This is a genomic window from Flavobacterium sp. NPDC079362, from assembly GCF_050267765.1.
In the GTDB taxonomy this organism is placed as follows: domain Bacteria; phylum Bacteroidota; class Bacteroidia; order Flavobacteriales; family Flavobacteriaceae; genus Flavobacterium; species Flavobacterium azizsancarii.
The window spans coordinates 1-49,486 of record NZ_JBNNFM010000008.1 but is presented as its reverse complement, the minus strand read 5'-3'; the positions used below and the strand labels follow the sequence as shown (position 1 = coordinate 49,486).

Genomic DNA, 49,486 nt, shown 5'->3' with positions numbered 1-49,486 from the left:
ATACGTTAAGTTAGCATCGTATACACTTAAAATATTTCTTGCTGCTGCACTACAGCTCTCTGCTGTTACAGCAACTGTTGGAGCTGATGGAACTGCTAATTGTGCGTTTCCGTTATAGGTAAAACTTGCTGATGTAGCAGAACATTGTGAACTGTTCTTAGCTGTAATCGTGTAAGATGTTCCTGTACTACCGCCTGTGATAACTCCGCCTGTTCCTACTGCTAATCCTAATGGAGTTGAAGTATACGTTAAGTTAGCATCGTATACACTTAAAATATTTCTTGCTGCTGCACTACAGCTCTCTGCTGTTACAACAACTGTTGGAGCTGATGGAACTGCAGGAGTCGCATTGATCGATCCTGAAGTAGCCGTAACCGAACTACACAATGAAGTAGCATCTTTAGCTACAACAGTATGCGTTCCAGCGCTTACATTAAAAGTAGCTGAAGTAAGCACAGCAAAAGTTGCATTATCTACAGAATATTGAGTTGTAGCATTATAATTATTAATGGTCAACGTTCCGGAAACACCACAAGTTGGTTGTTTAATTGTTAGTGTTGGTGTTGCTGGCAACGAATTAACCGTTACCTCCCCCATTATTGTTACAGCCGAACATGGTGTTGTATGACCAACCGTTGTTATACTATAGGAGGTGCCATTTGTTGTTGGAATTCCTGAAATCGTAACTGTTTTTGCATCTGGATCAACTTTAAAATCTAATCCGGTTGGCAAATTTTTTACGATAGCATTGGTCGCACTTCCTCCAAAAGTATAAACTGTAGTTGGGATTGCTGATCCTGCACAAACTGCCGAGTTTTGTGTACCGCTGGTTAATGAAATTGTAGAAGGATTATTTATAACTGCAGTAACTGCAATTCTTGATGTACTGGTACAGCCAGAAGACGTAATAGTAGCACCTACATAATAAGTAGTAGTAGCTGTTAAATTAGGAGTTGTAAAATCCCCACCTGTTTTTAATAATGTGCCGCCAGTCAAACTATTGTACCAATATATAGTTGCTCCAGCTGATGCTGTCGCAAGTAGCTGTACTGTTCCTGGGCCACAATTAGAACCTTCTGTAGTAGAATTTATTGTTGGTGTAGTATTGATTGTTGCTTTAACTTCAGTTCTGGCTCCTGTAGTACATCCATTATCAGTCGCATCAACATAATAACTCGTTGTTGTTGATAAATTTGGCGTATCATAAGTCGTTCCTGTTGTCAAAAATGTACCACCTGTTGCTGCTGTATACCAATTGATTGTTCCTGAAGAAGCTGTGGCTCCTAAAGTTAAAGTTCCTGCATCACATCGTGAAGCTGGTACTGTGTTTGTTATAGTTGGTTTTGGCTTAATAACAAAATTTGCCGCTGCCCTGCAAGTCGAAAGAGGACAACTTGCATAATAAATTATAGTTCGTACTGTAGTTCTATCTGTTAAAGTTGGAATAAACGAAGAACCTTTAAATAATGCCTCTCCTCCAAGAGCATTCGCAAACCATTCTATATCATTAGAGTTGCATGATGTAGATGTTGCAGTTAATGCTGCACTCGGATCTCCTTGACAAATTGAAACTCCTATGGTAGTTGGTGCTCCTGAAATTGCATCTACAGTCATTTCATTACTAGGAAGTGAAGTACATCCTTGTGGATCGGTTGTAGTTACTTTGTATTTCCCTGCAACTAGTCCAGAAAAAGTACCTGTCGAATTATTAATTGGAGCCGTTACAGGATTTGTTCCCGTTAACGTATACCTTATATTTGTTCCGTTGGCAGGACTACTTACTTTAATCGTTCCTGTTGGTGTAGTACAACTTGCTTGTGTTGTTACCGAAGCAGTCGGAGCGTTTGGTAAAGCTAAAATTATTATATCATCTTCTGTCCCAGCACCATTAAAATTAAATCCAGGGACAGGTGCTTGACTAGCTCCCTCATAATTTTTATTTGCACTGATGGAGGCATTTGTAGATGCCGTTATTTGTCTGTTTACACTAGTACGTGTTGGATCAAGATATAAAGCCTGTGCCTTAGAATCATATGTACCCGCTGCAATTGATGTTACGATCTTACCTGTTAAAGTTATTGTAACTACTCCATCTTTAGCAATATTAAAACCACCAAAAATTGGATTATTACCTGTAGCAGTATTAGTCAAAGTTCCAGCAGGTCCCGAAGCATCAACTGAATATGCTGCTATAGCTGAATCAAATTCAATTCCATTTGGAAAAGTAAAATCCAAAACAACTCCAGCCGCATTTCCTACTCCTGCATTTTTTATTTGAATTTCATAAGAAACCTTTTCTCCTACCGAATTACAAACAGTTTTATTAGACGAAGATTTTACTGTAATTTCAAGACGTGGAAAACAACTTGAATTAACCTGCAGGTTTGCTGGTAAATCTGATGTAACAAAAGTGGATACATGTCCATCTGATCCAGGCATCGCCCCATGTGCTGTAGTATTACCACTGTTTGCTCCTGTTGTCATTCCTGATAAGCCTTTGCTTACATCGGTTTTAGTTATTACTGTTCCTACAAGATTATGTCTAATGATACCACCACCACCACCACCACCAGGTCCGTGTTCGTTGTTAGTATCTCTTTCTGTATTTCCTCCCTTTCCTCCTTTTGCACTAATTGTAATTGTTCCAGAACTACTATTAGAAATATTTAATAATACAGTTCCTCCAGCTCCGGCACCTCCGGCACCATCAGGTGAACTTCCATAAATACCTGGAGCTCCATCTCCACCATTGGCTTCAATTAATCCAACCCCTTGAACAACACCGGCATTAATGAGTACAATAGCACCTCCAACACCGCCTTTTACACCATCAACAGCATCATTTGCATCTCCGGCTCCACCTCCGCCACCCATTATAAGCCTCGTCAACGATGGTGTAGATGTAGAAGTAAGCATAGGAAAAGATTTAAAACCTGGTCGTCCTCCTCCGGTAAGACCACCATTATCATAGCGATCTCCTCCAGCATATCCCTGCCAGCCATAACCACCTAAACCACCATAACCACCATTACCGCCACCACCACCACCGGTATTGTGATCATTACCACCTCCACCAGCATTGGCAGCTGCCCCTCTTCCAGAGGAACCAACAGGTAAACCTTCGGTAGCATTAATCACCTGGTTAAAGCCATCCCACATATATTTGGGTGTCCCTGCAATTCCTTCTCCTTTACAAGAAATTGCGGTATTTGTAGCAACTCCAACATAAGTTGTTGCATTATTTGCACCTGAAGCAGCTTTCGGACTAAACCCTCCTCTAAATCCTCTTGCATTTCCATCAATTTTCATTCCACCAAAATCGAAAAATCCAGAAACATTAAAAGCAATAACTCCTCCGGCAACACCATTAAATGGCGGTGTTGTAATATCTGATTTTAAAGTTAAGTTAGAGTATTGTGGGACTCTAATAATTTGAAATGTTCTCTTTCCTCTTAATCCTGTCGCATCTGCATTATAAAAACTATTAAAAGCACCGCCATTGGGACCTGTACCTTTAAAGGTCAAATTCCCACCTGTCAATGGTACATTACTAGTAGCAATAACATACTCAAAAATACCCGAATTACCAATATCGGTAAATCCTGTACCTCCTTTACCATCAGGGCCACTATACGTCGTACCTGAACCATAACTAGCATCATTTGAAGAGTTTATTGTTGCATCTTGCATCTGGATGATCAAAATCAAATCTCCTACAGAAATTGGTGTTGTCCCAAAATTGTTTTTATGCTGATCTGTAGCTGGTACAGCACCTAATACAATAGATAAAGAGCCTTCAGGCAATGTTCTATTACCAGCAATTGGATAATAAGTATTTACAGAACCTGTTATCGCAACAGGACCATCAGCTCCGGGCGTACCACAAATTTGTGCGAATGAAGGTATAGATGTTATAAATAATAAAACTAAAGAGATTAGTCTAAAAAATTTAGACTGACTAAGAGTAAAGTTACGCATAGACAATTGTGGTATTAAGAATAGAAGAATGGAAAGCCGAAGAACCAATTGTGGTTTTCAGCATATAGGGTAAATACGATAAAATAAAGGAAATGGTTTTTGCAAATCCCGAAAAAGTTTTTTCAGGATCGTCACAAAAATAAAGTAGTTTTTGCACCATAAATGTATGTCGTTCAAGGCATAAAAGTTGCCTTTAGGTTAAATTAGTAGTTTTGGAGTCGCGAAAGTATACAAACACCTATTTACTAACTACTTTAGTCGACAAACTACACGGATAAACGTTGAACGACACTTTTTGACGATAAAAATTAACATCAAGTTGTGAAAAACTTAACTATTCGGTAATAAAACAACAGAAATTTATTAATTTTTTAAAGTATTATTGATTTTTAGACAAATATGGGATAAAAATGTAAAAATCTTACAAACTGCGAGAAATATAGAATAGGGAAGGATAGCCTCGAAAAAGACAAAAAATTAAAAAATAGAGAAAATTACTCTAAAAATTTAACATTTCGCTTCAAACCATTAAACTTGGTTCTTTTGATTGGCGAGTTTCTGAAAACGGCACGAAAAGTTTCTTCTGTAATCTCGATCCAGTCCTTTTTAGAAAAAGAAAGCAGTTCCGGATTCGGATTAAATAAAGGTTCTAAATGGGGTTTCGAGAACCGGTTCCAGGGGCAAACATCCTGGCAAGTATCACAGCCAAACATCCATTCGTCAAATTTCCCTTTCATTTCATAAGGAATATTCTCTTTGAGTTCAATGGTGTAATAAGAAATACATTTGCTTCCGTCAACAACATGCGGAGCAACAATTGCCTGCGTGGGACAAGCGTCGATACAAGCAGTACAAGAACCGCAATGATCTGTAGTAGCATGATCGTATTCTAATTCTAAATCGAGTATCAGCTCGGCAATAAAGTAAAAAGAACCTACCTTTTGGGTCAATAGATTCCCGCTTTTACCAATCCATCCCAAACCACTTTTTGCCGCCCATGCCCTGTCTAAAACAGGCGCCGAATCAACAAAAGCACGACCGGAAACATCGCCTATATTTTCCTGGATAGCATGCAGAAATTCCTTGAGTTTATCTTTGATTACAAAATGATAATCCTGCCCGTAGGCATATTTCGAGATTTTAAAACTGTCCTGACTTTGGGTTTCTTCGGGATAATAATTTAGCAAAAGCGAAACAACACTTTTGGCATCATCAACCAATAAGGTAGGATCTAAACGCTTGTCAAAATAGTTCTCCATATAGGCCATTTGCCCGTGATGGTTATTGTTAAGCCATTTTTCAAGACGTGGCGCTTCCTCTTCCAGAAATCCTGCTTTAGAAATTCCACAAGAAAGAAAACCCAGACGTTTTGCTTCAGATTTTATAAATTCCGAATATGTTTCTTTTGCATTAATACTCATCTTTTAGAGAATGAAACTTCTACACCAACAGGTTTTAATGTTATTAGAGGATTAAACTGAACAGTATCTGTACTGGATTTAATCACGTATTTTTTTACAATCTGAGAAATAGCCAGACACATTTCATAAATAGCAAACCCTGCACCTATGCACATTCTTGGACCCGCTCCAAACGGATAAAAGTATTGCATCGATTGCTTTTTTTGTTCTCCAAGAAATCGTTCCGGATCAAATTGTTCCGGGTTTACCCAATATTTAGGATTTCGATGTAACTCATAAAAAGAAACACCAATCAGTGTTCCCTTTTTGATATGATAACCGGCTAGAGTATCATCAGCAACATTCTGCCTGTCGGTAATCCAGGCCGGTGGATACAAACGCATCGACTCGTTTAAAACGGCATTGGTATATGTCATTTTCTGAAGCTGTTCAACAATATCATTCGTTTGGAATTGAATCTCAGTAATCTCATCAAAAACTCTTTGTTGAATCTCAGGATTCCTTCCTAAAAGATGCAAAGTAAAAGTCAGGGCATTGGCTGTAGTTTCATGCCCGGCAATAAACAGCACTTTAATTTCATCAACCAATTGACTTACAGTCATCCCTTCTCCCGTATCCTCATATCGGGTCTCCAAAAGCATGTTCAGAAGGTCATTAATTTCTTCTTTCGAAGCCATTCTATCCTCAATAATTTCCTGAATAATACTATTATTCTCCTTCGCCAGTTCAAGATGATTCTTTACCTGGCCGCTTAACGAAAACCACCATGCTTTATGCGGAAGCCTGATTTCCTTAATTAAGAAATTCTGTACTTCTTCGATAATGAATTTTATCCTATTCAATTTTTCATCCGAAATTGAAAGTTGAAATAATGACTTCGCCACAACATTAAATGCCAATTGACTCATTACAGGAAAAAGATCAATTGCTTTTTCTTCTTCTAAATCTTTCAATTCTACAGCAATGGTATAATTCATGTTTTCTACCAGCTGATTCATCTTTTGCTTATGAAAAGCAGGCTGAATCAGTCTTCTTTGTTTCAGCCAAAAATCACCATCAACAGTCAAAAGTCCTTTACCTAAATATTTCGAAAGGTAGACAGATTGAAATTTAGACTTATGATAATTCTTTTGATTCTTCTGTAGGATATACTGAGCAATTTCATTGTCCCTCGATAAGATGATATGTTTTGACCAGCCAATTTTAAGGGAAAAAGAATCTCCCAACTGATCAAAATATCTGGCATGAAAAGGGATCGGATTTCGTCGTACTCCTTCAGCATCCAGAAAAAATCTCACTATTGAAAGTCTGTTGGGATAAGTATATTTTCGATTATCGGACATCTTATAATAGAATTAAAACAATCCGCCCTGAATGTTCGTGTTTATTTTACCTAAGTGTTTATAAGCTTTATCTGTAACTTCACGACCACGTGGCGTACGCATGATAAAACCTTCCTGAATCAAAAATGGCTCATAAACTTCCTCAATAGTTTCACTGCTTTCAGAAACTGCAGTTGCCAAAGTTGAAAGCCCAACAGGTCCTCCTTTGAATTTATTGATAATCGTTAATAAAATTTTATTATCCATTTCATCAAGACCGTGAGCATCGACATTCAATGCTTTTAGCGCATAACGTGCAATCTCAAGATCGATAGTTCCATTTCCTTTTATCTGTGCAAAATCACGCACTCTTCGCAACAGTGCATTTGCAATACGAGGTGTACCACGGCTCCTGCCCGCGATTTCTATCGCAGCATTTAATGAAATTGGCATCTTAAGTATAGAAGAACTTCTTTCGACAATAGAAGTCAAAAGTTCAGTAGTATAGTATTGTAATCGTGATGAAATTCCGAAACGTGCACGCATTGGCGCCGTCAGTAATCCTGAACGGGTTGTAGCCCCGATTAAAGTAAAAGGATTTAAATTGATTTGTACCGTTCTGGCATTTGGCCCCGACTCGATCATAATATCAATTTTAAAATCTTCCATTGCTGAATATAAATATTCTTCAACAATTGGACTTAGACGATGAATTTCGTCAATGAACAAAACATCTCTCTCATCAAGATTCGTCAATAAACCGGCCAGATCTCCAGGTTTATCTAAAACAGGACCGGAAGTAATTTTTATCCCGACTTCAAGTTCATTGGCCAAAATATTCGCCAAAGTCGTTTTTCCTAATCCCGGAGGTCCATGAAAAAGAGTATGATCAAGAGCTTCACCACGCTGATTGGCTGCCGCAACAAAAACTTTTAAATTCTCTAAAACCTGATCTTGTCCGGCAAAATCATCAAATGACAGCGGACGTAATCTTTTTTCGAGATCTAATTCTTCTGGATTGTACCCATTTGTAGTGGGATCTAGGTTTTCATTCATTTTACAAAGATAGACAAAGTAATCAGTTTGTAAAACAGATAAATTTCAAATAAAAAAAGGAAAATTCATTATTAACATTCCAAATTCCAACTTATTACTTTATCTAATCATTTGCAGAGTTACTTAATCACATAATAAGAAGCCAAATTGCTATACAGTTTACCTTCAATTTAACTTGATATAAAAAAATGGTTCATTTCACCTCCCAACATTCCTGGGATTTGGAATTTAAATAAAATCGGAATAAAACAAAAAAAAGACCATCTTCTCAGATGGTCTCTCTTATATTTTAGTGGTGTAAAACTTCTTCACCTTCTTTCATTGGTACATTTTGCGGTACAAAATCTACATCATGATTTGGGTTACTGTAGTCATATGGCCAACGGTATACATGAGGAATTTCTCCTGGCCAGTTACCGTGAATATGTTCTACTGGAGTAGTCCACTCTAATGTTGTAGATCTCCAAGGATTCTGAACTGCTTTCTTACCGTAGAAAATACTAACAAAGAAATTGTATAAGAATACTAACTGGAACGCTCCTCCTACAAGAGCAAATGTTGTAATTAAAACATTCACATTTTGTAAATCATCAAATAATGGGAAGTTTGTGTTTGTATAATAACGTCTTGGTAAACCAGCTAATCCGATAAAGTGCATTGGGAAGAAAACTCCGTAAGCACAAACTGCCGTTACCCAAAAGTGAATATAACCTAAGTTTTTATTTAACATTCTTCCGTACATCTTAGGGAACCAGTGGTAAATACCAGCAAACATTCCGTAAAGTGCAGAGATACCCATTACTAAATGAAAGTGAGCAATTACAAAGTAAGTATCGTGAACGTTAATATCTAAAGTACTATCTCCTAAGATGATTCCAGTTAAACCTCCAGTGATGAAAGTAGAAACCATTCCGATAGAGAATAACATTGCAGGGTTGAATTGCAGGTTACCTTTCCATAAAGTTGTAATCCAGTTGAATGCTTTTACAGCAGATGGAATTGCAATCAATAAAGTAGTAAAGGTAAATACAGATCCTAAGAAAGGATTCATACCTGAAATAAACATATGGTGACCCCAAACGATTGTTGATAAAAATGCAATTGCAAGAACTGACATAATCATCGCTCTGTATCCAAAAATTGGTTTACGAGAGTTCGTAGCCATAATTTCAGAAACAAGACCCATCGCTGGTAAAATTACAATATAAACCTCCGGGTGTCCTAAGAACCAGAATAAGTGTTCGAATAAAACCGGAGAACCACCTTGGTAATGTAAAACCTCTCCAGCAATATAGATATCAGATAAGAAGAATGAAGTACCAAAACTTCTGTCAAAAATCAATAATAAAGCTGCAGATAACAATACAGGGAATGAGATAACACCAATAATAGCTGTTACAAAAAATGTCCAGATTGTAAGCGGAAGTCTGGTCATAGACATTCCTTTAGTTCTTAAGTTGATAACAGTTACGATGTAGTTTAAAGATCCCATTAAAGAAGATGCAATAAAGATAGCCATAGAAACTAACCATAAAGTCATACCTGTTCCAGAACCTGGAATCGCTTGTGGTAAAGCACTTAATGGAGGGTAGATTGTCCAACCTGCAGAAGCTGGTCCAGCTTCAACAAATAATGAAGACAACATAATCACAGCAGACAAGAAAAACAACCAGTATGAAACCATATTCATAAATCCGGAAGCCATATCTCTTGCTCCAATTTGAAGTGGAATAAGTAAGTTACTAAATGTACCACTTAAACCAGCCGTTAGTACAAAGAATACCATGATGGTACCGTGAATTGTTACTAAAGCCAAATAAATATCATTTGCCATTACACCATCAGGTGCAAATTTATCTCCTAATAAAACATTAAAGATTTTGAAAGACTCTTCCGGCCATGCTAATTGCATTCTAAAAAGCAAGGACATTGCAATACCAATAATTCCCATGAAAATACCGGTAATTAAGTATTGCTTCGCAATCATTTTGTGATCAATACTAAAAATGTATTTAGTAATGAACGTTTCTTTATGATGGTGTTCGTGCTCGTGATCGTGTCCGTGATCGTGATCGTGCGCTTCTGCTGACATATATGTGTACTTTAAATTTTCTTAATAAATATTATTTCATAGCAACTTTAGCAATAGCTGCTTTAACAGTATCAATCACCGCTTTAACAGTATCTTTTGCTGTACTATCTGTAGTCGCTTTTGCTCCTTCAGCTGGTGCTTTAGCAGCTGCTGCCGCTTTAATATCCTGAGCTAAAGTAGTTTTTTCACTTAACCATTTTTTATAGTCTTCCGGAGTATCAACAACTACTTTCATTTGCATGTTGTAGTGAGAAGCTCCACAAATTTTATTACATAATAATAAATAATCAAATGTATAAGGATCTAAAGCTGTACCGCCTTTAGCAACTAACTCAACACTTTTTTCAGCTCTCAATTTATTGATGTTTGAAACTTTCTCTACCATAAATGGTAACTCTCTGTATTCAGAGGTTGTATAAGTAGGTACAAAAGCAAATTCAGTAACCATACCAGGAACACAGTTCATCTGTGCTCTAAAGTGAGGCATGTAAGCTGAGTGTAATACATCTTGAGAACGCATCTTAAAGTGTACTTTTTTACCTTTTGGAATATGCAACTCAGAAACTACAATATCATCTTGAGAATTAGGATCAGACATATCAACACCTAAAGTATTGATTCCTTCAATCAAACGTACGTTTGCTTTTCCTAAAACATTATCATTACCAGCATATCTTGCAGTCCATTTGAACTGTTGTGCATATAATTCGATTTCAATTACATCTTCGTCTTTATCAACAAACATAATGTTGTTCCATGCATACAATCCGTAAAGGATCAAACAAGCCAAAACTACAGATGGAATAATACTCCAGATTGCTTCTAATTTGTTACTATCAGCAAAGAATAATGCTTTTTTGTCTTTATGTCCTCTATTTTTGAAAGAAAACCAATAAAGTAAACCTTGTGTAATAAACTGAACTACAAAAATTAAAACCCATGTAATATTCATTAAATTATCTACTAAAAGCCCATGCTCTGAAGCAGGAGTATGAAGTGCTAAATTACCCCATTTTAGTAAACCGTAAATCGTAAATATATAAATGAAAGCCAAAAAGCCAAACATAATATATCCCTGAATATTATTATCATTATCTGATGCAACTTGAGTATCGTCCGAAGAAGATCCCACTTGAGTAAGATCAAATATCTTGGTCAATTGCCACAATGCAATTGCTAATAAAACTAAAACTACAATTACCAACAAACTTGTCATCTGTTTACTTCTTTAAATATTAATAATGAAAATGTTTACTTTCTTCAATGAAAGGATTTCTTTTTGCTAACAAAGGAGCTTTAGTTAATGCAGTAAATACAACAAAAATAAATAAACCTAAGAAGAAAAGTATAGATGCAATTTCAGGAACTCCAATAAACCATTTATCTCCAACTGTACCAGGCATAATCATATTAAAGAAATCTACATAGTGACCTAATAAGATAACAACACCAGCCATAACAATAACCCAGCTAAGACGTTTGAAATCTGTGTTGATTAATATTAATAACGGGAATACGAAGTTCATAACCACAGCACCAAAGAATGGTAAATTGTATAATTGAATTCTCGTTATGAAGTAAGTTACCTCTTCCGGAATATTAGCATACCAGATCAACATGAATTGAGAGAACCATAAATAAGTCCAGAAAACACTAATACCAAACATAAATTTAGCTAAATCGTGAATATGACTTGTATTTACGTATTCTAAATATCCTTTAGATTTTAAGTAAACAGTTACTAACGCAATTGCAGTAATACCACTTACAAAGAAAGAAGCGAATACATACCATCCAAATAATGTACTGAACCAGTGTGGATCAATTGACATAATCCAGTCCCAAGACATGATAGACTCAGAAACGATAAAGAATACCAAGAAACCAGCAGTTAACTTAAAGTTCTTTTTGTAGTATAGATCATCATTAGCCTCATCTTGCGCTAAACAATTTTTTCTTGAAAAATAATTATATAAATTCCATCCAATTAAAAATATGGCAGCTCTAATAAGCCAGAAAGGAAAGTTTAAATAACCTGCTTTACCAGCAATAATTTTATCATAGTTTGGACTAGTAGGATCTGTAACTCCTTCACCTAACCATACAAATATGTGATTAAAGTGTAATCCACAAAGAATTAATATGATAAAGAAAATAACAGAACCAACTGGCAAATAAGCCGTAATTCCCTGCATAACTCTAAACAAAACCGGAGACCAACCTGCCTGAGCAACTTGTTGAATAGCATAAAATGCTAAAGTTCCCATAGAAAGTAGTAAGAAGAAAATACAAGCAACATATAAAGCTGACCAAGGCTTATTTTGCAATTGGTTCAATACATGTTTTAAATGTTTTTCGTGCTCATCAGCAGCATTAACTTTTGCATGCTCTCCACCTTTATGTGAGTCATGCGAAGCTTCAGCAGCTTCGTGATGTCCAGCTTCTGCTGTTGCTTCATGTGCAGCACCATGAGATCCATGTGCATCTGCAGCTAGAATTTTTTCAACTTCTTGAATATCTTTAGGAGCAGTTAAAAAACCATATCCAATTCCTAATATACCAAGGGCCATTAGGATGATAGAAAAAGTTTTTAATTTACTTGAAAATGTATACATATCTATTACGATCAGTTTGTTCAACAATTATAATTGGCTTTTTAGTTTTAGAACATAGTCAGCAACTAACCAACGTTCGTGGGCACTTAATTGATTTGCATGTGAACCCATTGCATTTAAACCATAAGTTTCAACGTGAAAGATACTTCCTTCAGTGATTTCTCTGTCTTTATAGCTAGGTACTCCAAGAAATTTTTCTCTTTCAACCAATTTACCTTTACCGTTTCCAGTTGCACCATGACAACTGATACAGTAAATATCGAAAAGTTCTTTTCCTTTTCCGGAATTTCTTTCGATAGAATCCAAAGGCGATTTTAAATTAGCTTTTGCCAATTCATAACCTGCAGTTGAATTTTCATATTCATAAGGTTCAAAACCTCTATTGATACTTCCTTGTGCAGGAAGCTGTCCTTCTTTTCCACCTTTAAATATTTTTGCTTCTGCATATGGTTCATATGCTAAAGATTCATACATATTAGGGAAATACTGATAGTTTGGTGCCGAAGTATTGTGGCATGATGAAACTAAAATAGTTATACCAACTAAAAGTGTTATTTTATATATCCTTTTCATAGCTACAATTAATTCTTTTCAATTACTTTAACTTCAACTGCTCCTGTACCTTCGAAAAAAGAAACTAGTTCTGCTTCGTTATCATTTACAGCAACTTCCATTAAAAAATGGTCATCTGTTGTTCTTACATCAGGATTCTCAGCTTCTTTAAATGGCCATAATCTACTTCTCATATAAAAAGTGATAACCATTAAGTGAGCAGCAAAAAATACTGTCATTTCAAACATAATTGGTACAAATGCAGGCATATTCTGAATGAAACTAAAACTTGGTTTTCCTCCAATGTCCTGCGGCCAATCATGAATCATGATATAACTCATCATAGTCGTTGCAACAGAAATACCAACACATCCATATAAAAATGCACAAATTGCTAATCTTGTTGGCGCTAAACCCATAGCCTTATCCAATCCGTGAACTGGGAATGGAGTAAAAACTTCTTCAATATGATGATGAGCAGCTCTGGTTTTCTTTACTGCATCCATCAAAATATCATCGTCATTATAAATGGCGTATATTACTTTATTACTCATGATGTGTATCTTTTTTTGCTCTTTCTCTAATGTAATTATCTCCTGTTCCTTTCAAAATTGTTTTAACCTCTGCCTGAGCAATTACAGGGAATGTTCTAGAGTATAATAAAAACAATACGAAGAAGAAACCAATCGTTCCGATGAAAATTCCAATATCAACAAATGTTGGTGAGAACATTGTCCAAGAAGATGGAAGGTAATCTCTATGTAAAGAAGTAACAATAATTACGAATCTTTCAAACCACATTCCGATGTTTACTACGATCGAAATAATAAATGAAAACATGATACTTGTTCTTAATTTCTTGAACCACATAAATTGTGGAGAGAAAACGTTACAAGTCATCATCGACCAATATGCCCACCAGTAAGGTCCGGTTGCTCTGTTTAAGAACGCATATTGCTCATACTCTACTCCTGAGTACCAAGCTACGAATAACTCAGTGATATACGCTACTCCAACGATAGAACCTGTAATCATAATTACAATATTCATTAACTCGATATGTTGTACCGTAATATATGCTTCAAGGTTAGAAACTTTTCTCATAACGATCAACAATGTGTTTACCATTGCAAATCCTGAGAAAACCGCTCCGGCAACGAAGTACGGAGGGAAAATTGTTGTATGCCATCCTGGTATTACAGATGTAGCAAAGTCCATCGATACAATCGTGTGTACAGAAAGTACAAGAGGAGTAGCTAAACCAGCCAATACTAATGATACTTCTTCAAAACGCTGCCAATCTTTAGCTCTACCACTCCATCCAAAACTTAGGATAGAATATACTCTTTTATTAAAAGGTGTTATCGCTCTATCACGTAGCATTGCAAAATCAGGTAATAAACCAGTCCACCAGAAAACTAATGATACTGAAAGGTACGTTGAAATTGCGAAAACGTCCCAAAGCAATGGTGAGTTAAAGTTTACCCATAAAGATCCAAATTGATTTGGAATAGGTAAAACCCAGTATGCTAACCATGGACGTCCCATGTGAATAATTGGAAATAAACCTGCCTGAACTACCGAAAAGATAGTCATTGCTTCTGCAGAACGGTTAATCGCCATTCTCCAGCGTTGACGGAAAAGTAATAATACCGCAGAAATTAATGTTCCGGCGTGACCAATACCAACCCACCAAACAAAGTTCGTGATATCCCAAGCCCAACCAACTGTTTTATTTAATCCCCATGTTCCGATACCGGTAGATACAGTGTAAATTATACAACCTAACCCCCAAAGGAAGGCTATTAATGCGATAGAAAATACAATCCACCATTGTTTGTTTGCAGGCCCCTCAACAGGTGCAGCTACATCTACAGTTACATCGTGATAAGATTTATCACCTATAACTAAAGGTTTTCTAATGGGTGCTTCGTAGTGAGACGACATAATCCTTTATATGTTTCTTAATTAATAATTTATTCTAAGTATTTCTAACTTTAACATGGTAAACCACATTAGGTTTTGTTCCAACATGCTCCAATAAATGGTATGATCTATCGTCAGCAGCTAATTTAGCAACTTTACTTTCAGTATCATTAACATCACCAAATATCATTGCTCCAGAAGAACAAGCATTTGAACAAGCTGTTTGGAATTCACCATCAGCAACCGGACGACCTTCATTTTTTGCTTTCAATTTAGTCGCCTGTGTCATTTGAATACACATAGAACATTTTTCCATAACTCCACGTGAACGAACGTTTACGTCTGGGTTTAATACCATACGTCCTAAATCATCATTCATGTGGTAATCGAATTCACTGTTTTTGTTGTACAAGAACCAATTGAAACGACGTACTTTATACGGACAGTTGTTTGCACAATAACGAGTACCAACACATCTGTTGTATGCCATATGATTTTGACCTTCACGACCGTGAGAAGTTGCAGCAACCGGACAAACTGTTTCACACGGTGCGTGATTACAGTGCTGACACATTACTGGTTGGAAAGAAACTTGTGGATTATCTCCTGCTTTTTCCATTTCATTAAATGTAGATAATGAACTAGATAAACCAGCGATTTCATCCTTTCTTTTGTTATCACCTTCAAAAGTGCTTTCAGAAGAATAATATCTGTCAATACGCAACCAGTGCATATCACGGCTTCTTCTTACTTCTGCTTTACCTACAACAGGTACGTTGTTTTCAGCGTGACAAGCAATAACACATGCTCCACAACCTGTACAAGCGTTTAAGTCAATCGAGAGATTAAAGTGATGTCCTGTAGAACGATCAAATGATTCCCATAAATCAACAGTTGTAGCTTTAACTTCTTCGTGATCTAAAGATACCATTGGTTGTTCGTTCCAATGTTCAGGATCTTTAGTATTAAAGATTTCAAGAGAAGTTTCTTTAATAATATCTCCTCTTCCCATTAATGTTTTCTGTCCCTGAACACAAGCAAACTCATGAACACCATTTGCTTTCGCAATAGAAACAGATTGAACACTACTGAAATTTTTATATAAAGTGTAAGCATTTAAACCTACCTGCATTTCATCTTTTAAAGCTGCCTTACGACCGTAACCTAAAGCCAAACCAACCGTACCAACAGCTTGTCCTGGCTGAACAATTACTGGAACGTTTTCTAATTTCAAACCATCAGCAGTAGTAACTGTAGCATAACTTCCGTTTAAACCTCCGTTTGCAACAATTTCATTTGTTAAGTTTAATTTTTTAGCATCAGCATTCGAAACAGTTACATAGTTATCCCAAGAAACTCTTGTGATTGGATCCGGAAATTCCTGCAACCAAGGATTGTTTGCTTGTTGACCATCTCCTAAACCTGTTTTTGTATACAATACCAATTCAAAGTCTCCGGCAGTTTTTGATTTTGCAACAGCATTTGCAGCAGAAGCATAATCAACAGAACCCGCAGATAAAGCCGATGAACCAATTACAGAAACACCATCATGTAAAACTTTATTCCAAGAAGAACCTGCAACTACAGAAGCTGAATTAGCTTTTATGTAATCATAGAAATTTCCAGGAGTTCCGTTTAATGATAGTAAAACATCTTGAAATTGTTTAGTATCAAATATTGGACGAATAGTTGGCTGAGTCAAACTATAAGTTCCTTTTGTAATTACAACATCTCCCCAAGCCTCTAAATAATGAGGTACCGGAGCAGCAATTGTAGTTATAGATGCAGTCTCATCTTCTTTTAAAGAAAATGCAACTGATGTTTGTACTTTTTTCAATCCAGTTACAAAAGAAGCTGAATCAGCTAATGTATAAACCGGATTAATTCCGCTCATGATTAAAGTATGAATACTTCCTGCATTCATATCTTTCACCAATTGAGATACAATTGCATTAGAACCTTTTCTAATTTGTCTTGTCCCTACAGTATTAAAAGCTTCACTAGCCAACACCTGGTTGATAGCCAAAACCAATAATTGAGCATTTTTATCTTCAAGTCCAGAAACCAAAACTCCTTTAGAACCTGCAAGTTTTAAATCATGAATAGCTTTAGCTACTTCAGGTTTAAACTTAGAATCTAAAGAATTGGCTACAGAAGAACCTGTAATATTATTATAAATCTCTACTAGAGCTTGTTTTTGATTCGCAGCATTCATAGGAATACGTTTATCAGCAGCAGCTCCTGACAATGTCATATTTGATTCAAACTGAAAATGACGAGACATTTTCTTAGAACCTGTAGACCCAGACGGAATTCTACCTTGTGCATAACCCGCATCGTATCCACCACCTTGCCAATCTCCTAAGAAATCAGCTCCAACAGAAACAATTACAGCAGCTTTTGAGAAATCGTAATCAACAAGAGCTCTTTCACCGTAAACTGTCTCGAATGCATCTAACGCGTCTGATGAAGAAACCGCATCGTAAACAACGTGTTTTGCATTTGGATTTTTAGCGATAAATTCACCTATTAATTTCTCAGTAGAAGGACTTGCTAAAGTATTTGTCAACAATACCACTTGCCCACCTTTTGCTTTTGCATCAGCCAGACTTGATTTAATTTTCAAATCAACAGCAGACCAGCTACTATTTTTTCCATCCAATTTAGGTTCTTTCAAACGCATGCTATCGTATAAAGATAAGATAGACGCATGAATTCTAGCATTGGCTGAAAACTTAGCTCCAGAAATAGTATTGTTATCAATTTTAATTGGACGACCCTCACGAGTTTTTACTAATAAGTTAGCAAAATCAAAACCATCAAAAACAGTAGTTGCATAATAATCAGCAACACCAGGAATGATTTGTTCTGGTTGTAAAACATATGGTATAGACTTGTGAACAGGACCTTCGCAGGCAGCAAGTGTAACCGCTGCAGTACTAAATCCTACGTACTTTAAAAAGTCACGACGTGAAGTTCCAGATGTAGCTAAAGCATCTGCATTTCCTAAAAATTCTTCAGTAGGAATTTCTTCAACAAATTCGTTATTTCTAAGCGCCTCAACAATAGAACTATTCTCTAGTTCTTCAACACTTTTCCAGTATTTTTTGTTTGATGACATTGTATATAAATATTAAAATCTTAATAATTCGATTAATAGTGGCATTTACCGCATTCTAAACCTCCCATTTGCGCTGCAGTCAATTTCTCTACACCGTATTTTTTAGAAAGTTCAGCATGAATTTTATCATAGTAAGCATTGCCTTCCATCTTAACATCAGTTTTTCTATGGCAATCAATACACCATCCCATTGTTAATTTAGAATATTGCTTCATGATCTCAAATTCCTGCACAGGACCGTGACAAGTTTGACATTCAATTCCTGCAACAGTTACGTGTTGAGAGTGATTGAAGTAAACAAAATCAGGAAGATTATGAATACGAACCCATTTTACAGGCTGCGTTTTTCCAGTATACTCTTGCTTAGTTTTATCCCAACCAACAGCATCATATAATTTTTGGATTTCACCATCGTAAAATGCTTTGCTGTACTCAGGAGTAGCAGTAGTTTCAGCAACTTCAGAAATATTTTTATGACAGTTCATACAAACATTCAAAGAAGGAATACCAGCAGTCTTACTCACACGAGCAGCAGAGTGACAATATTTACAATTGATTTCGTTATCTCCAGCGTGTATTTTATGAGAATAGTGAATTGGCTGAATTGGTTGATAATTTTGATCAACACCAACTTGCATTAAGTAAGCATACACAAAATAACCACTTGCTAAAAGCAAAAATATAGAAGTAACTAAAACCAGGAACTGATTTTTAGCAAAAGCTTTCCATATTGGAGTTCTAGCTTCTCTAGGAGCAACTACAATACCATTATTACTTGCTACTTTAGTCAACACTTTGTTCACCATGAACAACATAACAACTAAAATTGCCATTACAAGAGCAAGAGCTCCTAAAATAATATTATTTGAAACTCCACCACCTTCAACGTTAGTTCCCGGAGGAGTAGCAGCAGTACCAGCAGCAGGCTCAGCTTTTACTTCAGAAGTATAAGCGATAATATTATCAATATCACCTGTTGACAATTGAGGAAAAGAAGTCATTACTGACTTGTTGTGCTCTTCAAATAATTTAACAGCAACAGGATCCCCTGATTTAATCATTTCTGAACTGTTGTGCACCCACTTGTAAATCCAAGCCATGTCGTGTTTGGAAGCAACCCCTCTTAGGGCCGGACCTGTTGACTTAGCATCTAATTTGTGACATGCAGCGCAATTTGCATTAAAAAGTTCTTTCCCTTTTACTGGATCACCACCTGCAGCAGCAACCGGAGCAGCAGCTTCAGGCGCCGCCGGAGCAGCAGCTTCTTGAGCAAATGAAGTTAGGGAGAAAATTAACGTTAGCGATAAGCTAAGTAGTAATTTTCTTGAGATCGAATTATGGTTACCCACCTTTTTCATATAGTATAATAATTATCTACTAATTTTTGGTATGATTTTTTCTGTAATAAATCAACTAAAAACTAATACCTTCTTTTAAAACTTGCACAAAAATACGACTTATGAACTATTCTCAAAACCTTAAAATAGTCTTAAATATCAATTTATATCAATTCTAAATAATATTAAATTTTTACGCACAAAATTAAAATACTATTTTTACACAAAAAACACCACATTATGAGAATTTTAGCCCCCTCGAAAAGAGTTTTATTAACATTCACAATGTTCACTTTAGCATATAATATTCATGCTCAAGACCAAAATTTAACACTAAATCAAGATCCCAAATTTGAGCAATTACTGAACGACAAACGCAAAATTAACACGTCAATAAATACAAACGACACTTACAAAATTCAAATCTTCAGCGGTAAAAGCGAGGAGGCAAAAAAAACATTATCTGATTTTAAAAGAGAATATACCAATATAGACGGCACAATAATTTTCAACACGCCTAATTACAAAGTAATGGTTGGGAATTTCAAAACAAGAATAGAAGCAGAACGAAATTTAGCTGATATTAGAAAAAAATACAAAAGTGTTTTTCTAATAAAACCGAGCAAGTAATCGGAAAAAGCAGAACATCGAACAACAAAAAAGCAGCTCAATTGGGCTGCTTTTTTATTTATTCATAATTAATAGCATGGTTACGCCGGAAATAATACCCAATAAAATACATATTGGTTTTCACGGCACTTATAGAAAATCATCTAATTTTCAACTATAACACCTTATCCAGCATAAATCCTACTATTTATTTGCCTTTCTAAATACAATAGCTCCAAAAACCTCAAGCAACTCCTCTCTAAATAAGGCTAAATCAACTTGAAAATCCGGGTTACAATAAAGACAGTCTACAGTCGCTTGCCCCATTACCATATCTTCTTGTTCCGGAGTACACGTTTTCTTTTTATTAACCACAAATGGACGCTCACGATTATAATGATTTTTAGCCGCATAAGTAGATAAACCCGCTTCAGTCATTACTCTACGCATAAAAACATACAGCTTCGGAGTTTTTACTTCGCTAATCTCAATACCTAAAGTTGCATCAAAGGACCTAACTGCTCCTGGAAACGACAAATTAGCATCATTAGCGGCCTGCACAAAACGAATACCATCACTCGATCTCACCGCCCTTCTTGCACACTCTAAATCAAGCGCAAAGATCTCCGTTCCAAATCCTGGCGGAGGAGACAATAAAAGCAAACTGTTTGGCATTTCCTCTTCAGACAAATACCCCTGAAGCAAGTCCGGAAGTACCATCCTTAACTCCTCAATGTTTGTAAACGCAAGAATGGCTTTATTAGATCTAAAACGATTATTCAAAAACGCATTAATAATATGAATTATTTTTAATTTCATATTAGCCCTGATTAAAAACTTATTTATTCATTTCTTTCAACAAGATTTCAGCAACAATAAAATGCCGATATATCCTCTCAAGAAAATCTTTTTTTTATCAAATTACACAATAACCAAATTGTCCTCATTAGCAAAATCATTCACAGAACAAAATTATTATTTTCAAGAACTAAATACTGCATTTAACTTTCAATCTAAGAAAGAGAACAATTAACACTGTACAAAGAAACCAACAAACCTCCTATAAAGCTCAAGGCTTTTCTAATTTTTTGTTCCATATTACAAATTGCAACACCAAAGCCCTAAATATCTAACTATTGAATTAATTCAATTGAAATTAAAACCTGCCGATGAAATTATCTAATTACTTAAATAAGACATAAAACACTTTAAACCAAAAAATACAAACCAGAAAATTCTACGAATTATATTGACTTAAAATTCTAATTTAGAATAAAACTGAGAGCATTTTTAAAATCAATAAGAACAAATCTCAATACCTAAGACAAAATAATTTCAAAAACAACACGCTTGAAAAAAAGTCACTTAGATAAGATTCTTAAAACATATTAAACAAAAAAAAGTCCCAATTTTCATTGGGACTTTAAAATATAATTATTGAATTTTATTTCAATTTCTTTTTAATTGCAACTTCATGGTATGCTTCAATAACATCTCTTTCTTCAATGTCGTTGTAACCTTTGATTTGAATACCACAATCATAACCTTTAGAAACTTCTCTAACATCATCTTTGAAACGCTTCAATGCAACAAGTTCTCCTGTATGCACCACTACTCCATCTCTGATAACTCTAATTTTAGAAGTTCTCATAATTTTACCATCCATCACCATACATCCTGCAATAGAACCAACTTTAGAAATTTTGAAAATCTCACGAATTTCAGCTGTTCCTAAAATCTCTTCTTTCATCTCAGGAGCTAACATTCCTTCCATCGCATCTTTCAAGTCATCGATAGCTGCATAGATAATAGAGTAGTAACGGATATCGATTTCTTCTTTATCTGCAAGTTGTCTTGCATTTCCAGCAGGACGAACGTTAAATCCAATAATGATCGCATCAGAAGCAGAAGCCAACATAACGTCAGTTTCAGTAATTGCTCCAACACCTTTATGTATAATATTAATTTGAATTTCTTCAGTAGAAAGTTTAGAGAACGAATCTGATAATGCTTCAACAGATCCATCAACATCTCCTTTAAGGATTACGTTCAATTCTTTAAACTGACCAAGAGCAATACGACGACCAATCTCATCAAGTGTGATATGTCTTTGTGTACGTACAGATTGTTCACGCATTAATTGAGAACGTTTAGATGCAATTTGTTTTGCTTCTTTTTCATCTTCAAAAACGTTAAACTTATCTCCTGCTGTTGCAGCTCCGTCTAAACCTAAAACTGATACCGGAGTAGAAGGTCCTGCTTCCAGAACAATATGCCCTCTTTCATCATGCATCGCTTTGATCTTACCATGATGCTTTCCAGCCAACATGTAATCTCCAATTTTTAAAGTTCCGTGTTGAACTAAAATTGTAGAAACATATCCTTTTCCTTTATCTAAGAAAGCCTCAACAACTGTTCCTTGAGCCGCTTTATTCGGGTTTGATTTTAGATCTAAAATCTCTGCCTCTAATAATACTTTTTCTAATAATTCTTTAACACCTAATCCTGTTTTTGCAGAAATATCATGCGATTGGATTTTTCCTCCCCAATCTTCTACAAGTAAATTCATACTTGCTAATCTTTCTTTTATTTTCTCCGGATTGGCATTTGGCTTATCCACTTTATTGATAGCGAAGATAATTGGCACTCCAGCAGCTTGTGCGTGAGAAATTGCCTCTTTTGTTTGCGGCATGATATCATCATCTGCAGCAATTACAATAATAGCGATATCTGTAACCTGAGCTCCACGTGCACGCATTGCGGTAAACGCCTCGTGACCTGGTGTATCTAAGAATGCGATCTTTTGACCATTATCTAAAGTTACTCCATACGCTCCAATGTGTTGTGTAATACCTCCAGACTCACCAGCGATAACATTTTCTTTACGGATGTAATCCAGTAAAGATGTTTTACCGTGATCGACGTGACCCATTACAGTAACAATTGGCGCTCTCACCACTAAATCTTCTTCTCTGTCTGCAACTACCTCAATAGCTTCTTCGATATCAACTGTAATAAACTCAACTTCGTAACCAAATTCATCAGCTACAATAGTTAATGTTTCAGCATCTAAACGTTGGTTCATGGTAACCATGATACCTAGAGACATACAAGTTCCAATTACTTTAGTAATCGGCACATCCATCATGATTGCAATTTCACCAACAGTAACGAATTCTGTAACTTTAATAGTTTTACTTCCTTCGTCGATAGCTCTTTGCTCTTCATCAGATTTCTGACGGTGCGTATCTCTTTTATCTCTTCTGTATTTAGCAGCTTTTGATTTTCCACCTTTACCCTGAAGTTTTTCAAGAGTCTCTCTAATTTGGTTTTTTACTTCCTCTTCAGTAGGCTCAACTTTAGCAACAATTGCAGGACGGTTTCCTTTTACAAAACCTGGCCTTGCACTTCTGTTAGCATTAAAACCTCCACCACCAGTATTTGGCGTGATTTTATTAGGATTTGGAGTTCCCGGAGCATGGGTAGCAGGTTTTGGTGCACCCGGCGTTCCCGGTTTAGGAGCAATTCTTTTACGCTTATTTTTGTTAGCGTTATTTCCGGCTCCCGGAGCTCCTGGTTTATTAGGAGTTATCTTTGGATCTTCTTTCTTTTTCTTAGGCTTATTAAATTGAGATAAATCAATTGTTTGACCAGTAAGAGTAGTTCCTGATAATTTTTGATATTGTGTAGTGATCGTTTCCTCTGCAGTTGCCGGATCAGTTGAAACAACTGGTTCCTGAACGACTTTTGGAGTTTCCGCTTTCACTTCTTTTACTTCTTTTTTCTCTGTAATAATAGGTTTTTCTACCTTTTTCTCTTCAGAAACCACAGGAACCACTGGATCAGGCTGTACAATTTCTTTTTGAACAGGTTTCTCTGGCTGAGCAGGAGCAACAACAACTTTTGGTTCTTCAACTTTAGCCGGTTCTTCAACAGGAGGAGAAACAACAGCAGGTTTCTTCGGATTTAAATCAATTTTACCAACCTGAACAGGTCCGGTTACAACAGCTCTCGCTTTTATAACTTCTTGTTGTTTTTGGCGTTCCTCGTCTTGTCTGCGTTTGTCTTCAATTTCTTTTTCACGCTCTACACGCAAAGCTTCTTTTTCTTTTCTTTTCTCTTCCCCTACTTCTTTAGAAGCTTCTTTGTTCCCCTTATCGCCCGCAAATTGGCTTTGTAAGATATTAAATTCGCTGTCAGAAATTTTTGCATTTGGATTTGCATCAATAGCAATGCCCTTATCTTTTAGATAATCAACAGCTCTTTCTAACGAAATATTTAATTCCCTTAAAACCTTGTTTATTCTTATTACTCTCTCTTCAGACATATAACCTTTTTATTATTACCTTTTTCGTTGTGTTGTTAGAGCAGATAACTAGCTATCAAACTCTTCTTTTAGTATTTTCATAACATCAAGAATCGTTTCCTCTTCTAAATCTGTTCTTCTTACTAAATCTTCTACTTCTTGTTTTAAGATACTTCTAGCTGTATCTAAACCAATTTTTGCAAATTCCTCGATAACCCAGCCTTCAATTTCATCTGAAAACTCAGTTAATTCAACGTCATCATCTTCACCACTAGCAACATCACCTTCTCTGATAACATCTAGCTCGTAACCTGTTAGCTGACCCGCTAATTTTATATTATGACCTCCTCTACCAATTGCTTTAGAAACTTCTTCTAATTTCAAGAATACTTCAGCTCTTTTATTTTCTTCGTCAATTTTGATTGAAGAAACTTTTGCAGGGCTTAATGCTCTTGTAATAAACAATTGGATATTACTTGTATAGTTGATTACGTCAATATTTTCGTTCCCTAATTCACGAACGATTCCGTGAATACGAGATCCTTTCATACCAACACAAGCTCCAACAGGATCAATTCTATCATCGTAAGAATCCACGGCTACTTTTGCTTTTTCACCCGGAATACGCACTACATTTTTAACCGTGATCAAACCGTCAAATACTTCAGGAATTTCTTGTTCAAATAATTTTTCCAAAAACTTCTCAGAAGTTCTGGACATAATAATTTGAGGTTTATTTCCTTTTAATTCAACACTTTCAATGATTCCACGAACGTTATCTCCTTTACGGAAAAAGTCAGATGGAATTTGTTTTTCTTTTGGAAGCACAATTTCATTTCCTTCATCATCGACCAAAATTACAACTCTTGGACGAACATGGTGCACTTCGGCAGTATAAATATCACCAATAATATCTTTAAATTGCTTGTAAAGATTTGTATTGTCGTGTTCGTGAATTTTAGATATTAAGTTTTGACGCAAAGCTAAAATAGCTCTCCTTCCCAGATCAATCAATTTAACTTCTTCAGAAACTTCTTCACCAATTTCAAAATCCGCTTCAATCATTCTTGCTTCAGTCAAGGTAATTTCTTCGTTCTCAAAGTCAAGATCTTCATCAGCAACGATTACCCTTCTTCTCCATATCTCCATATCTCCTTTATCAGGATTTATAATGATGTCAAAGTTATCATCAGAACCGTATTTTTTCTTTAATGCATTTCTAAACACGTCCTCTAAAATTGCCATAAGCGTTACACGATCAATAAGTTTATTATCTTTAAACTCTGAGAATGAATCGATTAATGCTAAATTTTCCATGCGAATTCTTTAATTAAAATGTTACTGTAACAATTGCCTCTTTAATTTCTGTATAAGGTATTTGTTGCTCTTTTTGAACTGTTTCTTTTCCTTTTCCTACTTTTTTCGGTTCTCTTGCTTTCCAAGACAAAATTATAAAAACATCGTTAGCTTCCACTAATTCTGCTTCAATTTTTTCAGTATTTGTAGTAACAATCAATGTTCTACCAATATTTTTGATGTATTGTCTTGTAAATTTCAATGGTGATCCTACTCCAACCGATGCTACTTCAAGCGAAAAATCCTGTTCTTCACGATCCAGATTATTCTCGACTGCACGACTTACATCAATACAATCCTGCAACGCCACTCCATTATCCCCATCTAAACCTACACTAATCTTGAAAGAGTCTGAGATAGCCAGATCAATCAAAAAGATTGATGGCTTTTCTAAAAGAGCCTCCGCTATTAATCCGTTTACTTTTTCTTTAAATGTCATAATTTTATAAAAAGAGGGGACACTTAGTCCCCTCATTATTTAGATTTTAATAAATAACGGTGCAAATATAGTGTTTTTTTTATAAACCAAAAATAATAGATTGCTCTAAAAATATTTCTTATCTTTATAAGTGCATCAAAATAACAGAATTTTACATTATAATTCAAAAAACCATGAAACAAATTCTAGTTCCGACCGACTTCTCTGAACATGCGGAAAATGCCTTAAAAGTCGCTGCCCAAATTGCTAAAAAAAACAACTCCGAAATCATCATTCTACACATGTTTGAACTGCCAAGCCAAATGAATGATGCAGTATTAGGAGGAGCAAGCATTCCTGAAACCATGCTTTTCATGAAAAAAGCCAACGAAATGCTCGATGAAGTCTCATCAAGACCTTATCTGGACGGAATTTCAATAACTGAAATTGTAAAAATCGATAAACCAATTCACGGAATAACACAAGTAAGCAAAGACTATGATGTAGATTTGATTGTTATGGGATCTCATGGCACTTCTGGAATTGAAGAACTACTGATAGGATCGAATACAGAAAAAGTGGTTCGCAACTCAGATATACCGGTTTTAGTAATAAAAAAAGACATCCCAAACTTTAATGCATCAAACATTGTTTTCGCATCGGATTTTTCTGACGAAACTAAAAAACCTTTCAAAAAATTGGTAAACCTGACCCAATTCTTTGAATCAAAAATACACCTGGTTACAATTTGCACACCAAACAGTTTTAAACCAACTCATATGGCCGAAAAAGCCATGAATGAATTTATTTCTGAATTTAATCTCACCAATTTTCAAACTCACACTTACAACGACACCAACATTGAAAAAGGAATAATCAACTTTTCAAATAGCATAAACGCCGATATTATTGGAATGTGTACACACGGAAGAACTGGCTTCGCGCATTTCTTTAACGGAAGTATTAGCGAAGGATTAGTAAATCATTCCATAAAACCTGTCCTCACGTTTAAAATTTAATAATTTCAACTTATCACATGCAAAAACCTCTCAACGAGAGGTTTTTTTATACATTTTAAAAATCAAATTTCACGACAAAAACAACTCTTCATGAGCTTTTTAACAAAGCTGATTTGAGCTTTACAACAAAGCCAAAAGAATACTTAATCCAGATCTTTGTCAAATAATTTCATAATCAATACAACATGAAAACGATAGACAAAATTTACATTAATGGAGAATTCATTACCCCACAAGGAACAGAATATTTCGACTTAATAAGCCCTACAACAAACGAGAAACTAGGAAAAGTACTTTTAGGAAACCAAAAAGATACTCAAAATGCCATAGCCGCAGCTAAAGACGCTTTTAAGACTTTTTCTAAAACAACTATTTCTGAAAGAATTCAATACCTGCAAAATATTCAAACCTCTATAGAAAAACGAAAAGAAGAATTCATTGACATAATGGTTGAAGAATACGGGGGAACATTGCAATTTTCAACAATGAGTTACGATTACATGCTAAAGAGTTTTGACTCTGCAATTAACCTATTAAACACATATGATTTTACCAAAACAATGGGAGAATCCGAAGTTCAAATGACACCAATTGGCGTTATTGGAATTATCATTCCGTGGAACTCAAGCAATGGTTTTATTTGCAGTAAATTATCAACTGCGATAGCCGCTGGATGTACTACTGTAATAAAACCGAGCGAAATGAGCGCTCAGCAAACACAATTAATTACCGAATGTCTTCATGAAGCAAACTTACCAAAAGGCGTTTTTAATATTGTTAACGGTCTGGGAGAAATAGTTGGCGCAGAAATAAGCCGCAATCCGGATATCGCGAAAATTTCCTTCACAGGATCTACAAGTGTTGGCAAGATTATCGCAAAAGAAGCGGTCGAAACAATGAAACGCATCACACTTGAACTGGGAGGAAAATCGCCAAATATCATTCTTGACGACGCTAATTTCGCACAAGCAATTCCTCTTGCTGTAATTGCCGCTTATATGAATAACGGACAAGCATGTATTGCCGGAACCCGTCTTTTAGTTCCTAAAAACAGATTAGAAGAAGCAACAAAACTATTGGAGCAAACACTATCAAACACAATTGTTGGTGATCCAAAAAATGAGACAACCACTGTTGGTCCAATGGTCAGCAAAAAACAATATGAACGTGTTCAAAACTACATTCAGATCGGAATTGACGAAGGCGCTCAGGTATTAGTTGGAGGATTAGGAAAACCCAAAGGACTGGAAAAAGGAAACTTCGTAAAACCTACTGTTTTCATAAACGCAAACAACCAAATGCGAATTGCAAGGGAAGAAATTTTTGGTCCCGTTCTATCTGTTATAACATACAAAACCGAAGAAGAAGCAATCGAAATTGCCAATGACACTACATACGGGCTACAAGCTTATGTGAGCTCATCGGACGAAAAAAGAGCTCACAAAGTTGCTTCACAAATAAATGCAGGACGTATACAAATAAACGGAATTGGACATGATCCGATGGCCCCTTTTGGAGGATTTAAACAATCAGGAATAGGCAGGGAATTTGGCACAATAGGACTAGAAGCTTATCTAGAACCAAGAGCCCTGATTCGCTAAACCAACGCAAACAGATCCGGAAAGCTTTATCCAAAAGACTTTCCGGATCTTTTAGTAACTCTACTTTATGACAACAAAATCATCTATAAAATCCAAAATACTTTACTCCTGCTATTTTACACGTAGTCGAGAAGGAGAAAATTTCATCCCAGAACATGTGTTTAGCTATCAAATTTCAGGAGAGATAGTCGTTTCAGACAGCAAAAACACGTACCACTCTAACGAAGGTGATTTTCGTTTTAGCAGAAGAAACCATTTAGCTAAATTCGTTAAAATCCCGCCAGAAGGAGGAGAATTTAAAACGATTTCTATTTTTTTAGATCAGGAAATTTTACGAGAAATAAGTGCTGAATATAATTTTAAAATCAATAAAAAATCAGATTCTCAAGCCATGATTTCTTTGGCGCCAAACGCACTTTATAAATCTTTTATGGATTCACTTATATCTTATCTCGACGTAGAGGAAGAAAACAACGAAGCTTTATTTCATTTAAAAATAAAAGAAGCTGTTCATCTTTTACTAAAAGTAAATCCTGAATTAAAAGATATTTTGTTTGATTTTAACGAACCTGGCAAAATTGACCTGGAAGCATTCATGAATAAAAACTTCCACTTTAATGTACATCTTACCCGTTTTGCTTATCTCACCGGCAGAAGTTTAGCCACTTTTAAAAGAGATTTTCAAAAAGTTTTTCAGGAAACTCCCGGAAAATGGTTATTAAACAAAAGATTGCAAGAGGCACATTATCTAATTAATCAAGGAAAAACGCCATCGGAAGTTTATATAGGAGTTGGCTTTGAAGACCTGTCTCATTTTTCTTTTTCATTTAAAAAGAAATTTGGGATTGTCCCTTCTTCTTTATTTGCGAAATAGGGCTTAAAAAAAAACCTAGAAAACAAAAATATCAGCACCAAAATATACCGCATAAAAAAGCCTCCCGAATGAGAGGCTTTTTTGTTGGTCTACAAGGACTCGAACCTTGAAAGACTGCACCAAAAACAGTTGTGTTACCATTACACCATAGACCAGTAAAAATGCTTAAGCGAGTGCAAATTTAAAGCTTTTTTTAGTTTACACAACTTTTTTTTATAAAAAAAAACCTCTCGATTGAGAGGCTTTTTTGTTGGTCTACAAGGACTCGAACCTTGAAAGACTGCACCAAAAACAGTTGTGTTACCATTACACCATAGACCAGTAAAAGCGGTTAAGCGAGTGCAAATTTAAAGCTTTTTTTAGTTTGCGCAAACTTTTTGATGAAAAAAAATCATTTTTCTTCATTTTTTTTTCTTTCCAATCCGTAATGATTTTACAAGTATCTTACAAACAACACGTTACCATTAATAAATACTTTTATAGAATTTTATGTTAATGCTCTTCTCTTTAAGCAAAAAAACATTTTCTTTGTAAGATTAAAAACATACAAAATTTTAACACCTAAATATGGCACAATTCAATTTCAATAAATGGAATACAATTATTGGTTGGTTTGCATTTGCAATCGCTTTAATTACCTACACACTTACTGTCGAACCTACCATGAGTTTTTGGGATTGTGGCGAATATATTGCCACAGCCGCTAAATTAGAAGTTGGCCACCCACCCGGAGCTCCTTTATTCCAGATGATGGGTGCTTTTTTTGCCATGTTTGCTATAGATGCACAACATGTAGCCGTGATGGTTAATATGATGTCCGTATTCTCAAGTGCTTTTACTATTTTGTTTATGTTTTGGTCTTCTTCAATGATTTTAAAAAAGATCATAGAACGTTTTTCAGAAATTAATCAAAACAATTCAATTGTTATATTAGGAAGTTCTTTAGTAGGAGCTCTTGCCTATACTTTCTCAGATAGTTTTTGGTTTAATGCTGTTGAAGCCGAAGTTTATGCAATGGCTTCTTTATTAATTGCATTACTTCTCTGGCTGGGTCTTCGCTGGGAGCAGGACATGGACAAACCTAAAGGAAACAAATGGCTACTTGTTATTTCGCTAGTTATCGGGCTTTCTTTTGGGGTTCACTTTATGGCTTTACTAACAATTCCTTCAATAGGATTTCTTTACTACTTTAAGCATTATGAAAAAGTTACCATCAAAAACTTTCTTATTGCTAATATTTCCGTAATTGGTATTTTGCTTTTTATCTTTATCCTATTACTGCCTTTAACAATGGAAGCTTTTGCTTATACTGAAGTTTTCATGGTAAACAACATGGGATTACCATTTAACTCAGGAACCATTTTTGTCGCTTTAGTTCTAATTGCTTTCTTTTATTTTGGATTAAAACTTACCAAACAAAAAGGATTGATTTTCTATAACACTATAATACTTTGCATTTTATTTATTTTTATTGGTTTCTCAACCTGGATGATGCTGCCTATTCGTGCTAATGCCAATCCTGTAATTAACGAGAATAAACCATCAGATGCGGCGGAAGTACTAGCATATTACAATCGTGAACAGTACGGGGTAAACCCTTTGTTTTACGGACCTCAGTATACCGAAGTTTTTGCTGGAATTGACGCAAAAAACCCGTATTCAGACAAAAAACCTAACTACGAAAGAGATTATAAAACCGGTAAATATATCATTACCAATAATTACAAAAACGCCAGTCAAAATACAGATGATAATCAAAAAGCGTTTCTACCTAGAATGTGGAGTACAGAAACGGGACATATTCAAAACTATATCAGCTTTACAAATCCTCCAAAATTCAAAATAAACCCTAACTACGATTACGAGCAGGATTTAGGGAAATACGGAATTGACGCAAGCCAGCTAAGCGAGGACGAATACAATAAAGCAACTGCGCAACTGCGTAATGAAGTCGAAAAAACCATTTCTGAGTTTAGAAATGCTTATGCCCAAAAACAAATTGATAATGAGGGTTACGTTAAGTTCCTAAAAAGCTATGGCGATTATTTAATTATTGAAAAACCAACTACCGTAGATAATTTCAGTTTTATGTTCGAATATCAATTTGGGTATATGTACTGGAGGTATTTAATGTGGAATTTTGTTGGACGACAAAGTGACGTTCAGGGAAAATACGATAATCTTGATGGAAACTGGATCAGCGGAATCAAGGCTCTTGACTCTGTACACCTTGGGTCTCAGGATAACTTACCATCTGATGTTTTAAACAATAAAGGAAGAAACGTTTACTATTTCTTGCCGTTTATCCTAGGTATTATTGGTATAATGTATCACGCCAATAAAGACCTTAAAAGTTTTTACGTGCTTTTAGCATTATTCCTTTTTACCGGAATTGCATTAAAAATTTACCTGAATGAGCGACCTTTTGAACCTCGGGAAAGAGATTATGCACTGGTAGGATCTTTTTATGTGTTTGCCATCTGGATAGGTTTTGGAGTTTATTCGCTCTACGAAAGCCTGCAGAAATATATAGCGCCTAAAATAGCCGGTCCGGTTATAATTGCCGCAAGTTTACTAGCTGCACCTGTTTTAATGGCTTCCCAAAACTGGGACGACCATGACAGATCAGGAAGATATACTGCAGTTGCAATGGCAAAAGCTTACCTGAATTCTTGTGATAAAAATGCCATTTTATTTACTATTGGAGACAATGACACGTTCCCATTATGGTATGCTCAGGAAATTGAAGGCATCAGGACAGATGTTAAAATCGTAAATACAAGCTTAGTCAACACTGACTGGTATATCGATCAAATGAAAACAAAAGCATACGAATCTGATCCTTTACCAATTTCATTTACACACGATCAATATGTAGGTGATAACCTGGATTACGTTGCTCATATTCCAAAAATTCAAACTCGTTGGAACATTATCGACTTTATTGATTTTATTAAAAATCCAAAATCAACTGTAGGATTACAAAACGGACAAACAATCCATTTTTATCCAACAAATAAAATCAGGGTTCCTGTTGACAAAGATGTTATCATCAAAAATAAGGTTGTCAATCCAAAATACAACGATTCTATCGTTCCTTATATGGATATTGACATCAAAGGAAATGCAATATATAAAAACCGCTTAATAATGTTAGATATCTTAGCCAATAACAATTGGAAAAGACCAATCTACTTTAGTGGTGGTGCTTTTGACGATGAAGATTACTTATGGTTAAAAGATTATTTACAATTAGACGGAATGGTCTATAAATTAGTTCCTATCAGAAATAAATATTCAAAAGATGGCGGACCAATGGACATGGGACAAATTGACGCAGATAAAATGTATAATATCGTAATGAAATGGGATTGGGGCAATAGCGATAGCGATAAAATTTATCATGATCCTGAAACCAGAAGAAACAGCATTACCTACAGAACAAATTTATCTCGTTTAATGAACCAGCTTATTAAAGAGGGAAAAATTGACAAAGCTAAAAACATTATCAACTTAGCGATGACAAAAATGCCTTTAGATAAATTTGGCTACTATTCTCTGGTAGAACCATTTGCAGGAGGATATTACAAAGTTGGAGAAACTGCAAAAGCACAGGATTTACTAAATAAACTGGTTCAGAAATACAAAGAAGAACTAAACTATTATGCCACTTTAACACCTGGCGATCAAACTGATTTAGCAATTGATATCATTACTGATATTGAACGTTACAGAAGTTTATTGCAAGTTATGAAAGACAATAAAGATCTTGCTTTCTACGAAAAACACAAAACCACATTCAACACTTATGTGAATGTTTTTGAACGTTTTGGGAGAGAAAAAGAATAATATACGAAAAACATAGCAATTAAAAAAATGCAGCACTATTTGATAAATAGCGCTGCATTTTTTATTTTTACATATCTGTAAATCAATTTAAAATGAGCTTTTATTGGGTAAAAACAAATTCATTCATAAAAAGGGTGTTTTCTAAATATTGTTGGGACATTCCAAACAATGAAAAGAAAATATACCTAACATTTGATGATGGCCCAACTCCGGAAATTACAGACTGGGTTTTATCTGAATTGAAAAAGTTCGATGCAAAGGCTACTTTCTTCTGTATTGGAAAAAACATAAAAGCCAATTTATCCTTATTCGAGAAATTAATTACTGATGGACACTCCATAGGAAATCATACGATGAATCATGTTAATGGCTGGAAAAGCAACAATAACGATTATATAGAAAATGTAAAAAATTGTGCCGCTGTTCTGGAAAAAGAAAAAACATGCAATCTTATATTTCGTCCACCTTATGGAAAAATAAAAAAGGCACAATCTAAAATCCTAAGAAAATTAGGTTACAAAATAATTATGTGGGATGTTTTGAGCGCTGATTTTGATCAGACCATTACTCCTGAAAAATGTCTTGAAAACGTTACTAAAAATGTAAAATCCGGAAGTGTAATTGTATTTCATGACAGCATTAAAGCTTCGCCAAATTTAAAATTTGCCTTGCCTAAAACTTTACACTTTTTAAAGGAAAACGGATATACGTTTGATATTATTCACTAAACAATAATACCAACGAAGAAGTAGTATTTTATAAATCGAATTGTTCCTGGACAATTCCAATAATAGTATTTGCATCTAACTCTCCTGACTGCCTCCAGATCATTTGCCCTTCTTTATATATCATTAATGTAGGAAGCCCCTTAATACGAAGTGCTTCTGCTAATTCCTGATTTTTATCCACATCAATCTTAATCACTTTGGCTTTATCGCCAAGTGCAGCAGCAACATCCTTAATTACAGGATGCATAGATACGGATGATTCGTTCCAATCAGTGTAAAAATCGATCAACACTGGAACTTGAGCATTTATAAGTTCTCCAAATTTTGACATAAAACCAAAAATTTAATTCTTTATTATTCTGTTAAAAAGAGATAATGATATACAAATGTAGCATTTTTAACGAATTAAGCCACATTGTTCCCTTTTTTTAGTTCAATCACTGTTATTTCAGGCATGATACCCACTCGTCCCGGATAAGCATGAAAACCAAATCCTCGATTTACATAAACATAGCGGCCAACATTTTCATACAGTCCAGCCCATTGCTTGTAAATATATTGTGCTAAACTCCATTTAAAATATCCCGGAATTTCGATTCCAAATTGCATGCCGTGTGTATGGCCTGCCAACGTTAAATGAAAGTTCTTAGGGTGATTTTTTATCTCATATTCCCAATGACTCGGATCATGGCTCATTAATACCTTAAAATCGTCCTGATGCACATTTTGAGAAGCTTTATTTAAATCTCCAGCCTTTTTAAAATTCTGACCCCAGTTCTCTACTCCGATTAAAGCGATTTTATCGTCGCCTTTCTGAATATAAGTATGTTCGTTTAACAAAAGCTCAAATCCAATTTGCCCGTAAAGATCCTTAATTGCCTTAAAATTCTCGTCTTTTTCCTTTTCAGATGGCCATGTCACATATTCACCATAATCATGGTTCCCTAAAACTGAAAACTTCCCGTATTGATATTCTTTTATTCTATTAAAAGTCTCTAACCACGGATGCATTTCTGTAGCATGGGTATTTACAATATCTCCGGTAAACAATATCATATCCGCTTCTTGCTGATTAATCAAATCAATAGCATAATTTATCTTTTCCGGATTATCAAAACTTCCGCTATGAACATCTGAGATCTGTGTGATCTTAAAACCATCAAAAGCATCCGGTAAATCAGGAAAATATATTGTTTGCCTAAATACTTTAAAATTATATTTGCCTTCAAAAATCCCGTAAATCAAGGATAAAAAAGGAACCGCAGCCAAACCTAATGCTATCTGACTAACAAACCTTCGCCTGTTAGGCATCATTTCTGAACGAGGCGCATTGTACATGAAGTAATTCAGGATACTTGCTCCTATTCTAAAAATATCTTCTCCGAACATTACAAGCGTTAAAACTATTTTTGGCACATAAACCAATAACATTAATCCCATTGTAAACATGGTTTGTCTGGTTTGCCCAACAGAACGATCAAATTGCGTAAAAGAGTAAATAATAAAAATTAAAAGCAATAAGCTTATAACCTGATAACTCACCAAAACCCATCTTAATCTGATTAAAGTGCGGAAGGCTTGATAAGAATAGAACTCAATAAATAAAAAAAGAGCACATAGAAGTACAAAACGTAAGATCATTATTTATAGTTTTAAACAAAGTAACAAAGAATGGAAATTTTATAGCTTTTTATTATCAAAAATTTAACTCAAATAACACAAAAAGCTGATAGATTTCTCTACCAGCTTTTTCTCTACCAAATTTTTTAAAACCTTTATAATCCACAACACGGTTTACATTCGCAAACCTATGTCGTTTTATTTTTTAGCTTCTGGTTTAGCAGCTTCTGCTTTAACTTCTGCTTTTTTAGTTTTTTTGTCTGCTTTTTTCTCTTTTTTAGGAGCTTTTGCTTCTTTTACCGGAGTTGTTTGAGCTGGAGTTGTTTGAGCGCTTACCATTGCAGTTGTTCCTAAAACAGCTACTGCTAACATTACTAATTTTTTCATGATTGTTGATTTATGATTATTATTATTTTCATTTATTATACCTCAAAGATATAATCACTAAATGAAGATTAAATGAAGATTGTACTACCTGAAAAAAATTAACTTTTAATTATGCTTTGTAACTTCCGGAAACAGCAACATAAAGACTGTACCTACATTTATTACAGAAGTAACTTTAATTTCGATATGATGAAAAGAAGCGATACTATCCGCTATTGCAAGCCCTAAACCCTGACCATCCTGATCTGAACTAATTCTCGCAAACCTGTTAAATATATTTTCTATTTGAGAAGCATTCATTCCAATACCAGAATCTGTTATAGAAATAAAATATTTATCTTCTAAAAAACCATCCGTAACCAGAATAGTTCCTTTTGGCCTATTGTATTTTATAGCATTTGTTACTAGATTATAAATCAGAATATGAATCAGTGTTTTATTTCCCGTAAACATAAAATCATGTTCCATTTTATTCAAAAACTGAAGTTCCCTGTCATCAATCCTGTCTTGTAGATCCTCCTGAAGATCTGTAATTATTTCATGAAAATTTATAATTTCATTCGCCTGATACTGATTGTTTTCAATTCTTGAAATCAACAATAAATTATTGATGATTTTTTTCAGCATATCTAATGTCCTGAGCGAACCCGCTATTTTATCAAAAGCATTATCATCTAAAGAATCATTTTGGAGTAAATTTTCGAATTTACTTTTAAGCAACGCAATTGGCGTAAGCAATTCATGCGAAACGTTAGAAATAAATTGTTTTTCTTTTTTGAAAAGCTCCGCAATACGATCCATCATTTGATTCAATACAAAATCAAGTTCTCTAAAATCTCTCGATCTTGCTTTTATTGGTGTATGATCAAAGGCTTCCGGTTCATTGACTCGCCTTATTTTTGTATCAATAATTTTATAAAAAGGCTTAAGCAAATATTCGATATAAAAAGTGTCTGCCAAAAAAGTAATGAATAGTATGACTACGAAAACAATTATAATAAAAAACTTAATGATAAAAGTTAGGTCTTTTACTTCATTAAGACTGCTGCCAATTTCTAACTGATATCCTTGCTTGTCGAACGTAAAATGATACTGAAGGATCCTGTATTCATTTTCTTCTCCTTCGATAATGCGATATTCATTCGTAAAAACAGCTTTCTTTTGATTGTGTTTTATTGGAGATTTTGAAAGCACCAAAAACTCACTATGAAGTGTAGAAAACTGGGAATAGGTTTCTGTCGAATCATCAGAGTTTTCTATAAAATCATTTATTTCATTTCGGTCTAAATGATCAATGAATTTCTTCTTTTTTTCCAGAAGTCCATTATTAATATGTCTGTAAACAACATTTTCGACCAAAATAGGCAGCATTAGCCATAAAACTACAATCACTAACAATCTCGTCAGCGCATTAAAAATAGCTAATTGATGCTTTATCTTCACAATAATTTATTTATTCATTAATACGATAACCTACATTTCTAACAGTTTCAAACCAATCGATGGCCGTATGTTTATCCAATTTTTTTCGAAGATTTCGAACATGAACATCTATAAAATTAGAATCTGAATTTACTTCAAGAATGTCTCCCCAAATATGTTCTGTGAGTTGCAATCTGGTAATTACCCTATTTTTATTGAGTACTAAATATTGAAAAATATCAAATTCTTTTTTAGTTAAATTAATCGGCACATCATCATAACTTACTTTATAATCCTGAAGCTGTAACAAAAATCCATGAATACTTAAGTTATTCAAAGTAAAACCGTGAATCCTGCGAATAACAGCAAACAATCTCGCACTAAGTTCAGTTAATGCAAATGGTTTAGTCAAATAATCATCTGCACCAAGGTGCAAACCATTTATTCTGTCATCCAGTTCACCTCGGGCCGTAAGTACAATTACAGCCATTTTTGATTTTGTTTTTCTAACGGTTTTCAAAATATCAAAACCATCTCCATCCGGCAAACCAAGATCAAGAAGCATTGCATCATAATCATTACTACTAACTTCTTCTAAAGCATCACTGCAATTATGAGCAATTTTGCAAACATAACCTACGTTGCACAAAAAATCATAAACCTCGACAGCAAGCTCTTTATTATCTTCAACAATTAAAATATTCATAAACACAGCATTTAAGCGCAACTAAATTTAAGCAATTATAAAAAGCCTTGTTGCAAATTATAAAAAAAATAACGAATCAAAAAAAGCTGATAAATTTCTTTACCAGCTTTCCCCCTGCATCCTCATAATCATTACTTCTGTTTTGCCTCCCTTACAATTGTTTGAAAGCAAAAGAAAAACAATTTTATTATTTCATTTTAGTAGCATCAGCTTTTGGTGCTTCTGCTTTTACTTTTTTATCCGCTTTGTTTTTGTGATGTTTTGTAGCCTTAACCTCTTTTGCAGGTGCTGCCTGTGTTGGAGTTGTTTGTGCACTTACCATTGCGGTTGTTCCTAAAACTGCTGCTAATACTATAAATAAATTTCTCATGATTTCTAAATTTTAAATTATTTAAACTTTTATTTTACAATAACCTTTTTTCTTATTTTGCCTTTGGAGTTTCCGCTTTTGGAGCTTCTGACTTCACTTTTTTATCTGCTTTGTTTTTGTGATGTTTTGTGGCTTTTACTTCTTTTGCCGGCGCTGCCTGCGTTGGAGTTGTTTGAGCGCTAACCATTGCACTTGTTCCTAAAACTGCTGCTAATACAATAAATAAATTTTTCATGACTTTTAAGTTTTAAATTAATTAACCTTTTATTTTATAATACTCTTTTTCCTTATTTTTTTACTTGTGGAGCTTCCGTTTTCGGAGCTAGTGTTTTTTCTGATTTTACTTTTTTATCAGATTTTGTTTTAGGGTGTTTTGTCGCTTTAACCTCTTTTGCAGGAGCCGGCTTCACGTCTTTTGCAGGAAACGCACTTACCATTGCACTTGTTCCTAAAACTGCTACTAATAACATTAAGAAATGTCTCATGATTTCTAATATTTTGAATTAATAACTTTTATTTTATAATGACCTTTGTCTTATTTTTTCACTTTAGCAGTTTCTGCTTTTGGAGCCTCTGTTTTTTCTGATTTCACTTTTTTATCAGATTTGCTTTTAGTATTTTTTGTAGCTTTAGCTTCTTTTACCGGAGTTGTTTTAACTTCTTTTGCCTGAGTTGCTTTAGATTCTTTTACAGGAGCCGTTTTTATTTCTTTTGCAGGAGTTGCTTTAACTTCTTTTACCGGTGCTTTTTTTACTGGAGCCGGAGCTGCTGAAACCATTATACTTGTTCCTAAAACTGCTGCTAATAACATTAATGAATTTCTCATGATTTCTAATATTTAAATTGGTATCTCTTATTTTATAGATCAAATGTACCTCTGTAATATGAAGACAAAATGAAGAAAACCCTGAATAAAAAAAATTAACTTGATATTAACTATTTGTCGGTTTTTCTATCATATAACCTATATAAGGTCTTTTTAAATATTTATAATATCCATAATAATCATATGAACTGTGGTGCATCTCCAGGCGGTGCACACTGCCAAAATGGACTTATATTACTTATATGGTAAAAAATTTCTTTTTTGATTATTTTTTGAGACCCAATTGTTTATTTTTACAGACTAATATTTTTTTTATGTCTACTCAAAAACGCCTTTTTCTTCTCGATGCTTACGCTTTAATTTTTCGTGGTTATTATGCTTTTATAAAAAATCCACGAATCAATTCAAAAGGAATGGATACATCAGCGATTATGGGTTTCATGAACTCTCTTTTAGATGTTATAAAACGTGAGAAGCCAGACCACTTAGCTGTAGCTTTTGACAAAGGCGGAAGTCATGTAAGAACCGAGATGTTTACAGAATACAAAGCCAATCGCGATGCTACACCAGAAGCTATAAAAATTGCCGTACCTTATATTCAGGAATTATTAAGAGCAATGCATATTCCTATTATTGAAATAGAAGGATGCGAAGCCGATGATTTAATTGGAACAATCGCTAAACAAGCCGAAAAAGAAAACTACAAAGTCTTTATGGTAACACCAGATAAGGATTTTGCACAATTAGTTTCTGAAAATATATTCATGTACAAACCAGCCCGTATGGGAAATGGTATCGAAATTTGGGGTGTTCCCGAAGTTTTGGCAAAATTTGAAATTGAAAAACCGGAACAGGTAATCGATTTTCTTGGAATGATGGGAGATGCTGTCGATAATATTCCAGGATTACCGGGTGTTGGTGAGGTTACTGCCAAAAAATTCCTAAAAGAGTTTGGTTCAATGGAAAATCTTTTAGAAAACACTCATTTACTAAAAGGCAAGATGAAAGAAAACATCGAAGCTAATAAGGAAAAAGGAATTTTATCTAAAAAACTAGCAACTATTATATGTGATTGCGATGTGGTTTTCAATGAAAATGATTACGAGCTTTCACGTCCTGATATCGAGAAAACAGATGCTATTTTTCAGGAATTGGAGTTTAGAAGAATGGCAGAGCAATTTGACAACTTATTTAAAGTTGGCGGTGGAAACGAATTGGCAAACAAAGGTGATGAAGCTAAACTATATAAAAAACCACAACCAAAGAACGACGATCAATTTGATCTTTTTGGCGGCGGCGCAACTATAGATGAAAGCTCAGAAGAAAGAACTTCATTTTACAACACCCTGGAAAACACACCGCACTCCTATCAAGCTGTTGAAGGCGATTTAGGAATAAAATTATTGATACAAAATTTACAAAAACAAACATCTGTTTGTTTTGATACTGAAACTACCGGCTTAGATGCTTTGCACGCTGAATTGGTAGGAATATCCTTTGCATACGAAAAAGGAAAAGCATTTTATGTTCCGTTTCCGGAAAGTCAGGAAGAAGCTCAGGTTTTAGTAGATAAATTCAGGCCTTTCTTTGAGAATGAGAACATCGAAAAAATTGGTCAGAATTTAAAATATGATTTAAAAATCCTTTCTAATTACGGCGTTGTTGTAAAAGGAAAACTTTTTGACACGATGATTGCGCATTATTTGATTAATCCGGATATGCGTCATAATATGGATATTCTGGCTGAAACGTATTTGAAATATTCTCCAAAATCAATCGAAACTTTAATTGGTAAAAAAGGAAAAAACCAAATCACAATGCGTGACGTAGCTCTTGAAGAAATCAAGGAATATGCTGCTGAAGATGCGGATATAACATTACAGTTAAAAGAAATTTTTACTGCTGAATTAGACAAAACAGAAACTAAAAAATTATTTGACGAAATCGAAATTCCGCTGGTAAGTGTTTTAGCAGCTATGGAAACAGAAGGAATCCGTTTAGATGTCGAATTCTTAAGCGCAATGTCTAAAGAAATGGATGTTGAGATTAAATCTTTAGAACAAAAAATATACGAAACTGCCGGTGAGAAATTCAATTTAGCATCTCCAAAACAATTAGGAGATATTTTATTTGACAAATTAAAAATTGGCGGAGCAAAACAAAAGAAGACCAAAACGGGTCAATATGCAACTGGCGAAGAGGTTTTGACTTATTTAGCCAACGATAATCCAATCGTAAAACAAATTTTAGACTGGCGTCAAATGGTGAAATTACAAAGCACCTATATATTGGCTTTACCGGAACAAGTAGACAAAAAAACATTACGTGTTCATACGGATTATATGCAAACTGTTGCGGCAACCGGACGTTTGAGTTCTAATAATCCGAACTTGCAGAATATCCCGATTCGTACTGAAAGAGGACGTCAGATTCGTAAAGCTTTTGTTGCCCGCGATGAAAACCATACTTTAATTTCTGCCGATTACTCGCAAATAGAATTAAGAATTATTGCTGCTTTGAGTGGCGAAGAAAATATGATTGCTGCATTTAAAAACGGAGAAGACATTCACAAAGCAACTGCTGCAAAAGTTTTTGATGTGCCTTTAGATGAAGTTTCACGTGAACAAAGGAGTAATGCAAAAACAGTAAACTTCGGGATTATATACGGTGTTTCTGCTTTTGGATTAAGCAACCAAACGTCATTATCCCGCAGCGAAAGTGCCGCTTTGATCGAAGCGTATTACAAAACATACCCTAGATTAAAATCATATATTCAGGAACAAATAGAATTTGCCCGCGAAAAAGGATATGTACAAACTATTCTGGGACGTCGTCGTTATTTAAAAGACATCAACTCCGCGAATGCTGTAGTTCGTAGTGCTGCCGAAAGAAATGCCGTAAACGCACCAATTCAGGGAAGTGCTGCCGATGTGATTAAAATCGCGATGATCAACATTCATAAAAAACTAAAAGAAGAAAACTGGAAATCAAGAATGTTACTTCAGGTTCATGATGAGCTTGTGTTCGATGTTCACAACGATGAACTCGAAAAAATTCAGCCTATGATCAAACACGAAATGGAAAATGCTTTTATGATGAGCGTTCCTCTGGATGTTGAACTAGGCTTAGGTAAAGATTGGTTAGAAGCACATTAAAGAAACTTTAATAGATTTATTTCTCAATTGCGTCTCTTCATTAAAAAATTAAAATTATGAATGAGAAAATCTATATCTTGCTGGAAATTTAAAATAACAAGACTAATCTTCCCTAAAATAAAAATGAAAAGAAACACCTTATTAGCAATAATATCAATCTGTATACTTGCTACAGTAAATTTATTTTGGATTGTAAGATCTACTGCATCAATATCAATGGATCAGGAAATATCTTATAAGGTATCACAAATCATGGGATTTCTAGAATTTCTGGCGTACGCTGCATTATTACCTTTTTTTGTGACATTATACAAAAAACAATAAATAAAAGTTATTATGAATGAAGAATTAAATAAACTTTTTGAAATTAAAAATACTCAATCAGAAGAAAGTACAGACTCGGATTTATTCGATATAACTGTTCACCTCCTGATTAGAATAATAATTCCAATTTTTATTTTTTTTCTGCTATACTCGCTTGTAGAACATTCAGGCAATATAGGAATAGCATATCTAGCTTTTTTCTTCTCATTATTTATCCTTTTTTTAATAATCATTGCACTTTTAATTGAGGCCTCTAACCTTAACAAGAAGAATAAAATATATTTAAGAAATACCAATTATGTTATATTAGCTCTTTATACTCTTCCTTTTATATTGGGACTAATTGTAATTGCAAGAAATTCTTAAATAAAATCCAGATACTTCCTTACCTATTAAAATAAACAAAAAACCATTCGCCGCAGCGAATGGTTTTTGTTTATTTAAACTTTTCTTGTCGATTCCCGTTCTTTCAATTTTGTTTTGATGACGATGGTTTCGTAATCTGAAGTTTCTTCTTCTGATTCCTCTAAACGTTTGATCAATAACTTAGCGGCGACTTCTCCAATTTCAATTCCATGTTGACTAACTGTTGTCAAACTTGGCGACAAACGTCTTGAAGCCAAAATTCCGTCAGCAAAACCTATTATAGATATATCTTCCGGAACTTTATATCCTTTTTTCAAACTTACACGTAAAGCGGCAACTGAATCATTTTCATCCAAAGCAAAAATTGCATCGATTTTATGATCAAAAATTGCATCAATCTTACTCTTCATATCATCTTCAGAATCGGTACGAAGAATAATTTTTTCGTTTACCGGAATATTATTATCCGCTAAAGCTTTCAAATATCCATCTGCTCTTAATTTTCCGACACTTAAATTATCTACTGAAGAAATTAAGGCAATGTTTTTACATCCCAAATTAATTAAATGCTGCGTAGAATTTAAAGCTGAATCAAAATCATCAACTACAACTTTATCACATTCTACTTCATCTGCAATACGATCAAACATTACAATAGGAGTTCCATCATTTATAATTGCTGAAAAATGTGTGTAATCCTGTAATTTTTGTGCTTCTTCAGAAACTGATAGAATGAATCCGTCAATTGTTCCGTTGCTCAACATTTCAAGGGTATGAATTTCTTTCTCTAAAGATTCATTCGAAATACACGTAATTACATTATATCCTTTTTTATCGGCTACTTTTTCGATACCACTAAAAACCTTTGCAAAAAAGGAGTTTAATATATTAGGTATAATTACACCAATTGTTTTGGTTTTACGATTCTTTAAATTCAGACCAATAACATTCGGTTTATAATTTTTGAGTTTGGCATACTCCTTAATCTTCACCTTCGTTTGCTCACTGATTTCCGGACTGTCATTTAACGCCTTAGAAACCGTAGACACAGAAACACCTAGTTCTTTCGCAATTTGTTTTAGAGTTGCTTTAGCTTTCATTTAAAAATAATTTTATGTAATTAATACAAATATAGTAGAATTAGCGAAAATAAAACAAAAAACACCTACCAGTATTTGAAATTATAGGGCATTTTTGAAAATAAAAATAAAAAAGTGTGATTTTTCAAAACCGCACCTACAAAAATTACGTTAATACCTTAATACATGTTATTAACCTTTTTAAAAAACCTAGATTATGAAAAACGAAGTTAAAATTCATGAAGTTGACCCTTCATTGAATAATAGAAGGAGCTTTCTGAAGCTCAGCGGCTTAACACTAGTTACTGCAGGTTTGGTTTTTGCTGGCTGCAGCGATAATGACAATGATAACGATATGGAGGACACATCGTTACCAGGAATTAGAAATGGCGTATTTGACTTAGGCTCTGGTGACTTTGGAGTATTGACTTATGCTTATGCTCTGGAACAACTAGAAGCTGATTTTTATACTAAAGTTGTAAATTCTACAAGCTTTAATAGCACATTTAATGATATTGAACGTCAGGTATTAACTGATTTATATCATCATGAAGTAATTCACAGAGATTTTTTTAAAGCTGCTTTAACCGGAGCACTTCCTGATCCCAATTCTCAATTACTCCCTTCTTTAGCCTTTAATTACGGGTCTCTTAATTTTAATAGCCGTAATGATGTTCTTGCAACTGCAAAAGCACTTGAAGACACTGGTGTTGCAGCTTATAATGGTGCCGGAAAACTAATTAAAAGCCCTGATTATTTACTATTAGCCGGAAAAATTGTTTCGGTAGAAGCCAGACACGCATCTGCTATTAGAAGCTTGATCAATCCTAATTCTAAGGATTTTGCCGGTGATGATATTGTTAGTGTGTCAACCGGATTGGATGTTGCAAAAGATCCATCTAAAATTCTGCCAATTGCAGGAGGATTTATTACTACAAAATTTACTGCCAAATATTTACCTTAATCTTAACTAGCTAAAACTTAGAAATTATGAATATTTTAAAATTTATAGAAACATTTACTGATGATAGCTTAATGAGAAGCACTGGCTCGAGAAGAGACAGTTTTAATCAGTTTGGAAACATAGGAAAAACACTGGCATATGCATCAATCCCATTTGGATTATCAGCTATGGCAAATAAGGCATTCGCAAAAGATATTACTGCAACACCGGCAACACCTATTGGAGCTTTACAATTTGCATTAACATTAGAATATCTGGAAAACGAATTTTACGCAATGGCATTAGACTCCGGAGTAATCCCGGCATCAGAAAATGGAGGTCGTGATCTAAAAGTTTTTCAACAAATTGCAGCACACGAATCAAGTCATGTTAAATTTTTGATTGCAGGTTTGGGCGGAACAGCAAGTGCAAACTTTGTACCTAAGCCCACTTTTGACTTTACTGTAGGCGGCGCATTTGATCCGTTTCACGACTATCCTACCTTCTTAGCATTGGCCCAGGCTTTTGAAGATACAGGTGTAAGAGCTTACAAAGGTCAGGCAGCAAATTTAATTAGTGCCCCTGATTTATTAACTGCCGCATTACAAATTCATTCTGTAGAAGCACGTCACGCTTCAGAAGTTCGACGTTTACGCGGATTAAAAGGATGGATTTCGAATAGTGAAAGAGGCGCAGGAATGCCTGCTGCCACACAAGCTGTCTATGACGGCGAAGGAGTAATAACTCAGGCAGGATTTAATACCTCGACTGCATTTGGAGCTTCCGCAGGATCAGAAGCTTATGATGAACCACTTACGACACAACAAGTCGTTGATATTGCAAATTTATTTATTGTTTAATAACAAATAATTATAAATATTGAACCACCTTCGCGTTATTGTGAAGGTGGTTTTTTTTTATTGTTTTAAATATAAAACTGAAACCCTGATTTTCAGCAGATAAAATATTCTTTTCAGGTATTTGGTTTTAAAATAATTAATTGTACTTTTGCATCCCCTTTATTGGGGATGGAATGTTTAATTAAAATAATATTATGGACGCATTAAGCTACAAGACAATTTCAGCAAGCAAAGCCACTGTTACTAAAGAGTGGATTGTTGTAGATGCTGAGGGTCATAACTTAGGTCGTCTTGCTTCAAAGGTTGCGATGATCTTAAGAGGTAAGTACAAACCAAGTTACACACCACACGTTGACTGTGGAGATAACGTAATTGTTATCAACTCAGAAAAAATTAACCTTACAGGTAGAAAAATGGATGACAAAGTTTACGTACGTCATACAGGTTACCCAGGAGGACAAAGAACTTTAACTGCTAAAGTATTGCAATCTAAAAACCCTGCATTACTAGTAGAAAAAGCTGTAAAAGGAATGTTACCTAAAAACAAATTAGGAGCTGAACTTTTTAGAAATCTAAATGTTGTTGTAGGATCTGAGCACAAACAAGGAGCTCAAAAACCTAGAACTGTTAACCTAAACGATCTTAAGTAATGGGAGTTATTCACAAAATCGGTAGAAGAAAAACCGCTGTTGCACGTGTATATGTTTCTGAAGGAACAGGAAAAATCACTGTAAACAAAAAAGAATTCGCAACTTACTTTCCAACTGCAACTTTACAATACAAAGTTTTACAACCAATGTCTATGACAGAAAATGTAAATAACTTTGATGTAAAAGTAAATGTTTACGGAGGTGGGTCAACTGGTCAGGCAGAAGCTGTAAGAATGGCATTAGCACGCGTTATGTGTGAAGTAAATGCTGAAAACAGAGCTATCTTAAAACCAGAAGGTTTATTAACAAGAGATCCAAGAATGGTTGAACGTAAGAAATTCGGTCAGAAGAAAGCTCGTAAGAGATTCCAATTCTCTAAACGTTAATATTACCTGTCTTGTTCAATTAGGACAAGACATGATCAATTATTTATTGAAATTAAAAAACACAGTTGTTGTTGCTCTCCTACCGAGGTAGGAAATAGTTTAGCATCTAAATGTATAAAGCCTGGGAAACCGCCATTTATACATTGCTAATCAACAGAACGTAAACTAGTACAAAAATGGCAAACAAAATAGAAGTAAAAGACTTACTAGAAGCAGGTGTTCACTTTGGACACATGACTAGAAAATGGGACCCAAATATGGCCCCTTACATTTATATGGAGCGTAATGGTATTCACATTATCAATCTATATAAAACTGCAGCGAAAATTGAAGAAGCTAGTGAAGCGATGAAAAAAATCGCTGCATCAGGTAGAAAAATCTTATTCGTAGCTACTAAAAAACAAGCAAAAGACATCGTTGCTGAAAAAGCAAAAGCTGCAAACATGCCTTACATCACTGAAAGATGGCCTGGTGGAATGCTAACTAACTTTGTAACTATCAGAAAAGCCGTTAAAAAAATGTCTTCTATTGATAAAATGAAGAAAGATGGTACTTTCATGACGTTATCTAAAAAAGAGCGTTTGCAAGTTGATCGTCTACGTGCTAAATTAGAGAAAAACTTAGGTTCAATCGCTGACATGTCTAGACTACCAGCTGCATTGTTCGTAGTAGATATCAAAGCTGAACATATCGCAATAAAAGAAGCACAAAAATTAAACATTCCAGTTTTCGCAATGGTTGATACGAATTCTGACCCAAGAGAGGTTGATTACGTTATTCCTGCAAATGATGATGCTTCTAAATCAATTGACAAAATTTTATCTTTAGTGACTGCTGCTGTAATCGAAGGTCTTTCTGACAGAGGTTCTGACAAGGAAACTGAAGCTGCAACAACAGAAGAAGCTCCGGCTCCTGCTGCTGCTGTAGAAGCTGCTCCTGCTGCACCAGCTGTTGAAGCTGCTGCTCCTGCTGCAACTGAAGAATAAATCAAATTTAAATTCCAAATTTTAAATTCCAAATTCCAAATACAAATTAAAAACGTTATGTTGATAATTTAATAAAATTGGAGTTTGGGATTTAGAAGATGGAATTTTTACTTTTAACATTAAAATTCAAAATATTATGGCAACAATTACTGCTGCAGACGTAAATAAATTAAGACAAACTACAGGTGCCGGAATGATGGACTGTAAAAAAGCTTTAGTTGAAGCTGATGGAGATTTCGATAAAGCGATACAAAACCTTAGAGAAAAAGGTCAAAAAGTTGCTGCTAATCGTTCTGACCGTGAGTCTTCTGAAGGAGCTGCTGTTTCTTTTGTTAATGCTGACAAAACTAAAGGAGCTATCATAACTTTAAACTGCGAAACAGATTTCGTAGGTAAAAATGAGGCTTTCGTAACTTTAGCTAAAGAATTAGTTGAAAAAGCAATCAACTTTTCTTCTAAAGAAGAATTCTTAGCTTCAGATTTCAACGGAATTACTGTTGCTGAAAAATTAATCGAGCAAACTGGTGTTATCGGTGAAAAAATCGAAATCGGTGGTTTTGAAATTTTAGAAGGTGCTTTCGTAGGATCTTATGTTCACGTTAACAAAATTGCTGCATTAACTGCAATTTCTGCACCTATTGCTAATGGTGACGTTTTAACTAAAGATATCTCTATGCAAGTTGCTTCTATGGGAGCTGATACATTATCTTACAAAGATTTTGACCCAGCTTTCGTTGCTTCTGAGCTTGCAGCTCGTATTGCTGTAATCGAAAAAGAAAATGAAGAAGCAAAACGTTTAGGAAAAACTTTAAAAAATGTTCCTAAATATATTTCTTTCTCTCAATTAACTGAAGAAGTTTTAAAACAAGCGGAAGAAGATGCTAAAGCTGAATTAAAAGCTGAAGGTAAACCAGAACAAATTTGGGATAAAATTATTCCAGGAAAAGTTCAACGTTTCATCTCTGACAATACTACTTTAGATCAGGAGAAAGCTTTATTAGATCAAAACTTCATCAAAGATGACAGTAAAAAAGTAAGTGACCATGTTAAAGGATTCAACGTTGAAATCACAGGTTTCAAAAGAGTTTCTTTAGGTTAATATATTATTTCAATTAAAAAGCCGAATATTTATTTGAGGGCACTGAAAAACATCCCTTATTTTTGATCAGGTTTATTTTTTAGACAATAAAAAACGCTTATAACAGGATTTAAAAATATCCGTTATA

At 34.7% G+C, this 49,486-nt stretch carries 39 protein-coding genes, 2 tRNA genes and 1 pseudogene; 14 read left to right on the top strand and 28 right to left on the bottom strand.

The window, feature by feature from the left end; translation table 11 throughout:
- The 12 genes and pseudogenes from ACQKCJ_RS09550 to ACQKCJ_RS09495 form a co-directional block, all read right to left on the bottom strand.
- Positions 1 to 3,978 (bottom strand): annotated as a pseudogene (locus ACQKCJ_RS09550) (hypothetical protein); the annotation flags it as partial.
- A gap of 494 nt (positions 3,979 to 4,472) precedes the next feature.
- A complete protein-coding gene (gene queG, locus ACQKCJ_RS09545) occupies positions 4,473 to 5,399 on the bottom strand; it encodes a tRNA epoxyqueuosine(34) reductase QueG (protein WP_427401915.1) in 927 nt (308 codons plus the stop codon).
- A complete protein-coding gene (locus ACQKCJ_RS09540; RefSeq protein ID WP_427401914.1) occupies positions 5,396 to 6,742 on the bottom strand; it encodes a cytochrome P450 in 1,347 nt (448 codons plus the stop codon). The genes queG and ACQKCJ_RS09540 overlap by 4 nt, the downstream gene beginning before the upstream one ends.
- 12 nt (positions 6,743 to 6,754) lie before the next feature.
- Entirely contained in the window at positions 6,755 to 7,777 is a 1,023-nt protein-coding gene (ruvB, locus tag ACQKCJ_RS09535; protein ID WP_427401913.1) for a Holliday junction branch migration DNA helicase RuvB, read from the bottom strand.
- A 289-nt stretch (positions 7,778 to 8,066) separates the two neighbouring features.
- Positions 8,067 to 9,869: a cytochrome c oxidase subunit I gene (locus ACQKCJ_RS09530; RefSeq protein WP_271337650.1), complete on the bottom strand. Its 1,803-nt coding sequence runs from the start codon at positions 9,867 to 9,869 to the stop codon at positions 8,067 to 8,069.
- A 31-nt stretch (positions 9,870 to 9,900) separates the two neighbouring features.
- Positions 9,901 to 11,085 (bottom strand): cytochrome c oxidase subunit II, encoded by a 1,185-nt coding sequence (locus ACQKCJ_RS09525; protein ID WP_427401912.1) that lies wholly within the window; start codon positions 11,083 to 11,085, stop codon positions 9,901 to 9,903.
- Positions 11,086 to 11,104: 19 nt separating this feature from the next.
- The gene (locus tag ACQKCJ_RS09520; protein ID WP_427401911.1) at positions 11,105 to 12,484 is read right to left on the bottom strand and encodes a quinol:cytochrome C oxidoreductase; all 1,380 of its coding nucleotides are present in this window, start codon (positions 12,482 to 12,484) and stop codon (positions 11,105 to 11,107) included.
- A gap of 27 nt (positions 12,485 to 12,511) precedes the next feature.
- Positions 12,512 to 13,057 carry a c-type cytochrome gene (locus ACQKCJ_RS09515; protein ID WP_271337653.1) on the bottom strand — a complete coding sequence of 182 codons (546 nt, stop codon included), beginning with the start codon at positions 13,055 to 13,057 and terminating at the stop codon, positions 12,512 to 12,514.
- An 8-nt stretch (positions 13,058 to 13,065) separates the two neighbouring features.
- Positions 13,066 to 13,590 carry a DUF3341 domain-containing protein gene (locus ACQKCJ_RS09510; RefSeq protein WP_041516373.1) on the bottom strand — a complete coding sequence of 175 codons (525 nt, stop codon included), beginning with the start codon at positions 13,588 to 13,590 and terminating at the stop codon, positions 13,066 to 13,068.
- A complete protein-coding gene (nrfD, locus tag ACQKCJ_RS09505; protein WP_271337657.1) occupies positions 13,583 to 14,983 on the bottom strand; it encodes an NrfD/PsrC family molybdoenzyme membrane anchor subunit in 1,401 nt (466 codons plus the stop codon). The genes ACQKCJ_RS09510 and nrfD overlap by 8 nt, the downstream gene beginning before the upstream one ends.
- A gap of 34 nt (positions 14,984 to 15,017) precedes the next feature.
- On the bottom strand, positions 15,018 to 18,083 hold the full coding sequence (locus ACQKCJ_RS09500) for a TAT-variant-translocated molybdopterin oxidoreductase (RefSeq protein ID WP_427401910.1): 3,066 nt from the start codon (positions 18,081 to 18,083) through the stop codon (positions 15,018 to 15,020).
- A gap of 32 nt (positions 18,084 to 18,115) precedes the next feature.
- Positions 18,116 to 19,441, bottom strand: coding sequence for a c-type cytochrome (locus ACQKCJ_RS09495; RefSeq protein ID WP_271337659.1), 1,326 nt, complete (start codon positions 19,439 to 19,441; stop codon positions 18,116 to 18,118).
- Positions 19,442 to 19,660: 219 nt separating this feature from the next.
- On the opposite strand from ACQKCJ_RS09495, the gene ACQKCJ_RS09490 reads away from it, so the two are divergent.
- The gene (locus tag ACQKCJ_RS09490; RefSeq protein ID WP_271337660.1) at positions 19,661 to 20,050 is read left to right on the top strand and encodes an SPOR domain-containing protein; all 390 of its coding nucleotides are present in this window, start codon (positions 19,661 to 19,663) and stop codon (positions 20,048 to 20,050) included.
- 183 nt (positions 20,051 to 20,233) lie between these two features.
- Here ACQKCJ_RS09490 and ACQKCJ_RS09485 read toward each other — a convergent pair whose 3' ends face one another.
- The 4 genes from ACQKCJ_RS09485 to rimP all read right to left on the bottom strand — a co-directional run bounded on the left by ACQKCJ_RS09485 (position 20,234) and on the right by rimP (position 26,130).
- Entirely contained in the window at positions 20,234 to 20,848 is a 615-nt protein-coding gene (locus tag ACQKCJ_RS09485; protein WP_271337661.1) for a hypothetical protein, read from the bottom strand.
- A gap of 625 nt (positions 20,849 to 21,473) precedes the next feature.
- Positions 21,474 to 24,356: a translation initiation factor IF-2 gene (infB, locus tag ACQKCJ_RS09480; RefSeq protein WP_271337662.1), complete on the bottom strand. Its 2,883-nt coding sequence runs from the start codon at positions 24,354 to 24,356 to the stop codon at positions 21,474 to 21,476.
- A 48-nt stretch (positions 24,357 to 24,404) separates the two neighbouring features.
- Entirely contained in the window at positions 24,405 to 25,652 is a 1,248-nt protein-coding gene (nusA, locus tag ACQKCJ_RS09475) for a transcription termination factor NusA (RefSeq protein ID WP_041516381.1), read from the bottom strand.
- Positions 25,653 to 25,665: 13 nt separating this feature from the next.
- Complete coding sequence (gene rimP, locus ACQKCJ_RS09470) at positions 25,666 to 26,130, bottom strand: ribosome assembly cofactor RimP (protein WP_271337663.1); 465 nt, start codon at positions 26,128 to 26,130, stop codon at positions 25,666 to 25,668.
- 173 nt (positions 26,131 to 26,303) lie between these two features.
- Here rimP and ACQKCJ_RS09465 point away from each other — a divergent pair, with 173 nt between their 5' ends.
- The 3 genes from ACQKCJ_RS09465 to ACQKCJ_RS09455 all read left to right on the top strand — a co-directional run bounded on the left by ACQKCJ_RS09465 (position 26,304) and on the right by ACQKCJ_RS09455 (position 29,603).
- Complete coding sequence (locus ACQKCJ_RS09465; RefSeq protein WP_427401909.1) at positions 26,304 to 27,128, top strand: universal stress protein; 825 nt, start codon at positions 26,304 to 26,306, stop codon at positions 27,126 to 27,128.
- Positions 27,129 to 27,313: 185 nt separating this feature from the next.
- Positions 27,314 to 28,729 (top strand): aldehyde dehydrogenase family protein, encoded by a 1,416-nt coding sequence (locus tag ACQKCJ_RS09460; protein WP_427401908.1) that lies wholly within the window; start codon positions 27,314 to 27,316, stop codon positions 28,727 to 28,729.
- A gap of 67 nt (positions 28,730 to 28,796) precedes the next feature.
- Positions 28,797 to 29,603, top strand: a complete 807-nt coding sequence (locus ACQKCJ_RS09455; RefSeq protein WP_276598381.1) for a helix-turn-helix domain-containing protein — start codon at positions 28,797 to 28,799, stop codon at positions 29,601 to 29,603.
- Between the two features lie 84 nt (positions 29,604 to 29,687).
- Here the strand turns inward: ACQKCJ_RS09455 and ACQKCJ_RS09450 are convergent.
- Together ACQKCJ_RS09450 and ACQKCJ_RS09445 are read right to left on the bottom strand one after the other, a co-directional pair.
- Positions 29,688 to 29,758, bottom strand: a tRNA-Gln gene (locus ACQKCJ_RS09450).
- Between the two features lie 95 nt (positions 29,759 to 29,853).
- Positions 29,854 to 29,924: transfer RNA gene (locus ACQKCJ_RS09445), tRNA-Gln, on the bottom strand.
- Between the two features lie 246 nt (positions 29,925 to 30,170).
- Between ACQKCJ_RS09445 and ACQKCJ_RS09440 the strand changes: the two genes are divergently transcribed.
- Both ACQKCJ_RS09440 and ACQKCJ_RS09435 read left to right on the top strand, forming a co-directional pair.
- Positions 30,171 to 33,452 carry a glycosyltransferase family 117 protein gene (locus ACQKCJ_RS09440; RefSeq protein WP_271337667.1) on the top strand — a complete coding sequence of 1,094 codons (3,282 nt, stop codon included), beginning with the start codon at positions 30,171 to 30,173 and terminating at the stop codon, positions 33,450 to 33,452.
- Between the two features lie 92 nt (positions 33,453 to 33,544).
- Positions 33,545 to 34,180 carry a polysaccharide deacetylase family protein gene (locus ACQKCJ_RS09435; protein WP_271337668.1) on the top strand — a complete coding sequence of 212 codons (636 nt, stop codon included), beginning with the start codon at positions 33,545 to 33,547 and terminating at the stop codon, positions 34,178 to 34,180.
- A gap of 28 nt (positions 34,181 to 34,208) precedes the next feature.
- On the opposite strand, the gene ACQKCJ_RS09430 is transcribed toward ACQKCJ_RS09435, so the two are convergent.
- The 9 genes from ACQKCJ_RS09430 to ACQKCJ_RS09390 all read right to left on the bottom strand — a co-directional run bounded on the left by ACQKCJ_RS09430 (position 34,209) and on the right by ACQKCJ_RS09390 (position 39,511).
- Positions 34,209 to 34,511, bottom strand: coding sequence for a thioredoxin family protein (locus tag ACQKCJ_RS09430; protein ID WP_271337669.1), 303 nt, complete (start codon positions 34,509 to 34,511; stop codon positions 34,209 to 34,211).
- A 74-nt stretch (positions 34,512 to 34,585) separates the two neighbouring features.
- Entirely contained in the window at positions 34,586 to 35,821 is a 1,236-nt protein-coding gene (locus ACQKCJ_RS09425; protein WP_271337671.1) for a metallophosphoesterase, read from the bottom strand.
- A gap of 177 nt (positions 35,822 to 35,998) precedes the next feature.
- Positions 35,999 to 36,187 (bottom strand): hypothetical protein, encoded by a 189-nt coding sequence (locus ACQKCJ_RS09420; RefSeq protein ID WP_271337672.1) that lies wholly within the window; start codon positions 36,185 to 36,187, stop codon positions 35,999 to 36,001.
- A 105-nt stretch (positions 36,188 to 36,292) separates the two neighbouring features.
- Complete coding sequence (locus ACQKCJ_RS09415; RefSeq protein ID WP_427401907.1) at positions 36,293 to 37,630, bottom strand: sensor histidine kinase; 1,338 nt, start codon at positions 37,628 to 37,630, stop codon at positions 36,293 to 36,295.
- 10 nt (positions 37,631 to 37,640) lie between these two features.
- Complete coding sequence (locus ACQKCJ_RS09410) at positions 37,641 to 38,315, bottom strand: response regulator transcription factor (protein ID WP_271337674.1); 675 nt, start codon at positions 38,313 to 38,315, stop codon at positions 37,641 to 37,643.
- 187 nt (positions 38,316 to 38,502) lie between these two features.
- A complete protein-coding gene (locus tag ACQKCJ_RS09405) occupies positions 38,503 to 38,685 on the bottom strand; it encodes a hypothetical protein (protein WP_271337675.1) in 183 nt (60 codons plus the stop codon).
- A gap of 52 nt (positions 38,686 to 38,737) precedes the next feature.
- Positions 38,738 to 38,920: a hypothetical protein gene (locus ACQKCJ_RS09400; RefSeq protein ID WP_271337676.1), complete on the bottom strand. Its 183-nt coding sequence runs from the start codon at positions 38,918 to 38,920 to the stop codon at positions 38,738 to 38,740.
- A gap of 52 nt (positions 38,921 to 38,972) precedes the next feature.
- Entirely contained in the window at positions 38,973 to 39,170 is a 198-nt protein-coding gene (locus ACQKCJ_RS09395) for a hypothetical protein (protein WP_271337677.1), read from the bottom strand.
- A 50-nt stretch (positions 39,171 to 39,220) separates the two neighbouring features.
- Positions 39,221 to 39,511: a hypothetical protein gene (locus tag ACQKCJ_RS09390; RefSeq protein ID WP_271337678.1), complete on the bottom strand. Its 291-nt coding sequence runs from the start codon at positions 39,509 to 39,511 to the stop codon at positions 39,221 to 39,223.
- A gap of 314 nt (positions 39,512 to 39,825) precedes the next feature.
- Here ACQKCJ_RS09390 and polA point away from each other — a divergent pair, with 314 nt between their 5' ends.
- Both polA and ACQKCJ_RS09380 read left to right on the top strand, forming a co-directional pair.
- Positions 39,826 to 42,666, top strand: coding sequence for a DNA polymerase I (gene polA, locus ACQKCJ_RS09385; protein WP_427401906.1), 2,841 nt, complete (start codon positions 39,826 to 39,828; stop codon positions 42,664 to 42,666).
- Positions 42,667 to 43,002: 336 nt separating this feature from the next.
- The gene (locus ACQKCJ_RS09380; RefSeq protein WP_271337680.1) at positions 43,003 to 43,356 is read left to right on the top strand and encodes a hypothetical protein; all 354 of its coding nucleotides are present in this window, start codon (positions 43,003 to 43,005) and stop codon (positions 43,354 to 43,356) included.
- A 74-nt stretch (positions 43,357 to 43,430) separates the two neighbouring features.
- Here the strand turns inward: ACQKCJ_RS09380 and ACQKCJ_RS09375 are convergent, their stop codons facing one another.
- Entirely contained in the window at positions 43,431 to 44,456 is a 1,026-nt protein-coding gene (locus ACQKCJ_RS09375; protein ID WP_271337681.1) for a LacI family DNA-binding transcriptional regulator, read from the bottom strand.
- A gap of 196 nt (positions 44,457 to 44,652) precedes the next feature.
- On the opposite strand from ACQKCJ_RS09375, the gene ACQKCJ_RS09370 reads away from it, so the two are divergent.
- The 6 genes from ACQKCJ_RS09370 to tsf all read left to right on the top strand — a co-directional run bounded on the left by ACQKCJ_RS09370 (position 44,653) and on the right by tsf (position 49,359).
- Positions 44,653 to 45,399, top strand: a complete 747-nt coding sequence (locus tag ACQKCJ_RS09370) for a ferritin-like domain-containing protein (protein WP_271337683.1) — start codon at positions 44,653 to 44,655, stop codon at positions 45,397 to 45,399.
- Positions 45,400 to 45,425: 26 nt separating this feature from the next.
- The gene (locus tag ACQKCJ_RS09365; RefSeq protein WP_271337684.1) at positions 45,426 to 46,238 is read left to right on the top strand and encodes a ferritin-like domain-containing protein; all 813 of its coding nucleotides are present in this window, start codon (positions 45,426 to 45,428) and stop codon (positions 46,236 to 46,238) included.
- 194 nt (positions 46,239 to 46,432) lie between these two features.
- Positions 46,433 to 46,888: a 50S ribosomal protein L13 gene (gene rplM, locus ACQKCJ_RS09360; RefSeq protein ID WP_089353105.1), complete on the top strand. Its 456-nt coding sequence runs from the start codon at positions 46,433 to 46,435 to the stop codon at positions 46,886 to 46,888.
- Positions 46,888 to 47,274 carry a 30S ribosomal protein S9 gene (rpsI, locus tag ACQKCJ_RS09355; protein WP_007808909.1) on the top strand — a complete coding sequence of 129 codons (387 nt, stop codon included), beginning with the start codon at positions 46,888 to 46,890 and terminating at the stop codon, positions 47,272 to 47,274. Before rplM ends, rpsI begins: the two co-directional genes overlap by 1 nt.
- Positions 47,275 to 47,450: 176 nt before the next feature.
- A complete protein-coding gene (rpsB, locus tag ACQKCJ_RS09350) occupies positions 47,451 to 48,260 on the top strand; it encodes a 30S ribosomal protein S2 (protein ID WP_271337685.1) in 810 nt (269 codons plus the stop codon).
- A 136-nt stretch (positions 48,261 to 48,396) separates the two neighbouring features.
- Positions 48,397 to 49,359, top strand: a complete 963-nt coding sequence (tsf, locus tag ACQKCJ_RS09345; protein WP_271337686.1) for a translation elongation factor Ts — start codon at positions 48,397 to 48,399, stop codon at positions 49,357 to 49,359.
- Positions 49,360 to 49,486 lie beyond the last annotated feature (127 nt).

Coding starts and splice junctions, on each gene's coding strand:
- queG (WP_427401915.1), bottom strand. CDS start 5,399: ATGAGTATTAATGCAAAAGAAACATATTCGGAATTTATAAAATCTGAA.
- ACQKCJ_RS09540 (WP_427401914.1), bottom strand. CDS start 6,742: ATGTCCGATAATCGAAAATATACTTATCCCAACAGACTTTCAATAGTG.
- ruvB (WP_427401913.1), bottom strand. CDS start 7,777: ATGAATGAAAACCTAGATCCCACTACAAATGGGTACAATCCAGAAGAA.
- ACQKCJ_RS09530 (WP_271337650.1), bottom strand. CDS start 9,869: ATGTCAGCAGAAGCGCACGATCACGATCACGGACACGATCACGAGCAC.
- ACQKCJ_RS09525 (WP_427401912.1), bottom strand. CDS start 11,085: ATGACAAGTTTGTTGGTAATTGTAGTTTTAGTTTTATTAGCAATTGCA.
- ACQKCJ_RS09520 (WP_427401911.1), bottom strand. CDS start 12,484: ATGTATACATTTTCAAGTAAATTAAAAACTTTTTCTATCATCCTAATG.
- ACQKCJ_RS09515 (WP_271337653.1), bottom strand. CDS start 13,057: ATGAAAAGGATATATAAAATAACACTTTTAGTTGGTATAACTATTTTA.
- ACQKCJ_RS09510 (WP_041516373.1), bottom strand. CDS start 13,590: ATGAGTAATAAAGTAATATACGCCATTTATAATGACGATGATATTTTG.
- nrfD (WP_271337657.1), bottom strand. CDS start 14,983: ATGTCGTCTCACTACGAAGCACCCATTAGAAAACCTTTAGTTATAGGT.
- ACQKCJ_RS09500 (WP_427401910.1), bottom strand. CDS start 18,083: ATGTCATCAAACAAAAAATACTGGAAAAGTGTTGAAGAACTAGAGAAT.
- ACQKCJ_RS09495 (WP_271337659.1), bottom strand. CDS start 19,441: ATGAAAAAGGTGGGTAACCATAATTCGATCTCAAGAAAATTACTACTT.
- ACQKCJ_RS09490 (WP_271337660.1), top strand. CDS start 19,661: ATGAGAATTTTAGCCCCCTCGAAAAGAGTTTTATTAACATTCACAATG.
- ACQKCJ_RS09485 (WP_271337661.1), bottom strand. CDS start 20,848: ATGAAATTAAAAATAATTCATATTATTAATGCGTTTTTGAATAATCGT.
- infB (WP_271337662.1), bottom strand. CDS start 24,356: ATGTCTGAAGAGAGAGTAATAAGAATAAACAAGGTTTTAAGGGAATTA.
- nusA (WP_041516381.1), bottom strand. CDS start 25,652: ATGGAAAATTTAGCATTAATCGATTCATTCTCAGAGTTTAAAGATAAT.
- rimP (WP_271337663.1), bottom strand. CDS start 26,130: ATGACATTTAAAGAAAAAGTAAACGGATTAATAGCGGAGGCTCTTTTA.
- ACQKCJ_RS09465 (WP_427401909.1), top strand. CDS start 26,304: ATGAAACAAATTCTAGTTCCGACCGACTTCTCTGAACATGCGGAAAAT.
- ACQKCJ_RS09460 (WP_427401908.1), top strand. CDS start 27,314: ATGAAAACGATAGACAAAATTTACATTAATGGAGAATTCATTACCCCA.
- ACQKCJ_RS09455 (WP_276598381.1), top strand. CDS start 28,797: ATGACAACAAAATCATCTATAAAATCCAAAATACTTTACTCCTGCTAT.
- ACQKCJ_RS09440 (WP_271337667.1), top strand. CDS start 30,171: ATGGCACAATTCAATTTCAATAAATGGAATACAATTATTGGTTGGTTT.
- ACQKCJ_RS09435 (WP_271337668.1), top strand. CDS start 33,545: ATGAGCTTTTATTGGGTAAAAACAAATTCATTCATAAAAAGGGTGTTT.
- ACQKCJ_RS09430 (WP_271337669.1), bottom strand. CDS start 34,511: ATGTCAAAATTTGGAGAACTTATAAATGCTCAAGTTCCAGTGTTGATC.
- ACQKCJ_RS09425 (WP_271337671.1), bottom strand. CDS start 35,821: ATGATCTTACGTTTTGTACTTCTATGTGCTCTTTTTTTATTTATTGAG.
- ACQKCJ_RS09420 (WP_271337672.1), bottom strand. CDS start 36,187: ATGAAAAAATTAGTAATGTTAGCAGTAGCTGTTTTAGGAACAACTGCA.
- ACQKCJ_RS09410 (WP_271337674.1), bottom strand. CDS start 38,315: ATGAATATTTTAATTGTTGAAGATAATAAAGAGCTTGCTGTCGAGGTT.
- ACQKCJ_RS09405 (WP_271337675.1), bottom strand. CDS start 38,685: ATGAGAAATTTATTTATAGTATTAGCAGCAGTTTTAGGAACAACCGCA.
- ACQKCJ_RS09400 (WP_271337676.1), bottom strand. CDS start 38,920: ATGAAAAATTTATTTATTGTATTAGCAGCAGTTTTAGGAACAAGTGCA.
- ACQKCJ_RS09395 (WP_271337677.1), bottom strand. CDS start 39,170: ATGAGACATTTCTTAATGTTATTAGTAGCAGTTTTAGGAACAAGTGCA.
- ACQKCJ_RS09390 (WP_271337678.1), bottom strand. CDS start 39,511: ATGAGAAATTCATTAATGTTATTAGCAGCAGTTTTAGGAACAAGTATA.
- polA (WP_427401906.1), top strand. CDS start 39,826: ATGTCTACTCAAAAACGCCTTTTTCTTCTCGATGCTTACGCTTTAATT.
- ACQKCJ_RS09380 (WP_271337680.1), top strand. CDS start 43,003: ATGAATGAAGAATTAAATAAACTTTTTGAAATTAAAAATACTCAATCA.
- ACQKCJ_RS09375 (WP_271337681.1), bottom strand. CDS start 44,456: ATGAAAGCTAAAGCAACTCTAAAACAAATTGCGAAAGAACTAGGTGTT.
- ACQKCJ_RS09370 (WP_271337683.1), top strand. CDS start 44,653: ATGAAAAACGAAGTTAAAATTCATGAAGTTGACCCTTCATTGAATAAT.
- ACQKCJ_RS09365 (WP_271337684.1), top strand. CDS start 45,426: ATGAATATTTTAAAATTTATAGAAACATTTACTGATGATAGCTTAATG.
- rplM (WP_089353105.1), top strand. CDS start 46,433: ATGGACGCATTAAGCTACAAGACAATTTCAGCAAGCAAAGCCACTGTT.
- rpsI (WP_007808909.1), top strand. CDS start 46,888: ATGGGAGTTATTCACAAAATCGGTAGAAGAAAAACCGCTGTTGCACGT.
- rpsB (WP_271337685.1), top strand. CDS start 47,451: ATGGCAAACAAAATAGAAGTAAAAGACTTACTAGAAGCAGGTGTTCAC.
- tsf (WP_271337686.1), top strand. CDS start 48,397: ATGGCAACAATTACTGCTGCAGACGTAAATAAATTAAGACAAACTACA.